The sequence below is a fragment of the Delftia sp. UME58 genome, from assembly GCF_014170385.1.
GTDB lineage: Bacteria > Pseudomonadota > Gammaproteobacteria > Burkholderiales > Burkholderiaceae_C > Comamonas > Comamonas acidovorans.
The window spans coordinates 1-56,590 of record NZ_LZZV01000083.1 but is presented as its reverse complement, the minus strand read 5'-3'; the positions used below and the strand labels follow the sequence as shown (position 1 = coordinate 56,590).

The 56,590-nt window shown below is 68.0% G+C and carries 48 protein-coding genes (1 of these 48 cut by a window edge); 25 read left to right on the top strand and 23 right to left on the bottom strand.

Annotation, left to right across the window (positions count from 1 at the left end; genetic code table 11):
• From A9976_RS20150 to A9976_RS20140, 3 genes are all read left to right on the top strand, one after another.
• Positions 1 to 105, top strand: partial view of a hypothetical protein gene (locus tag A9976_RS20150; RefSeq protein WP_012205216.1) — the 3' portion only. Its footprint begins 318 nt before the window's first position; only the last 105 of its 423 coding nucleotides appear in the window; the start codon falls outside the window, past its left edge; it ends in the stop codon at positions 103 to 105.
• Between the two features lie 239 nt (positions 106 to 344).
• On the top strand, positions 345 to 1,982 hold the full coding sequence (locus A9976_RS20145) for a DUF4384 domain-containing protein (protein WP_034392811.1): 1,638 nt from the start codon (positions 345 to 347) through the stop codon (positions 1,980 to 1,982).
• A gap of 39 nt (positions 1,983 to 2,021) precedes the next feature.
• The gene (locus A9976_RS20140; RefSeq protein ID WP_183020481.1) at positions 2,022 to 3,254 is read left to right on the top strand and encodes an SEL1-like repeat protein; all 1,233 of its coding nucleotides are present in this window, start codon (positions 2,022 to 2,024) and stop codon (positions 3,252 to 3,254) included.
• A gap of 20 nt (positions 3,255 to 3,274) precedes the next feature.
• Here A9976_RS20140 and A9976_RS20135 read toward each other — a convergent pair whose 3' ends face one another.
• From A9976_RS20135 to A9976_RS20120, 4 genes are all read right to left on the bottom strand, one after another.
• Positions 3,275 to 4,114: an HDOD domain-containing protein gene (locus tag A9976_RS20135; RefSeq protein ID WP_183020480.1), complete on the bottom strand. Its 840-nt coding sequence runs from the start codon at positions 4,112 to 4,114 to the stop codon at positions 3,275 to 3,277.
• Positions 4,115 to 4,147: 33 nt separating this feature from the next.
• Positions 4,148 to 6,508: a Tex family protein gene (locus A9976_RS20130; RefSeq protein WP_183020479.1), complete on the bottom strand. Its 2,361-nt coding sequence runs from the start codon at positions 6,506 to 6,508 to the stop codon at positions 4,148 to 4,150.
• A 179-nt stretch (positions 6,509 to 6,687) separates the two neighbouring features.
• Positions 6,688 to 8,424: a multicopper oxidase family protein gene (locus A9976_RS20125; RefSeq protein WP_183020478.1), complete on the bottom strand. Its 1,737-nt coding sequence runs from the start codon at positions 8,422 to 8,424 to the stop codon at positions 6,688 to 6,690.
• A 23-nt stretch (positions 8,425 to 8,447) separates the two neighbouring features.
• Positions 8,448 to 9,575, bottom strand: a complete 1,128-nt coding sequence (locus tag A9976_RS20120; protein ID WP_183020477.1) for a chromosome condensation regulator — start codon at positions 9,573 to 9,575, stop codon at positions 8,448 to 8,450.
• A 288-nt stretch (positions 9,576 to 9,863) separates the two neighbouring features.
• Here A9976_RS20120 and A9976_RS20115 point away from each other — a divergent pair, with 288 nt between their 5' ends.
• Positions 9,864 to 10,976, top strand: a complete 1,113-nt coding sequence (locus A9976_RS20115) for a DUF72 domain-containing protein (protein ID WP_183020476.1) — start codon at positions 9,864 to 9,866, stop codon at positions 10,974 to 10,976.
• On the opposite strand, the gene A9976_RS20110 is transcribed toward A9976_RS20115, so the two are convergent.
• The 6 genes from A9976_RS20110 to A9976_RS20085 all read right to left on the bottom strand — a co-directional run bounded on the left by A9976_RS20110 (position 10,961) and on the right by A9976_RS20085 (position 20,204).
• A complete protein-coding gene (locus tag A9976_RS20110; protein ID WP_016446802.1) occupies positions 10,961 to 11,290 on the bottom strand; it encodes an antibiotic biosynthesis monooxygenase in 330 nt (109 codons plus the stop codon). The genes A9976_RS20115 and A9976_RS20110 overlap by 16 nt on opposite strands.
• Positions 11,291 to 11,340: 50 nt before the next feature.
• Positions 11,341 to 12,810 carry an efflux transporter outer membrane subunit gene (locus A9976_RS20105; protein ID WP_183020475.1) on the bottom strand — a complete coding sequence of 490 codons (1,470 nt, stop codon included), beginning with the start codon at positions 12,808 to 12,810 and terminating at the stop codon, positions 11,341 to 11,343.
• Positions 12,807 to 16,004: an efflux RND transporter permease subunit gene (locus A9976_RS20100; RefSeq protein ID WP_183020474.1), complete on the bottom strand. Its 3,198-nt coding sequence runs from the start codon at positions 16,002 to 16,004 to the stop codon at positions 12,807 to 12,809. Before A9976_RS20100 ends, A9976_RS20105 begins: the two co-directional genes overlap by 4 nt.
• A gap of 18 nt (positions 16,005 to 16,022) precedes the next feature.
• On the bottom strand, positions 16,023 to 17,378 hold the full coding sequence (locus A9976_RS20095) for an efflux RND transporter periplasmic adaptor subunit (protein WP_183020473.1): 1,356 nt from the start codon (positions 17,376 to 17,378) through the stop codon (positions 16,023 to 16,025).
• Positions 17,379 to 17,544: 166 nt separating this feature from the next.
• Positions 17,545 to 18,969: an MFS transporter gene (locus tag A9976_RS20090; protein ID WP_183020472.1), complete on the bottom strand. Its 1,425-nt coding sequence runs from the start codon at positions 18,967 to 18,969 to the stop codon at positions 17,545 to 17,547.
• Positions 18,966 to 20,204 (bottom strand): multidrug effflux MFS transporter, encoded by a 1,239-nt coding sequence (locus A9976_RS20085; protein WP_183020471.1) that lies wholly within the window; start codon positions 20,202 to 20,204, stop codon positions 18,966 to 18,968. Before A9976_RS20085 ends, A9976_RS20090 begins: the two co-directional genes overlap by 4 nt.
• A gap of 220 nt (positions 20,205 to 20,424) precedes the next feature.
• On the opposite strand from A9976_RS20085, the gene A9976_RS20080 reads away from it, so the two are divergent.
• A complete protein-coding gene (locus A9976_RS20080; RefSeq protein ID WP_183020470.1) occupies positions 20,425 to 21,135 on the top strand; it encodes a DUF1566 domain-containing protein in 711 nt (236 codons plus the stop codon).
• Positions 21,136 to 21,138: 3 nt separating this feature from the next.
• Here the strand turns inward: A9976_RS20080 and A9976_RS20075 are convergent, their stop codons facing one another.
• The 5 genes from A9976_RS20075 to A9976_RS20055 all read right to left on the bottom strand — a co-directional run bounded on the left by A9976_RS20075 (position 21,139) and on the right by A9976_RS20055 (position 25,376).
• Positions 21,139 to 22,044, bottom strand: coding sequence for an SDR family oxidoreductase (locus A9976_RS20075; protein WP_183020469.1), 906 nt, complete (start codon positions 22,042 to 22,044; stop codon positions 21,139 to 21,141).
• Between the two features lie 28 nt (positions 22,045 to 22,072).
• Complete coding sequence (locus A9976_RS20070) at positions 22,073 to 23,089, bottom strand: NADP-dependent oxidoreductase (RefSeq protein ID WP_183020468.1); 1,017 nt, start codon at positions 23,087 to 23,089, stop codon at positions 22,073 to 22,075.
• A 97-nt stretch (positions 23,090 to 23,186) separates the two neighbouring features.
• Entirely contained in the window at positions 23,187 to 23,609 is a 423-nt protein-coding gene (locus tag A9976_RS20065; RefSeq protein WP_016446794.1) for a PaaI family thioesterase, read from the bottom strand.
• A gap of 118 nt (positions 23,610 to 23,727) precedes the next feature.
• On the bottom strand, positions 23,728 to 24,519 hold the full coding sequence (locus A9976_RS20060) for an SDR family oxidoreductase (protein WP_183020467.1): 792 nt from the start codon (positions 24,517 to 24,519) through the stop codon (positions 23,728 to 23,730).
• A 137-nt stretch (positions 24,520 to 24,656) separates the two neighbouring features.
• Entirely contained in the window at positions 24,657 to 25,376 is a 720-nt protein-coding gene (locus A9976_RS20055; protein WP_183020466.1) for a methylated-DNA--[protein]-cysteine S-methyltransferase, read from the bottom strand.
• Between the two features lie 165 nt (positions 25,377 to 25,541).
• On the opposite strand from A9976_RS20055, the gene A9976_RS20050 reads away from it, so the two are divergent.
• Positions 25,542 to 25,856, top strand: coding sequence for a hypothetical protein (locus A9976_RS20050; protein WP_013802728.1), 315 nt, complete (start codon positions 25,542 to 25,544; stop codon positions 25,854 to 25,856).
• Between the two features lie 54 nt (positions 25,857 to 25,910).
• Here the strand turns inward: A9976_RS20050 and A9976_RS20045 are convergent, their stop codons facing one another.
• Together A9976_RS20045 and A9976_RS20040 are read right to left on the bottom strand one after the other, a co-directional pair.
• On the bottom strand, positions 25,911 to 27,479 hold the full coding sequence (locus A9976_RS20045) for a class I adenylate-forming enzyme family protein (protein WP_183020465.1): 1,569 nt from the start codon (positions 27,477 to 27,479) through the stop codon (positions 25,911 to 25,913).
• 17 nt (positions 27,480 to 27,496) lie between these two features.
• Positions 27,497 to 28,273: a crotonase/enoyl-CoA hydratase family protein gene (locus A9976_RS20040; RefSeq protein WP_183020464.1), complete on the bottom strand. Its 777-nt coding sequence runs from the start codon at positions 28,271 to 28,273 to the stop codon at positions 27,497 to 27,499.
• Between the two features lie 97 nt (positions 28,274 to 28,370).
• On the opposite strand from A9976_RS20040, the gene A9976_RS20035 reads away from it, so the two are divergent.
• The 3 genes from A9976_RS20035 (at position 28,371) to A9976_RS20025 (ending at position 31,555) form a co-directional block, all read left to right on the top strand.
• The gene (locus tag A9976_RS20035) at positions 28,371 to 29,186 is read left to right on the top strand and encodes a PaaX family transcriptional regulator (protein ID WP_183020463.1); all 816 of its coding nucleotides are present in this window, start codon (positions 28,371 to 28,373) and stop codon (positions 29,184 to 29,186) included.
• A gap of 75 nt (positions 29,187 to 29,261) precedes the next feature.
• The gene (locus tag A9976_RS20030; protein WP_183020462.1) at positions 29,262 to 30,203 is read left to right on the top strand and encodes a class I SAM-dependent methyltransferase; all 942 of its coding nucleotides are present in this window, start codon (positions 29,262 to 29,264) and stop codon (positions 30,201 to 30,203) included.
• Between the two features lie 314 nt (positions 30,204 to 30,517).
• On the top strand, positions 30,518 to 31,555 hold the full coding sequence (locus tag A9976_RS20025; protein ID WP_183020461.1) for a hypothetical protein: 1,038 nt from the start codon (positions 30,518 to 30,520) through the stop codon (positions 31,553 to 31,555).
• 42 nt (positions 31,556 to 31,597) lie between these two features.
• Here A9976_RS20025 and A9976_RS20020 read toward each other — a convergent pair whose 3' ends face one another.
• Positions 31,598 to 32,752 carry a helix-turn-helix domain-containing protein gene (locus A9976_RS20020; protein ID WP_232245846.1) on the bottom strand — a complete coding sequence of 385 codons (1,155 nt, stop codon included), beginning with the start codon at positions 32,750 to 32,752 and terminating at the stop codon, positions 31,598 to 31,600.
• Positions 32,753 to 32,877: 125 nt separating this feature from the next.
• Between A9976_RS20020 and A9976_RS20015 the strand changes: the two genes are divergently transcribed.
• The 4 genes from A9976_RS20015 to A9976_RS20000 all read left to right on the top strand — a co-directional run bounded on the left by A9976_RS20015 (position 32,878) and on the right by A9976_RS20000 (position 39,916).
• Positions 32,878 to 35,088: a TonB-dependent receptor domain-containing protein gene (locus A9976_RS20015; RefSeq protein ID WP_183020459.1), complete on the top strand. Its 2,211-nt coding sequence runs from the start codon at positions 32,878 to 32,880 to the stop codon at positions 35,086 to 35,088.
• Positions 35,089 to 35,231: 143 nt separating this feature from the next.
• A complete protein-coding gene (locus tag A9976_RS20010) occupies positions 35,232 to 37,355 on the top strand; it encodes a PQQ-dependent dehydrogenase, methanol/ethanol family (RefSeq protein WP_183020458.1) in 2,124 nt (707 codons plus the stop codon).
• Positions 37,356 to 37,472: 117 nt separating this feature from the next.
• On the top strand, positions 37,473 to 38,363 hold the full coding sequence (locus tag A9976_RS20005; protein WP_183020457.1) for a transporter: 891 nt from the start codon (positions 37,473 to 37,475) through the stop codon (positions 38,361 to 38,363).
• Positions 38,364 to 38,407: 44 nt separating this feature from the next.
• On the top strand, positions 38,408 to 39,916 hold the full coding sequence (locus A9976_RS20000; RefSeq protein ID WP_183020456.1) for an aldehyde dehydrogenase family protein: 1,509 nt from the start codon (positions 38,408 to 38,410) through the stop codon (positions 39,914 to 39,916).
• Positions 39,917 to 39,959: 43 nt separating this feature from the next.
• On the opposite strand, the gene dld is transcribed toward A9976_RS20000, so the two are convergent.
• The 4 genes from dld to lldP all read right to left on the bottom strand — a co-directional run bounded on the left by dld (position 39,960) and on the right by lldP (position 45,696).
• Positions 39,960 to 41,720 (bottom strand): D-lactate dehydrogenase, encoded by a 1,761-nt coding sequence (gene dld / locus A9976_RS19995; RefSeq protein ID WP_183020455.1) that lies wholly within the window; start codon positions 41,718 to 41,720, stop codon positions 39,960 to 39,962.
• Positions 41,717 to 42,856, bottom strand: a complete 1,140-nt coding sequence (lldD, locus tag A9976_RS19990) for an FMN-dependent L-lactate dehydrogenase LldD (RefSeq protein ID WP_183020454.1) — start codon at positions 42,854 to 42,856, stop codon at positions 41,717 to 41,719. Before lldD ends, dld begins: the two co-directional genes overlap by 4 nt.
• 198 nt (positions 42,857 to 43,054) lie before the next feature.
• Positions 43,055 to 43,816: a transcriptional regulator LldR gene (gene lldR, locus A9976_RS19985; RefSeq protein WP_183020453.1), complete on the bottom strand. Its 762-nt coding sequence runs from the start codon at positions 43,814 to 43,816 to the stop codon at positions 43,055 to 43,057.
• A gap of 185 nt (positions 43,817 to 44,001) precedes the next feature.
• Positions 44,002 to 45,696, bottom strand: coding sequence for an L-lactate permease (lldP, locus tag A9976_RS19980; protein WP_183020452.1), 1,695 nt, complete (start codon positions 45,694 to 45,696; stop codon positions 44,002 to 44,004).
• Between the two features lie 586 nt (positions 45,697 to 46,282).
• Here lldP and A9976_RS19975 point away from each other — a divergent pair.
• Genes A9976_RS19975 through A9976_RS19965 form a run of 3 tightly spaced genes read left to right on the top strand, consistent with a single transcriptional unit; the run spans position 46,283 to position 49,567 of the window.
• A complete protein-coding gene (locus A9976_RS19975) occupies positions 46,283 to 47,167 on the top strand; it encodes a putative selenate ABC transporter substrate-binding protein (RefSeq protein WP_183020451.1) in 885 nt (294 codons plus the stop codon).
• A 19-nt stretch (positions 47,168 to 47,186) separates the two neighbouring features.
• Entirely contained in the window at positions 47,187 to 48,011 is an 825-nt protein-coding gene (locus A9976_RS19970) for a phosphonate ABC transporter ATP-binding protein (RefSeq protein ID WP_183020450.1), read from the top strand.
• Positions 48,002 to 49,567, top strand: coding sequence for an ABC transporter permease (locus A9976_RS19965; RefSeq protein WP_183020449.1), 1,566 nt, complete (start codon positions 48,002 to 48,004; stop codon positions 49,565 to 49,567). The genes A9976_RS19970 and A9976_RS19965 overlap by 10 nt, the downstream gene beginning before the upstream one ends.
• On the opposite strand, the gene A9976_RS19960 is transcribed toward A9976_RS19965, so the two are convergent.
• Positions 49,564 to 50,496: a LysR family transcriptional regulator gene (locus tag A9976_RS19960; protein ID WP_183020572.1), complete on the bottom strand. Its 933-nt coding sequence runs from the start codon at positions 50,494 to 50,496 to the stop codon at positions 49,564 to 49,566. The two genes, A9976_RS19965 and A9976_RS19960, sit on opposite strands and share 4 nt — an antisense overlap.
• A 145-nt stretch (positions 50,497 to 50,641) precedes the next feature.
• Between A9976_RS19960 and A9976_RS19955 the strand changes: the two genes are divergently transcribed.
• The 9 genes from A9976_RS19955 (at position 50,642) to A9976_RS19915 (ending at position 56,275) form a co-directional block, all read left to right on the top strand.
• The gene (locus A9976_RS19955; RefSeq protein WP_183020448.1) at positions 50,642 to 51,580 is read left to right on the top strand and encodes a DMT family transporter; all 939 of its coding nucleotides are present in this window, start codon (positions 50,642 to 50,644) and stop codon (positions 51,578 to 51,580) included.
• Positions 51,581 to 51,676: 96 nt separating this feature from the next.
• Positions 51,677 to 52,144, top strand: a complete 468-nt coding sequence (locus tag A9976_RS19950; protein ID WP_183020447.1) for a hypothetical protein — start codon at positions 51,677 to 51,679, stop codon at positions 52,142 to 52,144.
• Positions 52,145 to 52,389: 245 nt separating this feature from the next.
• Positions 52,390 to 52,998, top strand: coding sequence for a peptidoglycan recognition family protein (locus tag A9976_RS19945; protein WP_016446773.1), 609 nt, complete (start codon positions 52,390 to 52,392; stop codon positions 52,996 to 52,998).
• Between the two features lie 3 nt (positions 52,999 to 53,001).
• Positions 53,002 to 53,463: a hypothetical protein gene (locus A9976_RS19940; protein WP_183020446.1), complete on the top strand. Its 462-nt coding sequence runs from the start codon at positions 53,002 to 53,004 to the stop codon at positions 53,461 to 53,463.
• A 116-nt stretch (positions 53,464 to 53,579) separates the two neighbouring features.
• Positions 53,580 to 54,812 carry a hypothetical protein gene (locus A9976_RS19935; RefSeq protein ID WP_183020445.1) on the top strand — a complete coding sequence of 411 codons (1,233 nt, stop codon included), beginning with the start codon at positions 53,580 to 53,582 and terminating at the stop codon, positions 54,810 to 54,812.
• A 116-nt stretch (positions 54,813 to 54,928) separates the two neighbouring features.
• A complete protein-coding gene (locus A9976_RS19930; protein WP_183020444.1) occupies positions 54,929 to 55,150 on the top strand; it encodes a DUF2892 domain-containing protein in 222 nt (73 codons plus the stop codon).
• A complete protein-coding gene (locus A9976_RS19925) occupies positions 55,147 to 55,719 on the top strand; it encodes an RNA polymerase sigma factor (protein WP_183020443.1) in 573 nt (190 codons plus the stop codon). Before A9976_RS19930 ends, A9976_RS19925 begins: the two co-directional genes overlap by 4 nt.
• The gene (locus tag A9976_RS19920; RefSeq protein WP_183020442.1) at positions 55,709 to 55,930 is read left to right on the top strand and encodes a hypothetical protein; all 222 of its coding nucleotides are present in this window, start codon (positions 55,709 to 55,711) and stop codon (positions 55,928 to 55,930) included. Before A9976_RS19925 ends, A9976_RS19920 begins: the two co-directional genes overlap by 11 nt.
• Before the next feature lie 78 nt (positions 55,931 to 56,008).
• On the top strand, positions 56,009 to 56,275 hold the full coding sequence (locus A9976_RS19915; protein ID WP_183020441.1) for a hypothetical protein: 267 nt from the start codon (positions 56,009 to 56,011) through the stop codon (positions 56,273 to 56,275).
• Positions 56,276 to 56,590 lie beyond the last annotated feature (315 nt).

Sequence of the window (56,590 nt, the reverse complement as noted above, 5' to 3'; positions counted from 1 at the left end):
GACCTGGCCAGCAACACCAACGCCAGCGCATTCAACCGCTACGGGCCCCAGACCAAGGACCAGATCGTGGTCCTCAAGGGCGACCTGGTCAACGTCTGCCGCTAGCGCGACACAGGGCGGCCAGCCTTCGGGCCGCCCACCATTTCTCGATCCCCCATTTCCGGCGCCGACGCCCGTGCGCGCCTGTGCCCTGGCTCGCCGTTTTCCAGCAGAGGTCCATCATGCGCAACCGCCTTCCATCGCCAGGACTTCCCCGCCCCGATGCCGCGCTGCAGCCGGCACTCGGCGGCCATGCGGACGACCGTGGGACTTTCCGCCAGCGATGGTCCGGCAGACAGGGTTGCATGCGGGCCATTGCCTGCGCCGTCTCGGCCTCCATCGTGCTGCTGTCGGGCTGCGCGCCGCTGGATGCGCGCAAGGACGCCAAGTACCTGGACAAGGTCTATGCGGCCGACCGCCCCGTGGTGCGGCCGGTGCGCTCGATCTCGAGCTTTTCCGACTCTCTGATGTGCATGGACAGGATGTTTCGCAACAGCCACATGCCCACGGTGCTGATCACCAGCAAGCAGCTGCCCGACTACTCGGGCCGTGTGGCCGTGGCCGCCAAGGAGATGGTGGTCACCGCCCTGTCCCAGATGTCGCGCGTCAGCAGTGCCTTCCGCTACGTGGACTATGAGGTGGACATCGCCCGCCAGGATACGGTGCAGAACCTCACCACCATCTTGCTCAACAACAACCAGATCCAGCTGCAGCGCCCTGCCCTGTATGTGTCGGGCGCCGTATCCTTCATGGACCAGAACGTGCTGCGCAACAACGTGGACATAGGCACCAGCGCCTCGCGCCTGGAAACCGGCTACAGCGCCAACCGCAGCGGCGCCGTGCTGGGCATGGAGCTGCACCTGGGCGACTTCCGCACGCGCACCATCATCCCGGGCCTGGATTCGGCCAACGAGGTCGTCATCGGCAACGGCAGCCAGGGGCTGGACCTGTCCGGCCGCATCGGCACCTACGGCGTGCAGTTCAGCGTGGGCCGCGACTATGCCCAGGGCTCGGGCCCGGCCGTGCGCACCCTGGTCGAGCTGGGCATGATCGAGCTGCTGGGCAAATGGTCGCGTCTGCCCTACTGGCAGTGCCTGACGCTGGACCAGACCCACCCCGACTTCCAGCGCCAGCTGCGCGACTGGTACGAGGAAGGCGAAGCCGGCATCCACCAGGAACTGGTGCGCCAGTCGCTGATCAGCAAGGGCTATCTGCCGCCGGACGCCCCGGCCTTCACCGCAGGCAACCCGCAGTGGCGCGAGGCCATAGGGCGCTTCCAGGCCGACAGCGGCATGGTGGTCAGCGGCGTGGTGGACTTCAACACCTACGAGCGCGCACTGCGCGACTTCGTGGCCGTGGGCGCCGATGGGCACATCACGCGCATTGGCTGGAACACCAAGAGCGCAGCGCCGGTCACCACCGCCTCCGAGAACGTTGCCGTAGGCACGGGCGACTACCGCTACGGCGCCCCCGCGCCCGACCGCAAGCTGGACCTGTGGGTGGAGAACATCACGCCCACCCGCACCTCCTTCGAGACGGGTGAACAGCTCTTCCTGTCCACCACCGTGTCGCGTGCCTCCTACCTGTCCTGCTTCATGGCGGGTGCCGATGGCGAGGTCACCCGGCTGGTGCCCAACGACGTGAACCGCTCGGGCTGGATCACCGCCGCCCAGTCCGTGCGCCTGCCCGACTGGATGAGCCCCAACCCCGGCTACGTGATCAACGCCGGCCCTCCCGGCAAGGAAGGCGTGGCCTGCTTCGCTACCGAGCAGAACATGACCGACAAGCTGCCCACGCTGCTCCAGGGCAAGGCCTTCATCGCCATCCCGGGCATGCGCTCCCTGGAGGATGTCAACCAGTACATGGCCAGCTCGCTGGGCGCAGACGGGTACACCGGCTCGGCCCGCTTCTGGCAGGTGGTGCCGGCCCAGGCCAAGCGCTGATGCACGGTGCGGACCACAAGCCAACCAGAGGCACCTGCCATGCCCTCCAGCGCTCATGAAACCTCGCCACGGCGCCGCTGCGGGCTGCGCCTGACCGCAAGGCTCGTTCTGCCCGGGCTGCTGGTGCTGCTGCCCGGTCTGGCGCCCGCCGTGCTGCCGCATGTGCAGGCGGCAGCCCGCTTCACGCCGGTCATGCCCATCCGGGTGGCGACGGCCAGCGTGTACGGCTCCCAGCCGGGCACCAGCAACATCAATTCGACCTCGGATACCGCCCAGCAACGGGCCCTGTCCCAACTGCGCAGCCGCGCCGAAGGCAAGGGCGTGAGTCCGGCCACGCAGCGCGAGGCGCAATGGGTCATGGGCCTGCTGGCACTGCATGGCATTGCCATGGCCCAGGACGGGCCACAGGCCAGGACCTGGTTCGAGCGTGCCCAGCGCGCCGGCCATCCGCTGGCCAGCGCGGGACTGGCCTGGTGCGCCATGGACGGCTGCGGCCAGCCCCCCGATCCACCGGCCGCAAGGCCCTGGATCGCCCAGCTGGCCAAGACCGACCCGGCCCGTGCGCAATACCTGGAATGGCTGCTGGCCCGGCGCCTGGCGCCGCTGTCCACGGCCGAGCCTGTGGGCGAGGCCTTGACCGTGGCAGGCACGCCCGACCAGGAACTGCTGCAGCGCGCGGCGCGTTCGGGCAGCCCCGGCGCACAGCTCGAATGGGGCCTGGCCCTGCTCGCGCAGGACGAGCCCGAGGCCGCCCTGCGCCAGTTCCGCGCGGCGGCGCCACGCTCATCCAGCGCGGCGACCAATGCACAGATGCTGGGCGACCGCATGCGGCCCGCAGGCCAGCTGGTGTCGGCCCAGGGCACGTCTGCCCCGCCTGCGGCGCAGGGGCCGCAAGGACTGCAGCGCACGCCGCAGTTGCGGGGCTCGCCCAGCGAGCAGGACATCCAGGTGCGCCAGCCCGTCACGGCCCAGCAGCAGTGGGAGCAGGCCCAGCGCTATCACCGTGGCGAAGGCGTGCCGGCCAACTACACCGAGGCCCTGCGCCTGTACCAGCAGGCGGCGTCCCACGGCCATGTGGCATCGCGGCGCATGCTGGAGTTGATCTATTCGCGCCCCGCGCAGGGCGGCGGTGTGGACATTGGCTGGATGCAGCAGCTGGCACGCATCGATCCCATGACCATGCAGCCCATGGCCCCCATCAGCCCCGCGCCCTACCGGCGCGACCCCACGCCGCTTTTCGACATGGTGCCGGCGCCCTGGCACCGGAACTGACACAGGCCCTGGGCCCTGCCCTAAAGCAGCACATCCAGGCCCGCGTCGGCCATCCAGTCCACAGGGTCCTGGCGCAGCACCATGTCGATGTCCAGGCCCAGGGCCACCCCCACTTCGCCGGGAAAGCTCACGGCCAGCGCACGCTCGCCCCATTGCGCCTCGCGCGATCGGGCGCGCCATGCGGCGATGTGCAGCACGCAGGCCAGGGGATCGAAGCCGGGCTGGGCCAGCGGCGCGTGCAGGTGCTGCAGCGCGTCGGCCAGCAGCGGCGGAAGACTCCAGCGCCGTGCCAGGCCTGCGCTGACATGGCTGTATGCGTAGCCGCACAGCCGCATCTCCAGTTCGGCACGGCGCGGGTCCAGCGGACCGACCAGCTCGGAGATGGTGGCCGCGCGGCCGGGATCGATCATGTGCATGGCCAGCTCGCCCAGCCCATGCAGCAGGCCTGCCGCATAGGCCGCCGTGGGGCTGGCCTGCACCGTGCCTGCCAGCGCGCGGGCCACGCGTGCGGCATCCACGCTGTAGCGCCAGAAGGCCGGCATGGCCACGCCCGGCACAGCATGCGTGCCCACGCCCAGCGGCATGCCCCGCACGATCTGTCGCAACTGCGCGGGCGCCAGCAGGGCCAGCGCCTCCGGAATACCGGTGACACGGCCCGCCATGCCGAAGACCGGGCCGTTGGCCTGCGCCAGCAGCCCGGCGGCCAGCGCGGGATCGGCCGCAAACAGCTGGCTCAGCCGGCGCAGGCTGGGCTGCTCGGGCACCAGTTCGCGCAGCAGCAGGGCCACAATGCGCGGCTGCGCCGGCAGGGCCAGCGTCTGGGTCAACAGCGTCTGCAGATCCAGTGCGTGCGCAGCCATAGCGTTTCCTGCCTTGCCTTGCCCTGCCCGGCCTTACTTGCGGGTCTGCAGCTTGGCGAAGGCCGAGGCCATGGCCGACTGCTGCGCCGGCTCGGGCGCGCGGCGCTGGCCGCCCTGATGGCCCTGGCTGCCACGGCCTGCGCTCTCGAAGCGGTTGTCACGGGGGCCATCGCGGCGTGCGGGCGCCGCATCCAGTTTCATGGTCAGGCTGATGCGCTTGCGCGCCACATCGACCTCCAGCACCTTGACCTTGACGATCTGGCCGGTCTTGACGACCTCGCGCGCGTCCTCGATGAACTTGTGGCTCATCTGGCTGACGTGGACCAGGCCATCCTGGTGCACGCCCAGGTCCACGAAGGCGCCGAACTGGGCCACGTTGCTGACCGTGCCCTCCAGCGTCATGCCTTCCTTGAGGTCCTTGATGTCTTCCACGCCGTCATTGAAGCGGGCGACGACGAAGTCCGGGCGCGGATCGCGGCCGGGCTTTTCCAGCTCGCCCAGGATGTCCTTGATGGTGATGGCACCGAACTGCTCGTTCACGAACTGCTCGGCCTTCAGGCCCTTGAGCACTTCGGAGCGGCCCATGAGCTGGTCCACGCTCTTGCCCGTGGTGGCAATGATGCGTTCGACCACGGGATAGGTTTCCGGGTGCACACCCGTCATGTCCAGCGGGTTGTCGCCGCCGCGGATGCGCAGAAAGCCTGCGGACTGCTCGAAGGTCTTGGCGCCCAGGCCGGCCACGTCCATCAGCTGCTTGCGGCTCTTGAAGGAGCCGTTGGCATCACGCCAGCGCACCACCGACTTGGCCACGCTGCCCGACAGGCCCGAGACGCGCGACAGCAGCGGCGCCGAGGCCGTGTTCAGGTCCACGCCCACGGAGTTCACGCAGTCCTCGACCACGGCGTCGAGCTGGCGCGCCAGCTCGCTTTGGTTCACGTCGTGCTGGTACTGGCCCACGCCGATGCTCTTGGGGTCGATCTTGACCAGCTCGGCCAGCGGATCCTGCAGGCGGCGCGCAATGCTGGCGGCGCCGCGCAGGCTCACGTCCACATCGGGCATTTCCTGCGAGGCGAACTCGCTGGCGGAATACACGGAAGCGCCGGCCTCGCTGACCACGACCTTCTCGATCTGGCGGTCGGCCTTGCCGGCGATCTTGATCAGGTCGGCCGCCAGCTTGTCCGTCTCGCGGCTGGCCGTGCCGTTGCCGATGGCAATCAGGTTGATCTGGTGCTTTTCGACCAGGCGGGCCAGCACGGCCAGGGAGCCGTCCCAGTCGCGGCGCGGCTCGTGCGGGTAGATGGTGGTGGTGTCCACCAGCTTGCCCGTGCTGTCCACCACGGCCACCTTGACACCCGTGCGGATGCCCGGGTCCAGGCCGATGACGGCGCGCTGGCCCGCAGGCGCGGCCAGCAGCAGGTCGCGCAGGTTGTCGCCAAAGACCTTGATGGCCACCTTCTCGGCGTCTTCGCGCAGGCGCGAGAACAGGTCGCGCTCGGTGGACAGGCTCAGCTTGACGCGCCAGGTCCAGGCCACGCACTTGCGGATCAGGTCGTCGCTGGCGCGCTTGGCGTGGCTCCAGCCCAGGTGCAGGGCGATCTTGCCTTCGGCCAGGCTGGGCTGGCCGGGCTCGGGCTCCACGGGAAGAACCAGCTTGGCTTCGAGGATTTCCAGCGCGCGGCCACGGAACACGGCCAGGGCGCGGTGCGAGGGCACGCGGCCAATCGGTTCGTCGTACTCGAAATAGTCGCGGAACTTGGCGACCTCGGGGTCGTTCTCGTTCTTGGCCTCGATCTTCTTGGAGCGCAGCAGGCCGTCTTCCCACAGCCATTCGCGCAGCTTCTGCACCAGCGCCGGGTCTTCGGCCCAGCGCTCGGACAGGATGTCGCGCACGCCATCGAGCACGGCGAAGGTGGTGGAGAAATCGGGGCCCGGCTTGCCGTCGTCCAGGGTGGTGGCGGGCTTGCAGAAGGCCTCGGCCTCCTTGTGCGGGTCCAGCGTGGGGTCGGCAAACAGCTTGTCGGCCAGCGGCTCGATGCCGAATTCCTTGGCAATCTGGCCCTTGGTGCGGCGCTTTTGCTTGAAGGGCAGGTAGATGTCCTCCAGCTCCTGCTTGGTCGGCGCATTGGCAATGGCCAGGCGCAGCGCATCCGTCAGCTTGCCCTGCTCGTCGATGGCCTTGAGCACCGTGCCCCGGCGGTCCTCCAGCTCGCGCAGATAGCCCAGGCGTTCGTCGAGCTGGCGCAATTGCGCGTCGTCCAGGCCGCCGGTCACTTCCTTGCGGTAGCGGGCGACGAACGGAACCGTGGCTCCGCCATCAAGCAATTCGACCGCAGCACCCACTTGCTGCGGCTTGACATTCAGTTCTGCGGCGATTTGGCCAATGATTTTTTGCATTCGAGAGGCGCCCCGTGGCGTGGAATCCAGAAAGCGGCCAAGTGTGCCACACGCGATTCGGGCCGGGCCGCTCACGGCCCACCCGCAAATGCAAGCATTTCTTGCAGGCCAATGAATTCAAGGGCTTGCAGCATGACGCCGGAAGGGCGCGGGAATGGCCGATAGGACAAGCCCGGCTTTCAGGGCCGCACATCCACGATCTGCATCATTCCCAGGTCCTCATGGTCCAGCGCATGGCAATGCCAGACGAACTTGCCGTGGAAATCCGCGAACCGCATGCGAAAGGTGATGCTGCCCTTGGTGAGCCCCGCCGCCCCGCTGCTGCCCGTGCCCGGTGGCACGGGCAGGGTGTCGGCCCAGAACGGCGTCACCGGCGCGCCGTTGACCTTGACCACATAGCAATCGTTGACGTGGATGTGAAAGGGATGCGGGTAGCCGTTGTAGTTGTAGATCGTCCACTCCTCCACCGCATTGAAGGGCACGGTCTGCACAGGCGTGAGGCTGGAATGGATGGGCGACATGCCCAGCGGCATGGCCTCGGTGCCCACCGCAAACACCGATCGGTTGCCGCCCACCTTCAGCACCCAGCTCTCGCCGGCCGGCATGGGCGCCAGGGCCGGGTCGCGCACGCCCTTGTCCTCGTCGTCGGCCAGCACGGCCAGGCGCAGGACGCGCTGCACGCCACCATGGCTGGCCAGTTCGGCATCGGTGATGGGCGTGTAGTCGCCGGGCCGGCGCAGCAGGGCCGGGTCGGGCACGCGGGCCTGCACGGGCTCGCCCTGCACCACCACCCGGGCCAGCACCTCCTCGAAGGGCTCGTTGCCGCTTGGCCGGTGAAAGGACGGGCACGCGGCCGCGCGCAGGAAATACTCGCCCGGCACCATCGATGCCTGCACCACCATGGACAGGCGCCCGCCCGGGTAGATGTAGTTGCCGGGCCAATCGCGCATGTCCAGCGGCTGCCCGGCCGTCTGCCGGCTCAGCGGCCGGTAGATGCCGCCGTAATGGTTGCCGTCGCGGCCATAGACATTCATCACATGTCCGTCCAGCACGGGATGCAGCGGGTAGAACGACGAAGGATTGACGATGTGCCAGTGCTGCACCTCGCCGGGCCGCATCACGATGGTGGGCTGGTAGGCGCCGTTGAGCAAAAAGGCTCCGGCCGGATTCTGCATCGAGTCTTCCAGCGTATCGGTGCGGCCCTTGGCGTTGACGGTGAGCTTGTGGGCGAACAGCACGCGCTCGCGCATGTTCACGCTGGCACGGAACGGGTCCTGCGCATCGGCCACGATGATGGCGCCGAACATGCCGCTGGAGACCTGGGCATTGGTGGCGCCGTGCAGATGCGGGTGGTACCAGTAGATGCCGCAGCTGTGGTCGTCGGGCAGATGGATCTCGTGGTATCGCGTGGCGCCGGGCGCGATGCCGGCATCCGGCCCGTCCACCACGTAGTCGCCGAACACGCCGGGCCGTATCTCGCGCGGGTCCACGTGCAGGCCGTGGAAATGCATGTTGGTGCTGTTCTGGTGGTTGAGCAGCGCCCAGTCCGAGCCCTGGGGCGAGGCCGGCAGCTGGTTGTGCACCCACATCTTCAGCGTGTCGCCGGGGCGCAGCCACAGCGTGGGCGCCGTGTATCGCCCATTGAAGCTGCGCAGCTCCAGACGCCGCCCGGGCTGCCGATCGGCCGGATAGCGGGCCCAGCGCGCAATGTCGCTGTCCGGCAGGTCCATGTCCATGGACGCATAGCCCACGTTCAGGTGCAGCTCCAGCACGCCGTTGACGGAGCGCAGCGCCTGCGGCTCGGGCAGATCGTCGCGCGGACCTCCTCCACCGCCGCAGCCGGGCAGCACGGCGCCTGCCGTCAGCAGGGCGCCCCATTGCAGCAGCGCCCTGCGGTTCAGGCCCGGGGCAGGCATTGAATGCTCCTGGTGCAGATGCTTCACAGGGCCTCCTTTGCCGTGCCGGCGAATGCATTGGTTTCGGTCAGGTCATTGAGGGCGTGCAAGGCCAGCGCATGGGGGCGGGACTGGGCCTGGGCCCCGTCCTCGCCCTGGCAGGCGCCATGGCGGTTGTCGCCCCAGGCCCAGCAGCGCCCGCCGTGCTCCAGCGCCAGCACATGCGTGCCGCCCACGCTGATCTGCTGCACCGCCGCCAGGCCGGGCACGGTGTGAAAGCCCGCGCGGGGTGCCGCATCGCCCTGGCCCAGCTGGCCCAGGCCATTCCAGCCCCAGGCCAGCACCTGCCCGCCCTGCGTGGTCGCCGCCGAAAAGTGCAGGCCCGCCGCCAGACTGCTGAGGCGCTCAGGCACGGCGATGCGCACGGGGCCGGGACTGTAGGCAGCCTGCAGCCCCTGGTCCAGCTGGCCCTGGTGGTTGGAGCCCCAGCCCCACAGCCGCCCCTTCTCGTCCAGCGCCAGGCTGTGCGTGGCCCCCGCCGCCACCGCCACCACGGCCGCAGCGCCCTGCGGCAGTACCACGCGCTGCGCACGGCTGCGCTGCACCAGATCGCCCTGCCCCAGTTGGCCCGCAGCATTGGCGCCCCAGGACCAGACCTGCCCCCTGGCGTCCAGCGCCAGCGCATGGCCCATGCCCGCGGACACGCTGCGCACGGAGGGCAGGCCCTGCACGCGCTGCGCACCGGGCATGGCATCCGACCATCCCCAGAGTGCGCCTTCGCGGTCCTGCACATAGGCCTGCTGCTCACCCGCCCAGATGCGCCGCACCCCGGCATCCTGCCGGCCCAAGGCCAAAGGCCTGGGCACGGCGCCCGCGGCATCGCGAACCTGGGGCGCAACGGCATAGGCCTGGCCATCGGCCCAGGCCAGCAGCGAATGGCCCGCGTCCACCAGCCCCTCCCAACGCGTGCCACGGGGGCTCAGGCGCTGGGGCACGGGCTGGGAAAAGCTGCGGTGGCCGATGCGCGTGGCATCGGGCGCACAGACCTCGGCAGCATCAACGCCTTCGGGCAGGGTGCGCAACACCTCCAGATTGCCCCAGGCGAATACGCCCTCCGATGTGATGAGCACGGACCGCTGCGGGCCCGCCACTACCTGTTCTATGGTCGGCATCACCCTCTCCTTTGCGTGTTTTGCGTGTTTCGCGTGTCTTGGGGCATCCCGACACGGCGGTACGGCTGCCCGTGAGGTGTCAGTGCGGATTGTTCAAAGGAAGCCGGTGGGCGGCAATCACTGAAAACTGTGATTCCTCAAGAGCGCCTTGGGCTCCGTCAATCGTTCCCGCCCCAGGCCTGCGACGCGGCATTGGCCTCCAGGCACATCGCAAGGGCGGCCGTGGCGTGCGTGCCTACGCGGGCTGCGCTGGCGCAGCGGCATCATGGACAATCCATGCTCCAGCCCATGCAAGACGATCTGTTTGGCGCGCCGCCCTCACCGCCGCCGTCCCCACCCTCTTTGGCCCCGGTCCCGCCTGCCGCCAGCGCGGCGCCTGGCGGCCGCAAGCCGGCATCCCGCAAGGCCGTCGGTGCCGTGCAGCTGGCGCCCCAGGCCCTGCAATGGCAGGCGCTGGCGGACCAGCTTCCGCCGGGCCTGCGCATGGGGGTCTCCACCTGGTCCTACCCGGGCTGGGAAGGTTTGATCTGGGATGGCGCCTATGACAAAAGCGTGCTCGCCAAGAAGGGACTGGAGGCCTATGGCCGGCATCCGCTGATGCGCACGGTCTGCGTGGACCGCAGCTTCTGGAGGCCGTTGACGGCCAGCCAGTACCTGGCCTTCGCGGGCCAGGTGCCGGCCGATTTCCGCTTCGTGGTCAAGTGCCCTTCGGTGGTCACCGATGCGCAGGTCCGCGACGAGGACGGCAAGGGCATGTCGCTGAACCCCGTGTTCCTTCAACCCGATCTGGCCGTGACCAGCTTCGTCGAGCCCACGCTCGAAGGGCTGGGCGAGCAGCTCGGCGTGCTGGTGTTCCAGCTCAGTCCCATGACCTGGGGCCTGCTGAGCCGCCCCACCGAACTGCTGGCGCGGCTGCAGGCCATGCTGGACGCGGTGCGAGCGGCGCTGGCCGCCCATCGGCTGGGCGCACAGATCATCGTGGCGGTGGAGGTGCGCGACCCGGAGCTTTTGACGCCCGAGCTGGCGGACACGCTGCGCGCTGCGGGCGCCACATTCTGCCTGGGGCTGCACGGCAAGATGCCGCCCATCGAAGAGCAATTGGTTTTTCTGCGCGGGCTGTGGCCCACCCCGCTCGTCTGCCGCTGGAACCTGAACCGCGAATTCGGGGCCTACGGCTACCCCGATGCGCAAAAGAAGCACGATCCCTTCGACGAGATCCGCACGCCCGACGTGCACACGCGCGCCATCCTCGCCAAGACCATCGATGGCATCACCAGCCGCGGGCTGCCCGCCTTTGTGACAGTGAGCAACGATGCCGAAGGCTGCGCGCCGCGCTCCATCGCGCTGCTGGCCGAGGCCGTGGTGCAAGCGCAGGCGGCCCGGGTTCAGCGCTTGCCGTAGGCGCGCTCCACGCGGGCCACGCGCAATTCATAGTGCTCGTACCAGGCGTCCTTGCCCAGCTGCTGGGCGACCAGGTGCTCGGCGTCCTGCTTCCAGCGCGCTATGGATTCGGCCGTGGACCAGTACGACACGGTGATGCCGAAACCGTCCTCGCCGCGCGTGCTTTCCGCGCCCAGGAAGCCTTGCTGCTGCGCGGCCAGGTCCACCATGCGCTGGGCCATGAGGCCGTAGCCATCATCGTCGTCCGGCGTCCTACGCGACGAGAAGATGACGGCGTAGTAAGGCGGCTCGGGGGTGTTGGCAAAGGGGCTCATCGTGGTCGGGGCGGCATGTTCTGCGGGACCGCGCAATACACCGCCCGCGCTCAGGAATTCGCCGGTGCCGAGGCGGACGACGCCTGCACCTGCTCGCCGCCCAGCACCTTCCACAGCGTGACGCGGTTGAGCTGCTCGGACAGGCGCAGGCCGATCAGGGTCTGCTGGGCCGTGTAGAGGCTGCGCTGCGCATCCAGCACGGTGAGGTAGTTGTCCACGCCGGCCTTGAAGCGGGCCTCCGACAGGTCGAAGGCCTTTTGCGTGGCGGCGACCATGCTGGTCTGGGCGGCCAGGCGCTCGTCCCACTGTGCGCGGTCGGCCAGCACGTCGGCGGCTTCGCGGAAGGCCGTCTGCACGGCCTTCTCGTACTGGGCGATGGCGATGCGCTGGTTGGCCTCGGCCACCTGCACGCCCGCGCGGTTGCGGCCGCCGTCGAAGATGGGCAGGCGCACCAGAGGGATGAAGCTCCAGGTGCTGCTGCTGCCGCCAAAGAGGCCATCGAGTTCGCGGCTGCCCGAGCCCACGCTGGCCGTGAGGCTGATGGAGGGGAACATGGCGGCGCGTGCGGCGCCGATGTTGGCCTCCATGGCACGCAGGTTGTTCTCGGCGGCCTGGATGTCGGGGCGCACCAGCAGCACGCTGGAGGGCAGCGGTGCAGGCACGGGCTGCAGCGCGGCCGCGGGCCGGGCATCGGCGCGCAGCGTGGCGGCGCCGGGCAGCAGGGCCTCGGGCAGCGGGCCGCCCACCAGCAATTGCAGGGCGTTGCGGTCACGCTCCACCTGGGAGGTGAAGCTGGCCACGTCGCCGCGCGCCGTGTCCACCGTGGTCTGGTTCTGTGCCAGCACCAGGCCCGATGTGGAGCCAATCTCGTGCATGCGCCGCGTCAGCTCATAGGCCTTCTCGCGGCTGGCCAGGGTCTCGCGCGCCAGTTGCAGGCGGGCCTGGTCGGCCGCCAGCGTGAGCCAGCCGTTGGCCACATCGGCCACCAGGCCGATCTGCACATTGCGCCGGTTCTGCTCGCTTTGCAGGAACTGCTGCAGCGCGGCCTCGCTGAGGTTGCGCACGCGGCCCCACAGGTCGATCTCATAGCTGGCAAAGCCCAGCTGGGCCGTGTACTGGGTGCTGACCGACGCCGCCTGGGTGGCGCTGGTCATGCCGGCGGCCGTGCGCGCACGGCTGGCCTGGGCCTGGGCGTTGACGCTGGGCAGCAGGTCGGCGCGCGTGATGCCGTACTGGGCACGCGCGCGTTCGATGCTTTCCACGGCCACGCGCAGGTCGCGGTTGTTGGCCAGGGCCAGCGCAATGACCTCGCGCAGCTGCCGGGACTGCACCCAGCCCAGCGCGGCAGCGGCCTGCAGGCTGGCCTCGTCGGCCTGGGCCGGCGTCGTGGCCGTGCTGCCCACGGCATCGGGCACGGGCATGTCGGGCGTGCGGTGCTGCGGCGCGAGGTTGCAGCCGGTCAGCAGCGCCGCCAGCGCCGCCGCTGCGGCGAGGGTGGAACGGTTCATTCGGCGCCTCATGCTGCGCTCTCCTTTGCGGTATGCGGTGAATCAGGTGATCCGGCCGTGGGCTGGGGCGCGTCGTCCTCGGTGCGCGAGTGGCTCTTGAACCAGCTGCGGATCAGCAGGAAGAACACGGGCACCAGGAAGATGCCCAGCACCGTGGAGGCCAGCATGCCGCCGAGCACGGCCGTGCCGATGGCATTGCGCCCGCCCGCTCCGGCACCCGTGCCGATGGCCAGCGGAATGACGCCGAAGCCGAAGGCCAGCGAGGTCATCAAGATGGGACGCAGGCGCAGGCGCACGGCCGAGACCACGGCGTCGAAGATGCTCTTGCCCTGCTCCTGCAGCTGCACCGCAAATTCCACGATCAGGATGGCGTTCTTGGATGCCAGGCCCACCGTGGTCAGCAGGCCCACCTGGAAGTACACGTCGTTGGTCAGCCCGCGCGTGTAGGTGGCGGCCAGCGCGCCCACCACGCCCAGCGGCACGGCCAGCATCACCGACAGCGGCACGGTCCAGCTTTCGTACAGCGCCGCCAGGCACAGGAACACGAAGAGGATGGAGATGGCGTACAGCAGCGGCGCCTGGGCGCCCGACTGGCGCTCCTGCAGCGAGGCGCCGGTCCACTCGTAGCCTATGCCGGCAGGCAGGGTGCGCAGGATGTCCTCCACGATCTGCATGGCCGTGCCCGAGCTGACGCCGGAGGCGGCGCGGCCTTCCATTTCGTAGGCCGGGTTGCCGTTGTAGCGCATGAGCTGGGGCGAGCCGTAGGCCCAGTAGCTGCTGGAGAACGAACTGAACGGCACCATCTCGCCCTTGGCGTTGCGTACCGTCCACTTGGCGATGTCCTGGGGCAGCATGCGGTGCGGCGCATCGCCCTGGATGTAGACGCGCTTGACGCGCTCGTTGTTCAGGAAGTCGTTGACATAGGTGCCGCCCATGGCGCTGGACAGCACGCTGTTGATGTCGGTGTACGACAGGCCGAGCGCGGCGGCCTTGCGGTCGTCGATGTCCAGGCGCAGCTCGCTGGCGTCTTCCAGGTTGGTCATGCGCAGATTGGTGAGCTCGGGGCGCTTGCGGGCCTCGGTCAGGAATTTCTCCTTGGCCTCCAGCAGCGCCTGGTGGCCCAGGCCGTTCATGTCCTTGATCATGAAGTTGAAGCCCGAGCTGGAGCCCAGGCCGCGCACGGCCGGGGGCAGCACGACCAGCACGCGCGCATCGCGGATGGAGGACAGGTCCCTGGTCGCACGGTGCGCGATCTCGGACGCCGACTGGCTGGGCAGCGGCCGCTCCTCCCAGGTCTTCAGCCGCACGAAGGCGCGTGCCGAGGCCTGGTCACCGTTGAGGCCCGAGACCTGGTAGAAGCTCAGCACGTCTGGCTGCTTGGCAAAGTAGTCGCGCACCTCGTCGAGCACGCCCTGCAGCCGCGTATCGGCCGCGCCCGAGGGCAGGTTGATGTTGACGAAGACGAAGCCCTGGTCCTCGTCCGGCAGGAAGGAGGTGGGCAGGCGCGCCATCAGCAGCCAGACCACGCCGCAGACGGCCAGGAAGATCAGCATCATGCGCTTGGCACGGCGCAGCGAGTACGCCACCGTGCCCTGGTAGCGCGCGGCCGTGGCGTCGAAATGGTGGTTGAACCAGCGGAAGAACCTGTCGTTCACCCCCAGGATGCCGCTGCGGATGGGGCGGTCATGCCCTGCCCCGCCCGCTGCGGGCGGCTTGAGCAGCGTGGCGCACAGCGCAGGCGTGAGCGTCAGCGCCACGAACACCGACAGCGCCATGGCCGCGACGATGGTGATGGAGAACTGCCGGTAGATCACGCCCGTGGAGCCGCCGAAGAAGGCCATGGGCACGAACACGGCCGACAGCGTCACGCCGATGCCCACCAGGGCCGGCGTGATCTCGCGCATGGACTGGCGCGTGGCCTGCTTGGGCGACATGCCCGTCTCGTGCATCACGCGCTCGACGTTCTCCACCACGACGATGGCGTCGTCCACCAGCAGGCCGATGGCCAGCACCATGGCGAACATGGTCAGCGTATTGATCGAGTACCCGGCCAGCGACAGCACGCCGAAGGTGCCCAGCAGCACCACGGGCACGGCGATGGCGGGGATCATCGTGGCGCGGAAGTTCTGCAGGAAGATGAACATCACGATGACCACGAGGATCATGGCCTCGCCCAGCGCGCTGACCACTTCCTTGATGGAGGCGCGCACGAAGGGCGTGGAGTCCGAGCTGACGAAGTAGTCGATCTCGTTGGGGAAGAACGGCTTGAGCTCGGCCAGCTTGGCGGCGATGGTGTCGGCCACCTTCATGGCATTGGCGCCATCGGCCAGCACGATGCCCATGCCCGCGCCGGGCAGGCCGTTGAGCTTGGCCTTGATGGTCAGGTTGTCGGCGCCCAGCTCCACGCGGGCCACGTCCTTCATGAGCACCACCGAGCCGTCCAGCGAGGACTTGAGCACGATATCCTCGAACTGCTCCACCGTCTTGAGCTTGGTGCGCGCCGTGATGGTGGCGTTCAGCTGCTGGTCGGAGACGGCGGGCAGCGCGCCCAGCTGGCCGGCCGAGACCTGGGCGTTCTGTGAGTTCAGCGCATTGACCAGGTCCGACGGCATCAGCGCGTACTTCTCCATCTTGGCCGGGTCCATCCAGATGCGCATCGCATAGTTGGTGCCGAAGACGTTGACATCGCCCACGCCGTCGAGGCGGCCGATCACATCGACCAGGTTGCTGGTCAGGTAGTCGCCGATATCGACCGCGGTCATGGCCGGGTCCTTGGAGAAGAAGCTGTAGGTGACCAGGAAGTCCTGGCCGCCCTTGTTCACGAACACGCCCCGGCTCTTGACCGCGTCGGGCAGGCGGTTCACGGCGGACTGCAGCTTGTTTTGCACCTGCACCTGGGCCACGTCGATGTTGGTGCCAGGCGCAAAGGTCAGCGTGGTGCGCGCACGGCCCGAGGCGTCGGACGTGGAGCTCATGTAGAGCATGTTGTCGATGCCCTTGAGCTGCTGCTCGATGATCTGGGTCACCGAGTTCTCGACCGTCTCGGCCGAGGCGCCCGTGTACTGCGCGCCGATGGTCACGCGCGGCGGCGCGATGTCGGGGTATTGCTCCAGTGGCAGCGTGAAGATGGACAGCGCGCCGCCCAGCATGATGACGATGGCGATGACCCACGCGAAGATGGGCCGGTTGATGAAGAACTGAGCCATGTGACGGGTTCCTGCGGCTTAGCCGGCGGCCGGAGCAGGAGCCGCTGCCGGTGCTGGAGCAGGCGCCTTGTCCGCAGCGCCAGGTGCTGCCGGCCCGTCGGCCGGCTTGCCCTTGCGGGCCTGGGCCTTGGCGCGCAGGTCCACCTCCACGGCGCGCACCTTGTCGCCGGGCTTGATGCGCTGGAAGCCGTCGACCACCACGCGCTCGCCGGCCGACAGGCCATCCTGCAGCAGCCACATATTGCCCACGGCGCGGTCGATGTTCACGGGCCGGCGCTCGATCACGTCGTCGGCCTTGGCCACCAGCACGCTGGCCTTGCCGGTCAGGTCGCGCGTCACCGACTGCTGGGGCACCAGCAGCGCCTCGGGCGCCAGGCCCGTGGGCAGCAGGGCCTGCACATACATGCCGGGCATGAGAACGCCCTGCGGGTTGGGCACCACGGCGCGCAGCGTCACGCTGCCCGTGGTGGCATTGACGATCACGCCGGCAAACTGCAGCTTGCCCTGGTGGCTGTAGTCCGTGCCATCGTCCAGGCGGATGCGCACGGCCACCTTGTCGCCTTCCACCTTCTGGAAGCGCCCGGCATCCCAGTCACGCTTGAGCTGCAGCAGCTCGCTGGTGGACTGGGTGAAGTCCACATACATGGGGTCCAGCTGCACGATGGAGGTCAGCGCCTCGGTCTGGTTGGCGGTGACCAGCGCGCCCGGCGTCACCGTGGACAGGCTGATGCGCCCGCTGATGGGCGCCTCGATGCGGCTGTACTTGAGGTTGATGCGCGCGGTCTCCAGATTGGCCTTGGCCACGGCCACGTCCGAGCGCGACTGGGCGGCCGCTGCCTGGCTTTCTTCAAAGGCCTGCTGGCTGATGGCATCGATCTTGACCAGCTCGGCATTGCGCCGCGCCGTGGCCTCCAGCGTGCGGGCGCTGGCTTCGGACTTGGCCACGGCCGCCTGGGCGCTGGCCTCGGTGGCGCGCAGCGAGGCCGCGTCGATCTGGTAGAGCTGCTGGCCCTGGCGCACCAGTGCGCCCTCGGTGAACAAACGCTTTTGCACGATGCCCGACACCTGGGGCCGCACCTCGGCGGTCAGCGAGGCGCGCGTGCGGCCCGGCAGCGTGGCGTCAAGCTGCTGGCTCTGTTTTTGCAGCGTGACCACGCCCACCTCGGTCGCAGCCTTGGCCGTGGCGGCAGGTGCTGCATCCTTCTTGGAGCAGGCAGCCAGGCTGGCGGCCAGCGCCAGCGCGCACAGCACGGCAGCACCGGGGCGCTTGCTGCGTGCAAGCAAGGCAGGAGGTTGTGCGTGCCCTGCGCCGGGCTGGGAATCGGAAGACGCGGCAAAGCGCGGGCTCGGCGAAAAAGGCACGTCAAAATTCATAGGAACAGCGAAGTCGTTTGGGGCATCGCACGATTGTGCAGTGCCCATATTTCTTGTTTGTAAAGCGGATGGCATGCCACCTAAATCTCCTGGCAAGTCCATCCAGGATGATGCATGTGTCGGAGCGCGCCGACACACGCAAGTTCAATGCCATTTACCGGCCTGTTCAGTGCTTAGGTGCGGGTGCCGTGCGCACGCGAAGCAGGCTGAACACGCCCGCCATGGCCGCAAAGCAGCCCGCCACGGCCAGGGCCACGATTTCGGCATGGCCGCCATGCCCGCCCGCGAAGGTGAAGATGGTGGCCAGCACCACGGCGCCCAGGGTCTGCCCCGTGAGCCGCGCCGAACTCAGCATGCCGCCGGCCGCGCCGCTGCGTGCCAGGGGCGCCGTGGTCACGATGGTGTGGTTGTTGGGCGACTGGTACAGCGCAAAGCCGCTGCCCGCCAGCAGCATGCGCCAGACCATGTCCACGGTCGAAGGCGCATCGGGCATGGCCGCCAGCGCCCACAGCCCGCAGGCGAACATGGCCATGCCGATGCCGCCCAGCAGCCCGTCCGCATAGCGGCCGATGAGCCGGCCCGCGATGGGCGCAGTCAGCACCGTGGCCAGCGGCCAGGCCGTGATCAGCAGCCCGGCCTCGATGGGCGACATGCCGTGCGACTCCAGCAGCAGGAACGGCAGGGCCAGATAGGCCAGCATCTGCGCGCAAAAGGCGCTGACCGATCCGCACATGGACAGCGCAAACACCGGAATGCGCAGCAGGTCCACCGGCAGCAGCGGCGCGGGCAGGCGCCACTGGCGGCGCACATACCATGCGCCCACCAGCAGGCCCGCGCCCAGCAGCCACCAGCCCGAAGGCAGGGAGGAATCGGCACCGCCGGCGCGCACGCCCAGTTGCTCGCCGCCCAGGAAGATCAGGCTGAACATGAGGATGTTGAGCAGCACGTCCAGCGGCGACAGCCGCGCCCCTGCATGGCCGGCCACGGCATTGACCGGCAGCGCGCGGCGCCCCAGCCACAGCGTGAACAGGCCCAGCGGCAGATTGGCCGCAAACAGCCAGGGCCAGCTGGCCACCGACAGGATCGCCGCCGCCACCGAGGGCCCGGCCATGGAGGCCGTGGCCACCACCAGTGAATTCACGGCCATGCCCCGGCCCAGCAGGGCACGCGGATAGATCAGCCGCACCAGGGCGGCGTTGACGCTCATCACCCCCGCAGCGCCCAGGCCCTGCAGCGCACGCGCCGCCACCAGCGTGGGCAGCGACGTGGCCAGCATGGCCGCCAGCGAGGCCACGGAAAACACCAGCATGCCCACCAGATACACACGGCGGTAGCCCAGGCGCTCACCCAGGGCCGCCAGCGGCAGCAGCAGCACCAGGCTGGCAAGCTGGTAGGAATTGACCACCCACAGCGTATGGGCCGAGCTGGCCTGCAGCTCGCGCGCCATGGCCGGCAGTGCCAGATTGACCAGGGTGCTGTCCAGCACCGACAGCGTCAGCCCCAGGATGATGACCAGCATCGCCTGGCCTCGGGGGCCTGACGCAAGTCCATCGTGGACAGGCGCAGCCTCTGCCGCGGGTGCCAGGCTCATGAATGGCCCTTTGCGCCCACGCGATGGGCACGCGCACCGCCCAGCGTGATCCAGGCCAGGGCCACACCGATCAGCGCGCCCGTGGCCATGCCCACCACCATGGGCAGGGGCTTGCCCGTGGAGAACAGGCCCACGATCTGCATGGCCGCGGCGCCCGACAGCATCTGCAGCGTGCCCAGCAGCGCCGAGGCCGTGCCGGCAATGGCGCCGTGTTCCTCCAGCGCCAGCACCGAGGTCGTCGGTATCACCAGCCCCATCAGCGCGCTGGCCACGAAGTACAGGCCGATCAGCACGGCCAGCCGTTCACCGCCCAGCAGGTAGTAGGCCAGCAGCGACAGCATCACCAGGCCGGAGCCGGTGGCCGCCACCTTGACCACGCGCACCAGCCCGAAGCGCTGGCCCAGCCAGCCCGTGAACTGCGCCGCGCCGATGAAGGCGATGGCGTTCAGCCCGAAGGCCAGGCTGTACTGGGTGGAGCTCAGTCCGTAGTAATTGATCAGCACAAAGGGGGAGCCAGCCAGGTAGACGAAAAAGCCCGCCATGGCGCAGCCGCCGATGAAGACCAGGCCCAGGTAATGCCAGTCGCGCAGCAGCACGCCGTAGGCGCGCAGTGCGCCGGCCACGCTGCTGTCCAGCCGCGCGGCGGCCCCGCGCGTTTCCTTCAGGCCCATGAACACGGCCACCAGGCCGATCACGGCCGCCACGGCCACGGCCCAGAACACGCCGCGCCAGCTGCTGACGGCGATCACGCCGCTGCCGGCCAGCGGCGCCAGGATGGGAGAGACGCTGAACACCAGCATCAGCAGCGACATCATGCGGGCCGCCGCGTGGCCGGTGTGCAGGTCGCGCACCACGGCGCGCGGCACCGCCATGCCGGCGGCCGCGCCCAGGCCCTGGATGAAGCGCAGCACCACCAGGGTCTCGATGCTGGTGGCCATGGCGCAGCCGACGCTGGCCAGCGCGAACACGGTCAGGCCGAAGTACAGCGGCGGCTTGCGCCCCACCATGTCCGAGACCGGCCCGTACAGCAGCTGGCCCACGCCCAGCGAGAGGAAGAAGGCCGTCAGGCTGGCCTGCACCGCGCCCACCTGGGCGCCCAGGCTGCTGCCGATCTGGGGCAGCGCGGGCAGGTACATGTCGATGGCAAACGGGCCGATGGCCGACAGCAGGCCCAGGATCAGCACCAGGCGCAGCGTGTGGGAATCAGGGGAAGCGGGAGAAGAAGAGGAAGGCATAGACGCAGACATAGACGCGCCATTGTGGCGGCAAGCGCGCGGGGCTGCAGGGGGCTGCTCACATTTCCTGGGCATGCAGCCCAGCGCACCTGGCGCTGGCGGCTTGCCGCGGCACAAATTCAGAAGCCCGCAATCCTGTTACGCTCCGATACGAGATTGCCACCCAAGAGGCCAACCCACCTTTTCATCGCTGCCACCGCCATCGCCACTGCAACACACCATGCGCCCATCCCTGCCCTCCTTTCCACCGGCCCTGAATGCACTGCCGGGGCCCCTGCTCGCCGCCCTGCTGCTCGGTGTCTGCACGCTGGGTTCTGTCCAGGCAGCGCAGCGAGAGACACCGCAGGAGGCACAGCGCAGCCCCAGGCCTGGCGCCGCTCCTGTGCTGGAAGTATCCGAAGACGGCCGCGACGTGATCGACCGGCGCGCCCGCCTGCTGTGGCCACGCTGCGTGGAAGGCATGCACTGGAATGGCAAGACCTGCACGGGCCTGCCGGAGCTGCTCACGCACAAGCAGGCGCAGGCCCTGGCCGCCGAGCGGGCCAAGCAGGACGGCGTGCGCTGGCGCCTGCCGCGCGTCAACGAGATGCGCCGGCTGATCTCGCGCGACATCCGGCCGCAAGGCCTGTCGCCCGAACTGTTCCCGGGCGCACCGCGCGGCTGGCACTGGACGGGCACGGCAGCGGTGAACGCGCGGCCCGTCAACCCCTACAACTACAGCAATATCTCGGGCAGCGCCGGTACGCAGCTGTCGGCCCAGCAGGCCTGGGCCATCGACCTCGACAGCCTGGAGACGCGGCCCGACATGGGGCGCGGCAACCAGCTCATGGTGCGGCTGGTGCGGCCCCTGCCCTCCACGCCGCCCGATGAAAAGGCCGAGGCTCCCACCAGGCCGGCCCCCCACAGGCCGGACCCGGACGAGGAGGACTGACGCTCAGGCCGCGCGCAGCGAGGCCTTCAAGCTGGCGCCCAGTTCGGGCTTGTGCGCGAACGGATCGGTGGGATTGCGCCCCTGCACCACATCTTCCATGCGGGTCTGGACCGAGCCCAGCGCCTGCGGATGGCTGTAGATGTAGAACTGGTTGGCCGCAATGGCGTCGAAGACCTTCTGCGCCACATCGGTGGCCGTGACCTTGCCCGAGCCCACGGCCTTCTCGCTCATGGCCTGGCCGATCTTCTGGCTGGCCGTCAGCGGCTGGGCGGCCAGATGGCCGGGCCGGTTGCGCTCGCTGTGGCTGATGCCCGTGGGCACGAAGAAGGGGCACAACACGCTGGCGCTGATCTGGTCGGAGACCAGGGCCAGGTCCTGGTACAGCGTCTCGGTCAGGCTGACCACGGCATGCTTGCTGACGTTGTAGATGCCCATGTTGGGCGGCGCCAGCAGGCCGGCCATGCTGGCCGTGTTGACGATGTGGCCCTCGAAGGACAGGTCGGCCTTGGCCGCCTCCAGCATCATGGGCGTGAACAGCCGCACGCCGTGGATCACGCCCCAGAGGTTGACGCCCAGCACCCACTGCCAATCTTCCAGCGTGTTCTCCCAGACCAGTCCGCCCGCGCCCACGCCCGCGTTGTTGAACACGAAGTGCGGCGCGCCGAACTGCTGGCGCACCTCATCGGCCAGGGCCTGCATCTGGGCTGCGTCGGACACATCCACGCGGCGTGCCAGCACGCGCACGCCCTGCCCTTCGAACTCGGCGGCGGCCCTGTCCAGCGCCTCCTGCTGCACATCGACCAGCACCAGGTTCATGCCCAGCTTCGCGCCGATGCGCGCGCACTCCAGCCCGAAGCCCGAGCCCGCGCCCGTCAGCACGGCCGTCTTGCCCTTGAAGTTCTTGATCATTCCCTTGTCTCCTGGTCTTTGTGGTGGTTCAGATCAATTTGACGAGTTGCTTTCCGAAGTTCTTGCCCTTGAGCAAGCCCAGGAAGGCCGAGGGTGCGGAGGCAATGCCTTCGGCAATGCTCTCGCGCGGGCGCAGCTTGCCGGTGCCCACCAGGCGGCCCAGTTCCTGCAGCGCCTCGGGCCAGACTTCCATGTGCTCGCTGACGATGAAGCCTTCGATACGGATGCGGTTGATCAGGATGAGCGCGGGATTGGCCATGGGCAGCGGCGTGCCGTCGTAGCCCGCGATCATTCCGCACAGCGCGATGCGCGCAAAGGCATTGGTGCGCAGCAGCACGGCGTCGAGGATGTAGCCGCCCACGTTCTCGAAGTAGCCGTCGATGCCCTGCGGGCAGGCGTCCTTGAGCGCCTTGGCCATGGTCTTGGTGTCGGGGTGTTCGCGGTAGTCGATGCAGGCGTCGAAGCCCAGCTCCTCGGTGGCGTAGCGGCACTTCTCGGGGCCGCCCGCAATGCCCACCACGCGGCAGCCGCGTGCCTTGGCCAGGGCCGCGAAGGCGCTGCCCACGGCGCCCGTGGCGGCGCTGACCACCACGGTCTCGCCGGCCTTGGGGGCGATGATCTTCACCAGGCCGTACCAGGCCGTCACGCCGGGCATGCCCACGGCGCCCAGGTAGTGCGACAGCGGCACGTGGGTGGTGTCCACCTTGCGCAGCATGCCGGGCGCATCGCCATCGACCACGCTGTACTCCTGCCAGCCGCCCATGCCCACGACCTTGTCGCCGACCGCAAACTTGGGATGGCGGCTTTCCACCACCTCGCCCACGGTGCCGCCGATCATCACCTCGCCCAGCGGCTGCGGCTGGGCATAGCTCTTGCTGTCATTCATGCGGCCGCGCATGTAGGGGTCCAGGCTCAGGTAGTGGTGGCGCACCAGCACCTGGCCTTCGGCCAGCGCGGGGGTCTCGGTACTGACAAGGCGGAAATTGCTTTCCACGGCTTCGCCCTCGGGGCGGTTGTCGAGCAGGATCTGCTGGTTCACGGGCATGGGAAAACCTCCGGTGGCATCACAAACAATGGAACCAGTTCCCGGTGCTGCCGGGGCTGGCGTGTGGCATTGGGTATCTGGCAAATCGCCGTGCGGATCAGTCCGTGGCGAGGGTTGTCTCGGCGGCGGCCGGCTTGGCCACGCGCGGCATGTACTTGAACGTTCCGGTCGCATGGCTGCACAGCCGGCCCGAGGCATCGAACACGCGCGCCTCGGTATAGGCCATGGAACGCGTGCGGTGCAGCACCACGCCCTTGGCCACCAGCGGGCCGCGCGCCGGCTGCATGAAGCTGGTCTTCATCTCTATGGTCACGCAGCCCATGTCGCGCTGCAGGCTGCGTGCAGCCACGGCCATGGTCACGTCCAGCAGGGTCATGGTGGCGCCGCCGTGGGTCACGTCAAAGGTGTTCAGGTGCTCGGGGCGCGCCTCGAAGCGCAGCTCGGACTCCCCGTCCTCCATGCGGTGCAGGGTGAAACCCAGGTGGTCGACGAAGGGGATGGGGTGGCCAAAATCCAGCACGAAATTCTCCAGTTCGGATCGCAATGGAGCCGAGCATAAGGGCGCCGGCAGGCGCCACCGCGCGCGGCGGCCCGATCTGCGGGAAAAACTGTCACCTCGGCAGCAGCGCCGCTGCGGCTCAACCGCCCACCAGGGCGCTGACGCCGCCGTCCACGGCCACCCACTGGCCTGTGATGTGCTTGCCCGCGTCGCTGGCGTACAGCAGGGTCAGGCCCTTGAGGTCTTCGTCGTCGCCAAGGCGGCGCAGCGGGGCGTGGGATTTCATTTCATCCTCGCCCAGGGTCTCGATCAGCACGCTGGCCATCTTGGTCTTGAAGAAGCCCGGGCAGATGGCGTTGACGTTGATGCCGTGCACGCCCCACTCGCCGGCCAGCGCGCGCGTGAAGTTGATGACTGCGCCCTTGGAGGTGTTGTAGGCAATGGTCTTCATGCCCAGCGGGTTGCCGCCCAGCCCGGCAATGGAGGCCAGGTTGATGATGCGCCCGGTCTTGCGCGGGATCATGCTGCGCCGCGCGATCTGCTGGCTCAGCAGGAAGTAGCCGCGCACGTTGAGGTTCATCACCTTGTCCCAGGCGGCCACCGGGTGCTCCTCGGCCGGCGCGCCCCAGCTGGCGCCCGCGTTGTTGACGAGGATGTCCACCTGGCCCAGGCGCTCCAGGGTCTCGGCGGCCAGGCGCTCGATGTCGGCCTCGTTGGCGCAGTCGGCGGCAATCCAGCGGGCGTCTATGCCTGCGGCCTGCAGCTCGGCGGCGGCTTCCTCCAGGTCGGCGGCCTTGCGCGAACTCAGCATGATCCTGGCGCCCGCCTCGCCCAGCGCATGGGCCATCTGCAGGCCCAGGCCGCGCGAGCCGCCGGTCACCAGGGCGGTCTTGCCGGTGAGGTCGAAAAGTTGCTGCACATTGCGAGTCATTCGTCTGTCTCCTGCGCCGGGTCTTGTGTTCCGGTCATGGTTGGAATGGAGGGCGGCCATCCCCAAGCGGAACAGCCTGCAGCGGCGATTGTGCAAGCCGCCCTGCTGTGCCGCATGTCACATGCGTGTCCGGCCCGTCAATCCCCGAACAGCGAGCGCGTGCCGCCCCAGGCCGCCCCTTCGATCTCCAGCATGCGCAGCTTGGTCAGCGCACCTGCGCCGCCCGAGAAACCGCCCGGCTGGGCGCCGGCAGCCAGCACGCGGTGGCAGGGAATCACGGGCGCAAAAGGGTTGAGGCCCAGCGCCTGCCCCACGGCGCGCGACAGGCCCACCTCGCCCAACTCGCGCGCGATCTCGCCATAGGTGCGCGTATGGCCGGGCGCAATGGCGCGCGTCAGGTCATAGACGCGGCGGTGAAAGTCCGACACGCCGTGCCAGTCCAGTGCCAGCTCGGCCAGATCCGGCAGTGCCTCGCCTGCGGGCAGCATGTGCCGTGCCCGCAGATCGGGCAGCACCGGGCCGTCACGCAACTGCCGCGCGCTGGGCGCGGAAGGCTCCAAGGTCCACTCGCCATGGCCCGCCATGAGCACCTGCACGCCGGCGATGGCCTGTGCCACGCTGACCGGCAGGTCCTCGGTCCGCGCCGCTGCGGCGTAGCTGCCCGGTCTGCGCAATTGCACGCCGCGCAGCATGCGGGTGCGCGTGGCAGCGGGGCCGTCCACCTCGGGCAACTGAAAGGCCACCAGGCCGCAGGCGCCCCAGGCCACGCCACAGGGCCCCACGCGCGTGGCAAACAGCGCATGGCCCGTGGCCTCGGGGTCCCATGCCGGATGGCCGGTGCTCGATTCGTTCGTCATGGCAGTGCTTTTCTCCTGGCAGGCGATTGTGGCCGGATGCGGCCGGTTGCGCCCCGCCGCCAGCCGATTCGGGAAAACACTGTAAAAAAACACTGGTTTAATACTGGATGTGCAGCCAGTTATTACTGTATATTTCACCAGTCATCATTCCTCACCTCGTGAACCATGGACATGCAAGAAGCCGCCTTCACCGTCACCTTGTGTGACTACCCCAACCTGCCCGAGCAGGAACGCAACAAGGCCGAGGCACGCTATGCCCGCGTGCTCGAACGCCAGCTCGGCAGCGCCGAGCAGGTCAGTGAAACCCTGTACCTGGTAGAGGGCCTGGAAGACACGCCCCCTGAAGAAATCAGCGACGACGCCAAGCTCGCCTTCGCCCGCTGGATGAAGGCCGCGCGCGCCGCCACCGAGGCCGGCATGCAGGGCCTGGGCGACGGCGAATGCAGTTTCTTCGAGGTGCGGCGCGGCTGGCGGCATTGAGGCCCGCCTCTGGGGAACCCGCAACGCGGCCTGCGCAAGATGCGTCGGCAGGCCTCAGGCCTGCCCGCGCAGCTGCTCGCGCAGCAGGCGGCGGTTGAGCTTGCCCACGGCGGTCTTGGGGATCTCCTGGGCAAAGACCACGCGCTGCGGCTTCTTGTAGGAGGCCAGCTGGCCCGCCACATGGTCCATCAGCGCCTGGGGCTCGGCCGATTGGCCGGGCCTGAGCACCACCACGGCCGTGACCGTCTCCACCCATTTGTCATGCGGCGTGCCCACCACGGCGCACTCGCGCACGGCCGGGTGGGTCATGAGCGCGTTCTCCACCTCCAGCGGATAGACGTTGTAGCCGCCGCTGATGATCATGTCGGACTTGCGGTCCTTCAGGTGCAGAAAGCCGCACGCATCCAGCACGCCCACATCGCGCGTGCGCACCCAGCCATCGGGCGTGAAGGTCTCGGCCGTGAGCTGGGGCGCGCCGTGATAGCCGGCCACGGCCGAGGGCGCGCGCACGGTGATCTCGCCGGGTTCGCCAGCCGGCACATCGCGGCCCTGGTCGTCGAGCAGGCGCATTTCCACATCGATGCAGGGCTGGCCGCAGGCCGAGCCGATGAGTTCGTCCACATGGTCCTCGGGCCTGAGCACGGCCAGGCACAGCGGTACCTCGGTCTGTCCGTAGTACTGCCAAAAGCGCTGCCTGCCCCAATGGGCCATGGCCCGCTCCAGCACGGCGCGCGGCATGGGCGAGGCACCATAGATCACATACCGCAGCGCAGGCACATCGGCTTTTGCGAAGTCCGCGTGCTCCAGCAGCATCTGCAGCATGGTGGGCACCAGGTTGATGGCCGTCACGCGCTCGCGCTGCAGCGTGGCCAGGAACTGGCCGGGTTCGAACCCCGGCAGGATCACAGTGCGCGCGCCACGCAGCCAGAACGGCAGCACGAAGACACCGCTGGCATGGATCATGGACGCCGCGTGCAGCATGGCATCGCCCGGCGTGGCCGGCAGCAGGTTGAGCAGCACGTTGCGGCAGATGCCCGCATAGGAGGCCTGGGTGTGCTGGGCCGCCTTGAGCGTGCCCGTGGTGCCCGAGGTGAACAGCGTCAGCACCACATCGTCGGGCCCGACCTCGATGTCGGGCCCCTGTTCCGGCTGTCCCTGGGCCAGCGCCAGCAGGTCGGCCGATCCGTCAAAGGCCGCTCCCAGCCCCAGGCAGTCCAGGCCACCCATGGCTTCGCGCAGCGCCTGCGCGCGCGGCGCCAGCCCTTCGCCGAAGATCAGGTGCGTGCAGCCGGTCTCCCCCAGCATGGCCACATGCTCGGCCAGCGACAGCCGCGCATTGAGCGGCACGCGGTTGAGCCCGCCTTTGACGCAGGCGAAATCCAGCGGCACGCTGTACAGGCCATTGCCCAGCAGCAGGGCCACGCGCGAGCCCTGGCCCACGCCCGCCGCGTGCAGCGCATGCGCCAGCCGGCTGCTGAGGGCATCGACCTGGGCAAAGCTCAGGCTCTGGTCCCCATAGGTGACGGCGGTGCGCGGCCCGTGCTGGCGCGCGCCCCGACGGATCAATTCCAGATAGGTGGGTTGGCGCGCCTGTGCGCCGCCCGGCACGGTGTTCGAATGCATGTAGATCTCCTGCTGCCTCAATCCTCGAAGCGGCCATGGCGGCCCGCTCCTCCCACAAAACTGGCCGCACCGGCCTGGCCTTCGGCCACCACCATGGGCGTGCCCCGCGCGCCTTCGTTGCGCAGGGCCTCGGCCAGCGGCAGGTCCCATTGCGCATAGGCCGATGCGCGATCTGCCAGCATGCATTGCTGGGGAAATGCCGCGATCTGCCGCGCCAGCGCCAGCGCCTCGACCAAGGCGCCCTGGGGCGGCGCCACGCTGTTGACCAGGCCCATGGCCCGGGCCTCGGGCGCAGGCACGGCACGGCCCGTCAGAATCATGTCCAGGGCCCGGCCCATGCCCACGATGCGCGGCAGGCGCACCGTGCCGCCATCGATCAACGGCACGCCCCAGCGCCGGCAGAACACGCCGAAGACCGCGTCCTCGTCGGCCACGCGCAGGTCGGCCAGCAAGGCCAGTTCCAGGCCGCCGGCGACCGCGTAGCCGTTGACCGCCGCGATCAGAGGCTTGGACAGCGCCAGCCGCGTCGGGCCCATGGGCCCGGCACCGCCGCCTGCCGGGTCCAGTTCGTTGCGCAGGTCGGGATCGGACACGGCCCCCAGATCCGCGCCTGCGCAGAAGTGCCCGCCCGCCCCCGCCAGAATGGCCACGCGCAATGCCGGGTCTTCTTCAAAGCGCCCGAAGGCCTGGCGCAGTTCCTGCGCCATGGGCCGGTGCACCGCGTTGCGCTTGCCCGGCCGGTTCATGGTGATGACGCATACCGCACCATCGACCGCGAAATCCACGAATTCCATGCCTCAGCTCCTGAATAACGCTGTCCCGCCCGCGCCGGATGCCAGGTCCGGGACATGCTGCAATGCATGCTAGGAAGCATTGCAAGGTTTCACAACGATGGACAAGTCATGTAATGTCGTGTCGCCGCGCCCGAGCGGCCCCGACCTGATGCTGGACCTGCTGATGGCGCGCGGCCAGGCGCTGCCGGCCTCGGCCCTGCTGCGCGCGGGCGCGCTGCTCGGCCTTGGGGAAACCACGGTGCGCGTCAGCCTCACGCGGCTGGTGGCCCAGGGCAAGATCGCGCGGCACGGGCGCGGCAGCTACCAGGCGCAGGCCCAGGGTCCGTCGCTGTCGCGCACGGTGGATGGCTGGCGGCTGCGCGAGTCGCGGCGCACGCCCTGGCAGGGACGATGGCTGGCCGTGCACGATGCGGCCGTGCCGCGCTCGGACAAGACACGCTGGCGCCACCACCAGCTGGCCCTGGGCTTGCGCGGCTTCGCCATGCTGGAGCAGGGCCTGCTGGTGCGCCCCGACAATCTCGCCGGGGGCTTGGCGGTCCAGCGCGAGGAACTGCACGCCCTGGGCCTGTCGGGATCGGCCCTGATGTTCCTGGCGCAGGACTTCGACGAGGCCACGCTGGCCCGGGCTCGCGCTCTGTGGGATGTGCGGGCGCTGCAGTCGGCCCACCGCCACTGGTTGGGCGTGGTACAGGCCAGCCATGCGCGCCTGGACGGCATGCCCCTGCCCTCGGCCCTGCGCGAATCCCTGCTGCTGGGCCGCCAGGCCATCGCCCACCTGCTGCGCGACCCGCTGCTGCCCGAGGAGTTGATGCCTTCGAACGCGCGCCAGGCGCTGCATCAGGCCCTGCGGACCTACCAGGACAAGGCACTGGAACTGTGGCTGCGCTGGCTGCAAGACGGCGGGGCGTCCTGAGGCTTTGCAAACTGCATACACTTGCGGGCTTCGCGCCGGCAGCGGCCAGCGCCTTCCCCCTGTCTTCGATCTCCCATGCAAGCCCTGCTCGACGCCATCGCCCGGATGGAACCCTCCACCGACGCCCAACGCATCTTCCATGGACGCGGAGGACTGCACCCTGGCTGCGAACATCTGGCGCTGGATATCTTCCCCCCTGTGCTGGTGCTGACCAGCTTCGCGCCGCTGGACGCCGATGCCCTGGCCGCCATCGGCGACGCGCTGGGCCGGCGCTGGGGTGAAATCGCTGCCGGCCAGCCCCTGAACTGGGTCTACCAGCTGCGCCAGAGCGCCGCCCCCGCCGAGACACGCCTCATGGCCGGCGAAGTGCCCGACCCCCATGTGGTGACCGAGGCCGGGACCCGCTATCGCGTGCACGTGCTGCGGGGCCAGAACCACGGCCTGTTCCTGGACATGGCCGAGGGCCGGCGCTGGGTGGGCGCGCATGTGGCCGCCCATCCCGAGCATCGCCACGGCCTCAAGGTACTCAACCTGTTCGCCTACACCTGCGCCTTCTCGGTGGTGGCGCTGCAGGCCGGCGCCCGCCAGGTGGTGAACATGGACATGGCCCAGGGCGCGCTGGCCACGGGCCAGCAGAACCACCGGCTCAACGAGCTGTCGGGCGCCAGCTTCCTGGCCCACGACATCTTCAGCAGCTGGGGAAAGATCACGCGCGGCGGGCCCTACCATCTGATCGTGGTGGACCCGCCCAGCTACCAGAAGGGCAGCTTCGTCGCCACCAAGGACTATGCCCGCCTGATGCGCCGCCTACCCGACCTGCTGCGCCCCGGCGGCCATGTGCTGCTGTGCCTGAACGCGCCCGAGATGGGCACGTCCTTCCTGCGCGAGCACATGCGCGAGCATGCGCCCGAGCTGGAATTCGTGGAGCGCGTGGCCAACCCGGGCGCCTTCGCCGACATCGATCCCGAACGCAGCCTCAAGGTGCTGGCCTACCGCGCACCCGCGTCCACGGCCTGATCGCCAGGCTCTTTTCCTGGAGCAGGTTGGTATCTCGCGTCCTCATTCCACAGGCAGGCCATGCTGCCCGTTGGCGGTGCTGACAAGGAAAGCAGCGTGGGGGCAGGAGCGCGGCATCCATAGAATTCATCGAGAAGGAGGAGAAAGTGGCGTCCAGAAAGACTGTGCGAAAGGCGGCACCAGCGCCGCCGCAAGTGGCCGCTGCGATACAGCGAGAGCCAGGGTCGGTGCCGCCGGACGCGCAGGGACACTGGCAGCAGTTCAGCAGAGCATCACTGTGGCTTAACGACAGGGCCCTGCCTATGTCAGGTCTCATGCTGTCCATCGCCATGCTCTACATGCTCTCCTTCATACAGCAAGAGAAGGTTCCGCTGAGCATCACCTCCTCCACGATGATCACGGCCCTGCCATCGCTGTTCGTGCTGCTGGTCCTGCTCATCGCTCTGTTGACCGGCTTTCTGCTGTCCCCGACGCTGGCACTGTTCACCCCCATGACGCCGCAGGGTTCCAAGCGCTTGATCGATCTGCTGCAAGGACAGCACGATAAGCCCAGCCAAGGCCGACAGCCTGCTGTCTCCAAGGCCATCATTGGCGGCTGGCTCCTGTCTCTCGCGCCTCCCGGAGTGGCCCTGGGAATAGTGGAGTTGCTACCCATGCAGTGGCTCGACGAGTATTCGATCTGGCTGGAACTGGCGTTCTTGCTCATGTGCCCCGCACTGGCCGTCCTGATCCTGTGGGTCGCCATTCGGTTCCATCCACAGGTGCCGAAATGGCGCGAGACATCTTGGAGCTTTCGGGGCCTGCTGATGGCGACCATGCTACCCCAGCTCGTGCTCATGACCTATGTGGTCATGCTGGCCGCGCGCGCGACCCATGGCAATGGAGGCAGCCTCGGAATACTGGCACTGTGTACTTTGACAGGCGCTGTCGGCTTGGGCTTGCTCCAACTCGCCGGAGCCCGGCTCATCGCCGTCGTAACGAAGCCAGGCGACTCTCTGGCAGGAGCTGCGCTGCTGAGCATAGGCCTTGTCGCGCTCCTTGGCATCTATCCGCCGTCGGGCGCCCTGCTGGCGGGGGCGGCACTACAGATAACAGCATCAGGTGCTAGAACATGTGCGGTGCTATCGTGGACGCCCGAGGGGGCCAAGGCCCTGCCTCGACTCAAAGACAGCGCCTTTCCCAATGACACCCTTCCTCTACGCATTCTGGTCGAGTCCGATGGTCATTTCCTGGTTCGTGCAATAGGCGAGAAAAGCAAGCGCGTGGATTTCATACCTCGCTCGGTGGTAACGGGCATCCATGAATGCCCGGCAGTGCGCTCAGGCCCGCCCCCCGCAGCAAACCCCGCTTGAAGCGATCCACGCCCGGCCAGCCATGAGCAGGCGGACAGGCCACTACAGCCGCCCCCACTCGCGCAGGCGCCGGTACAGCAGCCCGCGCGAGACGCCCAGCATGCGGGCGGCCTGCGAGATATTGCCCTGGCAGCGGGCCAGGGCCTGCTCGATCAGCTCGCGGCTGGCCTCGCCCAGGGAGGACGGCGCCTCGGCGGGTGGCGGCAGGGCCTCGATGGCCGGCAGCACCTCCTCGACCTGGGAAGATCCCTCATCCAGCCGCGCCTCCATCCACAGCGTCAGCCCCGTGGGCAGCATCTGCGGGCGTGCCTGGCCGTGGTGGGCCAGCTCCAGCAGCCGGTTCAGGCCCAGGCCGAAGACTTCCTCTGCCGCCAGCCCTTCGGGAGGCCGGCGCGGGCAGTCGAACAACTGGGCACCCACGCCGTTGAACCAGCGCACCATGCCTTCGCCATCCACGGCGGCCAGCCCTTCCAGCGGCGTGCCGAACATGCTGCGGCTGGACTGGAAGCGCAGCAGCAGGTGCATGCGTGCGGCGCCCACCAGCAGCCGGTTCTCGATGCAGGTGGCGTACATGTGGGCCATGGCGCCCGCATCGAAGCGAAAGGGGCCCGCCTCGCTGCTCAGGTCCAGCATGGCCACGGTGCGCCCGCTGGCGTCGCGCACGGGCGCGGCCGCGCAGTGCAGCGAGGCCAGGCAGCGGAAGAAATGCTCGCCGCCGCGCACATGGCAGACCTCGCCCGTGCGCACGGCCACGCCGGGTGCGCCCGTGCCCACGGCATCCTCGGCAATGTTCACGCCCACGCGCGCGGCAGTGAGCAGCAGCGGGCCATCGCCCGGCGTGGGGCGCGAGGCGATCAGCACCACGCCCTCGCTGCAAGTAAGCATGGCGCGCGCCTGGCTGCCCGCGATCACGGTCTCGAGTTCGGCGATGGGGTCGCGCGCCGCCTCGATCAGCGCGCGGTTGCGGGTCAGCAAGGTGGCCGTGCGGATCTTGCTGACCGGGTCGAAGCTGATCTTCTCGTCGGGGCTGCGGCTGGCGCCCAGGCAGCGCGTCCAGGACTGCAGCACGGGCTCGGACACCAGGCCCGAGGGGCGCTCGCCACGCTCGAAATAGCGCTCGCGCGCCAGCGCCACCCGGTCCTGGCGCGTGGCATAGAAGGGGTTGGAGGGCAGTGGGGCGGGAGGCGGCTGTTGCATGACGGACATCAAAACTGCCGCGATTGTTGTTCCGCCACGGCACAGGACAGCACTAGGGAAATCACCCGTGTTGGAACGGATTGCCGGGCTCGGTAACCTCGGGCATCGCCACAGGCCCGCCCGCAATGACACGCTCCCCACACAGCACAAGACACACCCTCCCCGCCCTGCCCACCCTGGGCGCCGCACTGGCCTGTACGCTGCACGCCCTGCCCGCCCACGCGGCGGACGCAGCGCGGGACTCCAGCGAGGCCCTGCTCGCCCCCGTGGTCATCACGGCCAGCCAGCCCGGCGCCGGCCCCGACCTGTGGGGCGCCACGGCCGCCATCGACAGCGTGGACGGCACGGTGCTGCGCGAGGGGCAGATGCAGATCAACCTGTCCGAGAGCCTGGCGCGCGTGCCGGGCCTGGTGGTGCTGAACCGCCAGAACTTCGCCCAGGACCTGCAGATCTCGGTGCGCGGCTTCGGCGCGCGCTCCACCTTTGGCGTGCGCGGGCTGCGCCTGTACGTGGACGGCATCCCGGCAGGCGCGCCCGATGGCCAGGGCCAGGCCGCCAACTTCACGCTGGGCAATGCGGCACGCATCGACGTGGTACGCGGCCCGGCCGCCGTGCTCTACGGCAACAGCGCAGGCGGTGCGCTGCTGCTGTACACCGAAGATGGCGAGGAACCCGGCCTGTGGCGCAGCGGCATGGCCGTGGGGCCGGACGGGCTGTGGCGCCTGTCCACCCAGCTGCGCGGCACGATCGGGGGCGGAAAGCCGGACCAGGCGGATGGCGGCTCCGCCCCCTGGCGCTATGCCATTCACATCGAGCGCTTCGCCACCGACGGCATGCGCCCCCAGTCGGCCGCCGACCGCAGCACGGCCCACATGAAGCTGTCGCGCAAGCAGGGCGACGACCAGTGGCTGCTGCAGTACCAGGAGCAGCGCGCCAGCGCCCAGGACCCGCTGGGCCTGACACGCGCCGAGTTCGAGGCCGACCCCGGCCAGACCACGGCCAGCGCGCTGCGCTTCAATACGCGCAAAAGCGTGCGCCAGCGCCAGCTGGGTGCCGCCTGGCAGCACCAGTTCGGCGCGGGCCGGCGCCTGGAACTCATGGCCTATGCGGGGACGCGCTCCGTGCTGCAGTACCAGTCCATTCCCGTGGCCACGCAGGCACCGCCCTCGCATTCAGGCGGCGTGATCGACCTGGACCGCGACTACGCAGGCTTGAACCTGCGCTGGCGCAGCACCCATGAGGATGTGGCCGGCGGCCGGCTGGACTGGTCGGCGGGCCTGGCCTACGACTGGCAGGGCGAAACCCGGCGCGGCTACGAGAACTTCATCGGCAGCCAGCTCGGCGTGCAGGGCCGGCTGCGCCGCGACGAACGCAACCAGGCACGCTCCGCCGACCCCTACCTGCAGGCCGAATGGAGCACGCAGAGCCTGGCCCTGAGCGCCGGCCTGCGCCAGGCGCGCGTGCGCTACCGCTCCGAGGACCACTACATCGCAGCCGGCAATGGCGACGACAGCGGCAGCATGGCCTGGCGCGGCTGGCTGCCCTCGCTGGGCCTGCGCGTCAACCTGCTGCCGGACCTGGTGGCCCACGCATCGGTGGGCCGGGGCATGGAGACGCCCACGCTCAACGAAGTGGCCTACCGGCCCGGTGGCCAAAATGGCATGAGCAGTGGCCTGAACACCGGCCTGGCCGCCAGCGCCCACAACACCGTCGAGGTCGGCCTGCGCGGGCGCCACGGCAACGCGGGCTGGAACCTCACGCTGTTCGAGACCCATACCCAGCGCGAACTCACCGTGCTGTCCAACATGGGCGGGCGCGCCACCTACCAGAACGCAGGCCGCACGCTGCGCCGGGGGCTGGAATTTTCGGGCAACGCCCAATGGGGACGGCTGACGGCCAGCACCGCCCTGACCCTGCTGCAGGCCCGCTACCGCGACAGTTTCCTGACCTGCGAGGCCACGCCCTGCACCACGCCCACCGCCCCGGTGGATGCCGGCGCGCGCCTGGCCGGCACCGCGCCGCGCCGCCTGTGGAGCGAGCTGGCCTGGCAGCTGTCGCCGCAATGGACCTGGACCGTGGACATGCTGCACAGCGGCCCCGTGGCCGTGAACGACCGCAACACCGACCGCGCGGCCGGCTACACCGTCTGGGGCTCCAGCCTGCGCTGGTCACGGCAATGGCAGCAATGGAGCGCCCAGACCTTTGTACGGCTGGACAACCTGTTCGACCGGCGCTTTGCAGGGTCGGTCATCGTCAACGAGGGCAACCAGCGGTTCTTCGAACCGGGTGCGGGCCGTGGGCTGTCGGCCGGGGTGACGGTCAGCCGGACGTTCTGAGCTGTTCCACGGCGGTACAGATCCGCCCCCGGGAAAATCCGAATGTTGTGACACGAGGCCGCTTTTTTTATCGTCTCCCACATGGTGCCCTTGCCCCCCAGCGCCATGCACGCAAAAACAAACCATACAGGAGACGAGACAACATGAAGACCCACGTGCTTTCCTCCACGCTGCTGGCCGCCGGCCTGGCGCTGGCCCTGCCGGGCGCCGCCCTGGCGCAGGCCGGCCTGCCGAGCAAAGGCTCGCCCGAGCACATACGCGCCGTCACCTCGCGCATCGACTCGCAGAGCATCCGCGACAACGCACGCAGCTCCAAGGACTGGCCCAGCCACGGCATGGACTACAGCGAGACGCGCTTTTCCAAACTCAGGCAGCTGGACACGGCCAATGTGAAGCGGCTGGGCCTGGTCTGGTCGTATGACCTGGAATCCACGCGCGGCGTGGAGTCCACGCCCGTGGTCGTCGATGGAATCATGTACGTCACGGCCAGCTGGAGCGTGGTGCATGCGGTGGACGTGCGCACCGGCAAGCGCCTGTGGAGCTACGACCCCGGCGTGGACCGCGCCAACGGCTTCAAGGGCTGCTGCGACGTGGTCAACCGGGGCGTGGCGGTCTACAAGGGCAAGGTGTATGTGGGCGCCTTCGATGGCCGCCTGGTGGCGCTGGACGCGGCCACGGGCCAGAAGGTCTGGGAGCAGGACACCATCATCGACCGTGCCTACTCGTACACCATCACGGGCGCGCCGCGCGTCATCAAGGGCAAGGTGCTGATCGGCAACGGCGGCGCCGAGTACGGCGTGCGCGGCTATGTCACGGCCTATGACGCCGAGACCGGCGCGCAGCAGTGGCGCTGGTTCACCGTGCCAGGCGACCCGTCCAAGCCGTTCGAGAACGAGGCCATGGCCCGCGCCGCCAAGACCTGGGATCCGGCCGGCAAGTGGTGGGAGGCCGGCGGCGGCGGCACGGCCTGGGACACCATGGCCTATGACCCCGAGCTCAACCTCATGTACATCGGCACGGGCAATGGCTCGCCCTGGGCGCAAGCCAAGCGCAGCCCGGCCGGTGGCGACAACCTGTACCTGGCCAGCATCGTGGCGCTGAACCCCGATACGGGCGAGTACGTCTGGCACTACCAGGAGACGCCGGGCGACAGCTGGGACTTCACCTCCACCCAGCCCATGGTGCTGGCCGACATCAAGATCGGCGGCAAGCCGCGCAAGGTCATCCTGCATGCGCCCAAGAACGGCTTTTTCTTCGTCATCGACCGCACGAACGGCCAGTTCATCTCGGCCAAGAACTTCGTCGATGTGAACTGGGCCAGCGGCTACGACGCCAAGGGCCGGCCCATCGAGACACCGATCGCGCGCAGCGGCGACCGCGCCCGCGACGTGATTCCCAGCCCCTTCGGCGCGCACAACTGGCATTCCATGTCCTACAGCCCCGACACGGGCCTGGCCTACCTGCCGGCCCAGCATGTGCCGCTGACGCTGCAGGACAACAAGAACTGGAAGTTCAACGGTGGCTCCCTGCCCGAGCCGCACAGCAACATCGGCTGGAACACGGCCACGCTGATCAACATGGAGCCGCCCAAGAGCACGCCCTTCGGCCGCCTGATCGCCTGGGACCCGGTGGCGCAAAAGGAGCGCTGGCGCGTGGAGCATGCCTCGCCCTGGAACGGCGGCACGCTGGCCACGGCGGGCAACCTGGTGTTCCAGGGCACGGCTGACGGCCGCTTCGTGGCCTATGACGCGCGCAACGGCAAGAAGCTCTGGGAAAAGCCCACGGGCACGGGCGTGGTGGCCGCACCCATCACCTATGAGGTCGATGGCCGGCAGTACGTCTCCATCGCCGTGGGCTGGGGCGGCGTCTACGGCCTGGCCGCGCGCCACACCGAGCGCAAGGGCCCGGGCACGGTCTACACCTTCGCGCTGGACGGCAAGGCCGAGGCGCCCGCCTTCGTCGCCTACCAGCAGGGCAAGCTGCTGCAGGGCGTGCCCTACGACAAGAGCCTGGTGGCCGAAGGCACGGCCCTGTACGTCAGCAACTGCGCCTTCTGCCACGGCGTGCCCGGCGTGGACCGGGGCGGCAACCTGCCCAACCTCGGCTACCTGGACCCGGCCTATATCGAGCACCTGGACAAGTTCATCTTCAAGGGCCCGGCCATGTCGCGCGGCATGCCCGACTTCACGGGCAAGCTGAGCATGGACGACGTGGAAAAGATCAAGGCCTTCATCCAGGGCACGGCCGACGCGGTGCGGCCCAAGTAGGCAGCCCGGGCCGCCCCACTCCCTCCCCCACCTCTCACAGGCATATCCCCGGCCCTGCTGCCCCGCAGCAGGCCAGGGACGGCCTTTGCCTGAAAACCCCCAAACAGGAATCCCGCCATGCGATTCAAACCCCGTCAACGCGCATCACTGGCCCTCGCAGCCGCGGCCGCAATGGCCGCCAGCACGGCCTTCAACGCCCACGCCGTCGATATCGACGCAGGCGACTACACCGCCCTGCCTCCGGGCACCACGCTGGGCATGGTCTATTACCAGCACGCCACGCGCGACAGCCTCTACGCCAATGGCGAGCAGGCGCCGATACGGCCGAGGCTGACCTCGGACATCGGCATAGCGCGCGGCGTGCACTTCATGAAGCTGGGCGACTATGTGATCGACCCGCAGTTCCTGCTGCCCTTCGGGCGCCTGTCGGCCTCGCGCGATATCGCGGCCATGGGCAGCAATACCGGCGTGGGCGACCTGATGCTGGCCGCCACCCTGTGGCTGACAAAGCCCGGCGACAAGGAGCACTTCGGCATCACCCCCTTTGTCTGGCTGCCCACGGGCCAGTACAACCGCAACGACCCGCTGAGCCTGGGCGAGAACCGCTGGAAGGCCGCCCTGCAGGCCGGCTGGATCAAGCCGCTGGGCAAGAGCGTGACCATGGACCTGGCGGCCGATGTCACCGTCTTCGGCAAGAACGACGACTTCGGCGCCAACAGCGCCACGCTCAAGCAAAAGGCGCAGTTCCAGTTCCAGGGCCTGCTGCGCTACCACCTGTCGGAGACCTCGGACCTGCGCCTGGGCCTGTCGCACCTGACGGGCGGCGAGACCCAGGTCAACGGCGTGGCGCAAGGCGACCGCCAGTCCACCACCAAGGTCTCGTTCGGCGGCGCGGTCTTTGTCGCGCCCAAGACGCAGCTGCTGGCCACCGTGGGCCGCGACCTGCATGTGCGCCAGGGCTTCAAGGAGAACGCCCGCATCAACCTTCGTCTACTGCAAGTGTTCTGACCCCCCGGTCCCCCGACCTCTGTCCATCCACCAAGGAGCGAACCATGAACCTCAGCGATATCCAGCACCAGATCACCGAGCGCGCCAGCGCCTTCCTCAACCGGGGCACGCATGACCTCTTCATCGACGGCCAATGGGTGGCGGCCCGGACCGGCCAGCGCCTGTCCACCGTCAACCCGGCCACCGAGGCCGTGATCGCCGAAGTCGCCAGCGCCGGCCCTGCCGACGTGGACCTGGCCGTGCGCGCCGCCCACCGCGCGCTGCACCTGGGCCCCTGGGGCCGCATGCGCCCCGTGGAGCGCGAGCGCCTGATGCTGCGCCTGGCCGACCTCATGGAGACCCATGCCCAGGCCCTGGCCGAGGTCGAATCGCTGGACAACGGCAAATCCGCCGCCATTGCGCGCGCCGTGGACATCGCCATGGCCATCGACTCCATCCGCTACATGGCCGGCTGGGCCACCAAGATCGAGGGCATGACGCACGAGCACTCCGTGCCCTTCGCGCCCGAGGCCCAGATGTTCACCTACACCCGGCGCGAGCCCGTGGGCGTGGTTGCCGCCGTCGTGCCCTGGAACTTCCCCCTGCTCATGGCCACCTGGAAGCTGGCGCCCGCGCTGGCCGCAGGCTGCACCCTGGTGCTCAAGCCTGCCGAGCAGACGCCGCTGACCGCGCTGATGCTGGCCGAGCTGATCCAGGAAGCGGGCTTTCCGCCCGGCGTGTTCAACGTGGTCACGGGCGACGGCCCCGGCACGGGTGCGCCCCTGGTCTCGCACCCGCTGGTCAACAAGGTCAGCTTCACGGGCTCGACCGAGGTGGGCAAGCTCATCGGCCATGCCTGCATGGACAACATGACGCGCATCACGCTGGAGCTGGGCGGCAAGTCCCCCGTCATCGTGCTGGACGACTGCGACCCGGCCGCGGCGGCAGCGGGTGCGGCCAATGCCATCTTCTTCAACCACGGCCAGGTCTGCTGCGCGGGCTCGCGCCTGTACGTGCACAAGAGCATGTTCGACCGCGTGGTGGCCGACGTGGCCGACCAGGCCGCCAGGCTCACCCTGGGCCATGGCCTGGACCCCAGCGCGCAGATGGGCCCGCTGGTCTCGCAGGAGCAGATGGAGCGCGTCTGCAGCTACATCGACATTGGCCGCAGCCAGGGCGCCGAGGTGGTGACGGGCGGCGCCCGCGCAGGCCAGCGCGGCTACTTCGTGCAGCCCACGGTGATGACCGGCGTGCAGCACGACCACCGCGTCGCCCGCGAGGAGATCTTCGGCCCCGTGCTCGTGGCCATGCCCTATGACGACCTCGACGAAGTCGCCGCCTGGGCCAACGACACGCCCTACGGCCTGGGCGCCAGCATCTGGTCCAACAACCTGTCCAAGGTCCACCGCCTGATCCCCAAGATCCAGTCCGGCACGGTCTGGGTCAACTGCCACAGCACGCTGGACCCGGGCATGCCCTTCGGCGGCTACAAGCAGTCCGGCATGGGCCGCGACATGGGCCGCACCGCGCTGGATGCCTATCTGGAGACCAAGTCGGTGTTCATCAATCTGTGAGCCGGATACGGCGGGCCGCTCCCTGGCCCGCCTGCACCTGGCATCAGGATGCCTCCGAATACCCCTTGGGCCATCCCCCCGGCCGGTCGCAGCATTCCTCCCAGCCCAGCTTGCGCGAGGTGTGGCCTATGCCGGGGTTGAAGGTGTTGGTCGGGTCCAGCTCACGGTAGAAGCCTGCCAGCGCGGGCTTGGCCACGTACAGGTGGCCCACGTTGTGCTCGGCCGGGTACTCGGCGCGGCGCGCGTCCAGCAGTTCCCACATGCGGTGCTCCATGGCCAGCGGGTCCACGCCCTTCTTGACGATGTAGTCCTGGTGGAAGACATGGCAGAAGAAGTGGCCGTAGTAGAGCTTGTGGACCATGTCGCGCTCGACCTCGGCGGGCAGCTGCTCCACCCATTCGCGGTCGTTGCGGCGCAGGGCAACGTCCAGGGCGACGATGTCCTCCACCTGGGCGCGGTGCACCTCGCGGTAGCGGATGGCCGCGCCTGCGATGGCGAAGCGGTGCAGGAAGGCCTTGCGCCCCTCGTCGGCATCGCACTCGAACCAGCCGCCCGTGGTGCTGCCGCTGAAGTGCCGCATGAGGAATTCACGCGTGGCCTCGGCCGTGTCGTTGGACACGCGCACCAGCAGGTGGTGCTCGTAGCGGTCACGCCACTGGCGCATGCGCGCGGGCAGATGGCTGGGCAGCAGGTTGGTCAGCGCCTGGATCACGCGGTCGGTGACGCCGCGCAGTCCGAAGCGCTCGAAGAAGCCGTCCACGCGGCTCTTGAGGGCGAAGGCGGCCGGCACCCTGGCCGTTCCGAAGCGATCGATCAGCAGGAAGGTGTCCTTGCCGTATTTCTCGCCGATGTCGTAGGCCGTGCGGTGGATATACTCGCCCGCGATCGGCAGGCGCGGCAGCGCGGTCAGCAGCTCGCGGCGCACGGCCGTGAGGTCGTCGGGCGCATTGCTGCCTATATAGAACACGGTGCTGGGCTCCTTGGGAAAGGTGTCCAGCCGCACGGCGAACAGGCACAGCTTGCCGGCCGAGCCCGAGGCCTCGAACAGGCGTGAGGGGTCGGCATTGAAGCGCGCGGGCGTGTCCTCGTCCACGGCGCGCACGGCCTCGGCATAGCGCGGGTCGGAGGCGGCGCGCTGCGCATCGTGGGCGATATCGGATTCGGTGTAGTCGCCGTTTTGCAGCCGCGTGAGGATTTCCTCGGGCGTGCGGCCCAGGGCGATGCCCAGGTGGTTGACGAGTTCCAGCGAGCCGTCGTCGCAGACGCGCGCGTACAGCGCCAGCTCGGTATAGGCCGGGCCGCGCCGCACCAGGGCGCCGCCCGAGTTGTTGCAGATGCCGCCCAGCACCGAGGCGCCGATGCACGACGAGCCGATCACCGAATGCGGCTCGCGCCCCAGCGGCGCCAGCGCCTGCTCCAGCCGGTCCAGCGTGGCGCCGGGCAGGCAGACCACCTGGGCGCCGCCGCCAATGACCTGCACGCCGGTGATGCGCAAGGTGTTGATGAGCACGATCTCGCGGTCATAGCCAGCGCCGTCGGGCGTGGAGCCGCCCGTCAGGCCCGTGTTGGCGGCCTGCATGATGACGATGCGCCCGGCCGCCACGGCGGCCTGCACCACCTTCCACTGCTCCAGCAGCGTCGCGGGCCGTACCACGGCCAGCACCGGCCCTTCGCCCGTGCGGTGGCCCTTGCGGAAGCGGCGCGTGGCCTGGTCGTCGGTGAGCACATGGGCGGCGCCCACGGCTTCGCGCAACTGCAGCAGCAGGGTCTCGCGGGAGACGGCCGGGGTCTGCAGCGCGCTCATGGCTGGCGCACCAGCAGGTCGCCGGTGATGTCGGATACCTTGCTCACGCTGGTCAGCGTCATGGCCACGCGCATTTCCTTTTCCAATAGTTCCAGCAGGTGCTTGACGCCGGCCTCGCCGGCAGCGGCCAGCGCGTAGATGAAGGCACGGCCGATCATGGCGCAGTCGGCGCCCAGGGCGATGGCGCGCACCACGTCCAGTCCGTTGCGGATGCCGGAGTCGGCCAGGATCTTGATCTGGCCCTTGACCGCATCGGCAATGGCCGGCAGCGCGCGGGCCGAGGACAGCACGCCGTCGAGCTGGCGGCCGCCATGGTTGGAGACGATGATGCCGTCGGCGCCAAAGCGCACGGCATCCTTGGCGTCCTCAGGGTCCAGGATGCCCTTGATGACCATGGGGCCCTTCCAGAAGGCGCGTATCCATTCGAGATCCTTCCAGGAGATGGAGGGATCGAAGTTGGCGCCCAGCCAGCCGATGTAGTCGGCCAGGCCCGTGGGGCTGCCCCGGTAGGCCGAGATGTTGCCCAGGTCATGCGGGCGGCCCAGCAGGCCCACGTCCATGGACCAGGCCGGATGCGTGACCGACTGCCAGTAGCGGCGCATGGCGGCATTCGGGCCGCTCATGCCCGAATGCGCATCGCGGTAGCGCGCGCCGGGCACGGGCATGTCCACGGTGAAGACCAGGGTGGAGCAGCCGGCCGCCTGGGCACGCTCCAGCGCGTTCTGCATGAAGCCCCGGTCCTTGAGCACGTAGAGCTGGAACCACATGGGGCGCTTGATCTTGGGCGCTACCTCTTCGATGGGGCAGACCGATACCGTGGACATGGTGAAAGGAATGCCATGGGCGTCGGCCGCGCGCGCGGCCTGAACCTCGCCGCGGCGGCGGTACATGCCCGTCAGGCCCACGGGCGACAGCGCCACGGGAATGGACAGCTTCTCGCCGAACAGCTCGATGCTGGTGTCCAGCCGGCTCATGTCCTTGAGCACGCGCTGGCGCAGCGCCACGGCGGCCAGATCTTCCACATTGCGGCGCAGCGTCTGCTCGGCATAGGCGCCGCCGTCGATGTAGTGGAACAGGAAAGGCGGCAGGCGCTTTTGCGCCGCCGCACGGTAGTCGGAGGTGGAGGAGATGATCATGATGGTGGTCTCATGTCTTTCAAAATAGGTCAACAGGACGCTGGCCTGGGGCGATCTCGCATGAGACTGGCGCACCCCAACCCAGGGACACCGAGGAAGGGCCTACGCCGGCCGCACCGCCCCGCACCGAGGGTGTCGTCCCCCTCCCTCGCGAAGCGAGCAGAGAGGGGGAAGGCGCGCAGCGACTCAGGGGGAGCTTCATTTCAGCGGCAGCCGCATGGAGCGCTCGCGCCGCGCGCGGTCCTCGTCAAGGCGCTGGATGGTGGTGCGCACATGCTCCAGGTGCTCGCCGATGCATTCGCGGGCGCGCTGCGGGTCGCCGTCCAGGATGGCCTGCATCAGGCTCTGGTGCTGCACGGTCAGCTCCTGCAGGGTCTGGGGCGCGCTCAGGCGAAACATGTCATGGCGGTTGCGCTCCACCGTGGACAGCACCACGGTGAACAGGCTGTGCATGACCTGCACCAGCACCAGGTTGTGCGAGGCCTCGGCAATGGCCAGGTGGAACTGCGCATCGGCGCGCGCCGCCAGCTCGGCGTGGCCGCTTTGCTGGTGCTGGATCATCACCTCGAAGCAGCGCTGGATATGGTCCTTGTCGCGCTCCGTGGCGCGCTGGGCGGCCAGCCAGGCCGTGCTGGTCTCCAGCGCATGGCGGGTTTCCAGCACGTCGTAGCGGTAGTGGGAGTCGGACTCCATGAGGCCGGCCAGCGGCCGCATGGCGTCCTTGAGCCAGTCCGCAGGCTCGGCAGCCGGCGCCGGCTCCTGCAGGTAGGTGCCATCGCCGCGCCGCGCCGCCAGCACGCCCTGGCTGGTCAGCTTCTGTATGGCCTCGCGCACCGAGGTGCGCGAGACACCCAGCTCGGCCGCCAGTTGCCGTTCCGCGGGCAGCCGCTGTCCGGGCTGCACTCCGCTGGCCTGCACCAGGGCAAGCAATTTCTCGACAACTTGATCGGCAACGCGCATGGGGATTCTCAGAATTGGTTTTCAGTGATTCACGGCGCTATGCGCCAGCCTCATCGCATGAAACCCGCACTGCCCAAGCCAGGGACACCGAGCAAGGGCCGCCCCGCCGCGAGGGTGTCGTCCCCCTCCCCCGCGAAGCGGGTAGAGAGGGGGAAGGCGCGCAGCGCCTCAGGGGGTGTTTCATGTCAATACCCCGGGATCATCCACGTAAACACATAGGCTTGCAGCGTCGTGATCACCCCGATGATCACGGCGAACATCAGGCTGTGCTTGACCGTGAAGCGGAACAGGTCCGACTCGCGGCCTGCCAGGCCCACGGCCGCGCAGGCAATGGCGATGGACTGGGGCGAGATCATCTTGCCCGTCACGCCGCCCGTGGTGTTGGCCGCCACCGTGAGCACCTGGGGCAGGCCCAGCTGCTGCGCCGTGGTGGCCTGCAGCGCGGCGAACAGCGCGTTGGCCGAGGTGTCCGAGCCCGTCAGGAACACGCCGATCCAGCCCAGGAAGGGCGAGAAGAACGTGAACGCCTGGCCCGTGTGCGCCAGCGCCAGGGCCAGCGTGGCCGACAGGCCCGAGTAGTTGGCCACGAAGGCGAAGGCCAGCACCATGCCGATGGAGTAGATCGGCACGGCCAGCTCCCTGAAGGTCTCGCCCAGCGTGGCCACGGCCTTGGCCGGCGACAGGCGCGTGAAGGTGATGGTGATCAGCGCCGCGATCAGGATGGCCGTGCCGGTGGCCAGCAGCCAGTTGAAGGTGTAGACCGCGCCGTAGGGCGCAGCGGCGGCCACGACGGGCGGCGTCTTCTCCACCAGGTTGTGCAGGAAGGGCACGGGGATGTTGATGACGGTGGAGGCCAGCGGCCCGCCTGCGGCGAACAGCGCCTTGAAGGGCTTGATGCTCCAGACCGTCACCATGGCCGTGAGGATGATGAAGGGCGACCAGGCCTTGATGACGGCGCCGGCCGTCAGCGGTGCACCGGAGTTGACGGCTGGAGCCTTGGCCGCCTTTGCGGTTGCAGCGGGCTTGCCGCCCTCGCCTTCCGTGTCGAAACGGAAGATGCGCTTGGGTTGCCAGACCTTGAGGAACAGCGTCAGCGCCACCAGCGAGACGATGGCCGAGGTGATGTCCGGCAGCTCGGGACCGATGAAGTTGGCCGTGAGGAACTGCACCACGGCGAAGGAGCCGCCGCCCACCAGCACGGCAGGCCAGGTTTCCTTGACGCCGCGCCAGCCGTCCATGATGGCCATCAGCCAGAACAGCACGAGCACGGTCATGAAGGGCAGCTGGCGCCCGGCCATCTGGCCGATGGCGAATGCATCCACGCCCGAGACCTGCCCCGCCACGATGATGGGAATGCCCATGGCGCCGAAGGCCACGGGCGCCGTGTTGGCGATCAGGCACAGGCCGGCCGCGTACAGCGGCTTGAAGCCCAGGCCCACCAGCAGCGCGGCCGTGATGGCCACGGGCGCGCCGAAGCCGGCCGCGCCCTCCAGGAAGGCACCGAAGCAAAAGCCCACCAGGATGAGCTGCAGCCGCTGGTCGGGCGTGACCGACAGGATGGACGAGCGGATCACGTCGAACTGCCCCGTCTTGACCGAAATCTTGTAGAGGAACACGGCCGCCACGATGATCCAGGCGATGGGCCACAAGCCGTAGAAGAAGCCGTACACGGCCGAGGCCAGTGCCGCGCTCACGGGCATCTTGTAGAACAGCAGCGCCACGCCCAGCGCCAGCGCCACGGTGACGGTGCCTGCCTGGTAGCCCTTGAGACGGAACCTGGTCAGCGCCAGGAAGAAAAAGATGATGGGAATCAGCGCGATCAGCGCCGAGATCCAGATGTTCCCGGCGGGATCGTAGTTCTGCTGCCAGATGGTTTGCATGACCGTGTCTCTAGATGATGGGGAGGGCGCGGTGAGCGCCCCTTGTCGGCCACTCCCTCTCGTTGCAGCGTTGGCATGCGGTGCGATCCGCACTGATGTCTGCTGGCTGGCTGGTTGCAACGGTGACCGGGAGTGTTCCCCGCGCTGGTGCCTTGTGGGCTATTGAAAAATTGGTCCAACCAATTAAGTCAAAATTCAGACCATTGCGCGAAGTGGTGCGATTCTCAGAGCTTTCAAGCCATCAGTTGAACAGGGTAAACACCTAAAATAGTGCAGATAATGCACCAGGACATTTATTGGTCATACCAATCATGGATATTTTGGTGCGACGCATGCTCAAGTCTTCGGCCAGGCAAGGCCCCAGGCGGTGCACAAACGCGGCGCAAGCTGGAAAAAGATCGGCGGCAGCGCTGTGCCCGCAGGTCCGGCGCCCATGCCTGACGCCCCCAACGGAAAAGCCCGCTCCCTACAATGCAGCCTCAGCGGTCGGTGTACCGCCCTTGTACTTTCGGCGCCCGGTCATCCCGGGCGCCCATTAAACCGCCGTGTATCCGGACGGCGGTGGCTGATTGAACGGAGCCCATCCATGAACCACATTCCTGCGCGCCGCTCGGCGCTGCGCCAGGCGGCTGCCTGCGTGCTGGCCGCCTCCACCCTGTCCAGCCTGCCCGCGCTGGCCACCGAATCCGCCGTGCTGCGCGTCTCGGCCATCCCGGATGAAGCTCCCACCGAGCTGCAGCGCAAGTTCGAGCCGCTGGGCAAGTACCTCTCGGCCCAGACCGGCATGAAGGTGGTGTTCACGCCCGTGACCGACTACGCCGCCGTGGTCGAGTCGCTGGCCACGCGCAAGCTGGACCTGGCCTGGCTGGGCGGCTTCACCTTCGTGCAGGCCAAGATCCGCACCAACGGCACGGCCATCCCCATCGTGCAGCGCGAGGAAGACGCCAGGTTCACCTCCAAGTTCATCACGGCCAACCCCGCCATCAAGACCCTGGCCGACCTCAAGGGCAAGAGCTTTGCCTTTGGCGCGCCCTCGTCCACCTCGGGCAGCCTGATGCCGCGCTTTTTCCTGCAGCAGGACGGCATCAACCCCGAGAAGGACTTCAAGACCGTGGCCTTCTCCGGCGCGCATGACGCCACCGTGGCCTTCGTGGCCGCAGGCAAGGCCGAGGCCGGCGTGCTCAACGCATCGGTCTGGGACAAGCTGGTGGAGAGCAAAAAGATCGATACCAGCAAGGTGCGCGTGTTCGCCACCACACCGCCCTACTTCGATTACAACTGGACCGTGCGCGGCGACCTGGACCCGGCCCTGGTCAAGAAGCTGACCGACGCCTTCCTGGCGCTGGACCCGGCCAAGCCCGAGCACAAGGCCATCCTGGAGCTGCAGCGCGCCGCGCGCTTCGTGCCCACCCAGGCCTCGAACTACGAAGGCATCGAGGCTGCCGCCAAGTCGGCCGGCCTGCTCAAGTAAGTCGCGGCAGGCGCGCTCCATGAGCTTTGAACTGGAAGGCGTGGGCCTGACCCACGCCGGCGGCGGCATTGCGCTGCGCGGCGTGACGCTGGCCGCACGCCAGGGCGAGGCCATTGCGCTGATCGGCCCCTCGGGCGCGGGCAAGACCACGCTGCTGTCCGTCATCGGCACGGCGCTGGCACCCAGCCAGGGCCGGCGCAGCGTGCTGGGCGACGAGGTGCCTGCGTCCAGCGCGGGGGCTCCCCGGCTGCTGCGCGCGCGCATCGGCACGGTGCACCAGGCGCCGCCCATACCGCCGCGCCAGCGCGTGGTCACGACCGTGCTGGCCGGGCGCCTGGGCCGCTGGCCTGCCTGGAAGGCGCTGGCCTCGCTGCTGTACCCACAGGACACCGCCGGCGCGCGCGAGGCCCTGGCCCGCGTGCAGCTGGCGGACAAGCTGTTCGCGCGCTGCGACCAGCTCTCTGGCGGGCAGCTGCAGCGCGTGGGCATTGCCCGCGTGCTCTACCAGCAGGCCGAGCTCATCCTGGCCGACGAGCCCGTGGCCGCGCTGGACCCGGCCCTGGCCCTGTCCACCGTGCAACTGCTGGTGCAAGAAGCGGCCGCACGCGGCGCCACCCTGGTGGCCAGCCTGCATGCCGTGGACCTGGCGCTGGCCTGCTTTGCGCGCATCGTGGGTATCCGCGATGGCGCCATCGCCTTCGACCTGCCGGCGGCCGAAGTCACGCAGGAACACCTGCGTGCGCTGTATGGGTCCGAGCATCCTGGCGATGATCCCTCCCGCCCTGCGTGGACACCCGCGCCCGCCGCCTTTGCCGCACCGCTGTCCGCATCCGCATGCCGTTGAGTTCCGATCTGCACGCGCTGCGTGACCCCGCCGCGCCTCGCCGCCTCGGCGCCCTGGTGCTGGCCGCCGTCGTGCTGTGGCCGCTGTTCCAGGGCGCAGGCTTCAGCCTGGGTGCGCTGTTCGATCCCGGCAACCTGCAGGTCATAGGCCGCTTTCTGGCCACCTTCCTGCCGCCCGAGACCGGACGCGACTTCCTTGGCTACCTGGGCCGCGCCACGCTGGAGACCCTGGCCATTGCCACGGCCGGCATGGCCCTGGCCTTTGTGCTGGCCGTGCCGCTGGCCTACCTGGTCACGGGCGCCGCGCGCGAGCGGCGGGCGCTCAACCCCGTCACGCGCGGCCTGCTCACCATCCTGCGCGGCGTGCCCGAGCTGGTCTGGGCCCTGGTCTTCGTGCGCGTCTTCGGCCTGGGGCCGGCCGCTGGCGTGCTGGCCCTGGGCCTGACCTATGGCGGCATGCTGGCCAAGGTCTATGCGGAAATCCTGGAATCGGCCGACCCCGCGCCTGCGCGTGCCCTGGTGCAGGCGGGCGCGCGCAGGCCGCTGGCCATGCTCTATGGCCTGCTGCCCCAGGCAGCGCGCGAGCTGACCTCGTACACCGTCTACCGCTGGGAGTGCGCCATACGCGCCTCGGTGGTCATGGGCTTTGTGGGCGCGGGCGGCCTGGGCCAGCTCATGGACCAGGCCATGAAGATGCTCAACGGCGGCGAGGCCTCCACCATCTTGCTGACCTTCATGCTGCTGGTCTGGGGCGCCGACCTGCTCTCGCGCGGCCTGCGCCGCGCGCTGGACACGCCACCCGCCGCGCGTGCCAGCGCCTGGGGCTGGCGCAGCGCCCTCACCTGCGCCGCCCTGGCGCTGGGCGTGGCCGCCAGCTTTGCCATGCTGGAGATGGACCTGCCCTCGCTGTTCACGGGCGCGGCGGGCCGGTCCATGCTGGAATTCGTCATCAGCTTCTTCCCTCCCGACACCAGCGCCGAATGGCTGCGCAAGGTGGCCGTGGGCGTGTGGGAGACGCTGGCCATCTCCGTGGTCGGCACCCTGCTGGCGGCCGTGCTGGGCCTGCTGCTGGCGCTGCCGCGCTGGCGCGCCCCCTGGAGCCTGGTGCTCAACGTGCTGCGCTCCGTGCCCGAGCTGGTCTGGGCCACCATCACCGCCCTGGCCGTGGGCCTGGGCCCGTTCGCAGGCGCGCTGGCGCTGGCGCTGCACACGGCGGGCGTGCTGGGGCGCCTGTATGCCGAGGCCCTGCAGAACCAGCCCGCCGCCCCCACCCAGGCGCTGCGCCTGTCCGGCAGCGGCCGCGCCATGGCCTTCCTCTACGCCACCCTGCCGGGCGCCGCGCCGCAGTTGCTGGCCTATACGCTGTACCGCTGGGAGATGAACATCCGCATGGCCGCCATCCTGGGCTTCGTGGGCGCGGGCGGGCTGGGGCAGCTGCTGTACTTCGAGCTGTCGCTGTTCCACTACGCCCAGGCCAGCACCGTCATCATCGCCATGCTGGCGCTGTCCGTGGCCGTGGACTGGGCCAGCGCGGCGCTGCGAAGGCGCATGGGTTAGGTGGTGGAGGCCGCAGCGCCCTCGCCTTCCATCTCGACCAGGTAGTCGATCAGCGCCCGCAGCTTCAGCGGCACATGGCGCGTGGGCGCATAGACCGCATGCACCACGCGCGGCGCGTACTTGCCGCACAGCGCCCAGCCCGGCAGCACGGGCGCCAGCTGCCCGGCCTGCAGCGCCGCCTGCGCCGCAAAGTCGGCCACCACGCCAATGCCCGGCCCCTGCTGCAGCGCGTGGATGATGCCCAGGCTGCTGGCAATGGTGATGGGCGTATCCACCAGCAGACGCATGGCGGGCGCGGCCGCAGGGTGGAGCGGGCGCAATTCCACCTCGTTCTGGAACTGCCCGTAGCCCAGGCTGATGAAGGGATGCGCCAGCAGTTGCCCGGGCTCCATGATCTGCGCATGCCGCGCCAGGTAGCCGGGCGTGGCCACCAGCACATAGCGGATGGTCTTGAGCGGCCGCGCCACCAGCCCCGGCGCGATCTGGCCCGGCACGCTGATGCGCAGGCCCAGGTCCAGCCCCTCGGCCACCAGATCCACCATGCGGTCCGTCATGTCCACCTGCACCTGCACCTCGGGCCAGCGCGCGCAAAAGCCCGGCAGCAGTGGTGACAGCCAGATATCGCCCAGCACGGCCGGCGCGCTGATCTTCAGCAGCCCGCGCGGCTGCTGGCGCAGCTGGCCGGCCAGCGCCTGCACGGCCTGGGCATCCGCCACCAGCCGAAGGCAGGCCTGGTGGATCTCGGCCCCCGCCTCGGTCAGCGACAGCGAGCGCGTGGTGCGTTGCAGCAGCCGCAGCCCAAAGTGCGCCTCCAGCCGCCCCACGCTGCGGCTCACGGCCGAGGTCGTCAGCCCCAATTGCCGGGCCGCGCCCGCAAAGCTCTGGTGCTCCACCACACGGGCGAAGACCAGCATTTCATCCAGGGGCATGGCGGTATCGGGCAAGGCGCTACTCCGGTCTTTGTTGCATGGCAGGCAATATTAATTTGAATGACTGGTGGATTGTTGATTGATTGCAGGGTCCGCAAGATACGGCCATGCGCTCCATACCGAAGCGCGCCCAGGAATCGACACCATGTCCCACAGCCCCAGCCTCACCTCTGCAACCTCACCTACACGGCCCCGAACCAGCCAGGGCGGCACCTGGCGCATGCTGCTGGCCATGGCGCTGTCGGGCACCATCGGCCTGCTCGTCGTGGAAAGCGCGCTGCCGCCGCTGCTGGTCGTATTCGCCCGGTGCGTGCTGGGCGCACTGGGCCTGGGCCTGTGGCTGGCCTGGCGGCGCGAATGGGTCGCCCCTCAAGGCCGTGAATGGCTGTGGCTGGCCGGGGGCGGCATCGCCCTGGTGCTCAACTGGGTCGCGCTGTTCAGCGCCTACCACTACAGCTCCATCGCCGTGGCCACCGTGGTCTACCACGTGCAGCCCTTCATGCTGCTGGCTCTTTCGGCGCTGCAGGGCGAGCCCGTCGAACGCCGCAAGCTGCCCTGGCTGCTGCTGGCCCTGCTGGGCGTGGCACTGAGCAGCGGCCTGGTCGGGCTGGATGGCATGGATGCATCGCATGCTGGAACAGGCGCCTGGATAGGCGTGGCCCTGGCCCTGCTGGCCGCCGCACTCTACGCAGGCACCACGGTCGCCACGCGCCGCCTGGGCCACATGCCCTCGGCCCAGATCGCCATGCTGCAGATGCTCGCGGGCGGACTGGTGCTGGGCCTGTGGGCCCTGCCCCTGCTCGCCCATGTCGCCGCAGCCAGCCCCCAGTTGCTGTCAGCGCGGGCCGCCTCCATGGTGCTGACCCTGGGACTGGTCCATACGGCCTTCATGTACACGGTAATGTATGCCGCATTCCAGCGGCTGCCGGCGCCCGCCATTGCGGCACTGTCCTTCGTCTACCCCGCCATGGCCTTGCTGGTGGACCTGGCCTGGTTTGGCGCCGTGCCGTCGGCGGCACAGTGGGCGGGAATGGGCTGCATTGTGGTGGCGGTGCTGGGGCACCGGCTCACGGGCCAGTCGTGAATTACCGTTCCAAGCCACTTCTCACTGACTTCACAGAGGGCAAATACGATGGCCACTCCTTTCAGCCATTTCCCACTGTGAATCCACCGTTACATCATGGAAAAAATGATTCCGCAACGGATCAATTCCGTCAGGCCAGACGCCCATGAGCTGCAGACTCAATCATTTATCTGCATTACGCCCAGAATGCTTGTCGCATGCTTGGCTGCGCCATTTTTCCCCGCGGTGATATTGGCAATTCTTGCCGCAGCAAGAATCAGCGGGGACAGCTGGATCGGCTTGCTGATCTTCCCGATTTGGGCCTGCAGCTACACAGGCTTCGTCATTCTGGGTCTGCCTGGCATATTCATGTTGAATAAACACAACCGTTTGACACTATTGAATCTTTCGATTTATGGAGCCATCGCAGGCTCCATTCCATATCTTGGAATTTCTCTGATTTTTTCCATGAATGGTCCGTTTTCTACGGATCTTGAATACATTTTCCTGAATTCTCTTGGCACTATTTTTGGGTTGGGGATTGCGTTTATCTTCGGAATGATCATCGAAATCAAAACCCATTAGACAGGTGTACAAGGCCATGAGGTACTTCATGGCCGATGCAAAGACATGAACACATGCGCTCACCATTCATCAAGACTTCATAAATTCCCTTAATTGTTTCAAGATATTTCCAATCAGGCATGAATTGTACATTTTGAATCATTCATATCCCTCTGCCACGTATGCTCTCCCGGCTTTCCGCCATTCGCATTCATTCAGCCGGAATACAGAGGGAGAAATAATTGGCCACTATCGAAAAAGGATTGATGGTAGACAAAAGCGTCGAAGTCAAGACCTATCCGTCCATAGAGCACGGCGCCTTGCTGTCCGTCACATCCATCGTGCTACACCGCACTGACTCGTCCACGGCCGCCAGCGTGCTCAATGCCTACAAGAGTGGCCAGAAAACGGGGGCGCACTTTCTGATCGAGAAGGACGGGAAGATCTACCAGACGGCCAGCCTTGAGCGCATCTGCTGGCATGTGGGCATCCTGCAGCCGCGCTGCGTCAACGAGAGCACCTGCGATCCCACGGAACTCAAGAACATCAATGCCCTGCTGCACCAAAAGGGCCTGAGCTTCAGCAAGCGTGCCAAGAATGTGTCATCGCACGAGAACACAAAGGCCTATCCGTTGCGTTATCCGGCCAACAGCGACTCCGTGGGCATCGAGGTGGTGGGCCGTTTCCTGCCATCGACCAAGGATTACGAGGCGCCCACCCAATCGCAGCTGTTCCAGACCAAATGGCTGACCCAGCAATTGGTGGACCACTACAAGCTCAAGCTTCTGTCCGATGTCTACTCCCACGGCGCCATTGCCCGCAAGGAAGCGACCGAAGGCGCCCAATTGCTGCGCTACATCTTCACGGGAGCCTGAGCCATGCCATCCAGCCAGCTTTTCAACAATCCCTCTCGCAGCCTGCGCATTGCGGCCTGGGCTGCCGTGATGCTGTGCCTGCATGCGCCGCTGCAGGCCTCATCTACTTCCACATCCACGCACAAACACGCGGCCAAGGCTGCGCCCGTTTCCGTCATCGGCCCGGTCACCCGTTCCGTAGGCACGGGCGAGACCATGGGATGCGAGAAAGTCAGCCTGGACGCCGCCGACGTGGCCCGCTATTTCGCGACGGCAAAGCAAGTCTCGACTGGCAGCTTCCATGAGGAATCCATCATCCTGCCCTGCAGTTTCAGCGGACGGCTGCTGCGTTCGGGCAAGGTCTATGAATGGAACATCAACGCCGCCGGTGCCGGCTACCTGCGCAGTGAAGATGGCGATCACGACCTGCGCTACCTGTGCCGCAAGGCCTGCGAGAAGGCATTGCCGCAGTTGACGGGGCTTTGACCTGTTGTTCAGACATTGTCTACACGGGCGTCTTGTCACTCCCATTGATCGCTTCCCCATCCTCCTGCCAAAAACAGCGGATACGATGGCGCCTCCCACAATATCCCCAACAGACCATGGACCGACTGATTTCCCAGGGAATGAATTCCTTCAGCCAGGGCGACCATGCGCGCATGCATGCGCTATGGTCCGGCACCACGGTTTTCAACCACCTGGACAACGAAGCGATTGCCAGCCTCTTTACCGGCATTCAGGCCACTGCCGAATCAGGCCAGGGCAGCGAATGGTCATGGCTGATGCTGTGCCTGGTGTATCTCGATTCCAGTGACCAATTCACCGAGGACCGCAGTGCGGCATTGCGCCAGGTCGGCGAATGGGCGCAGCGCGCACTGGCGATGTCACCAGGCAATGCGTATGGACACCGCTATCTGGGCAGTGCCCACTATTGGCTGGACGAACCCGAGCCCGCGCTGGCCGCCTACCGCAAGTCTCATGCCTTGCAGCCCCAGGTGGACTTGCAAGCCCGCATTTTCGAGATGGAGCATGCCGTGCCCTGGCGCAGCATCTTTTCCTATCCCGACTTGGCTGATGGCCCGGCGGCACCCGACTGCTACACGGCCGGCGTGACCGTGGGCAAGTGGAAGCGCCCCGACACGGATGCAGCGGCCCTGCAGGAAATCGAGCGCCTGCAGACCACACTCTACGAACGCTGTCTGGAGCGCTTCGCCAGCGCCGGCACGCCGGCAAGCGGCCAGGAGGCCGTGCCCGCCGCGCTGGACATCCACACCTATGCCATGTGCTGCAACAACCTGGGCGTGCTGTACAACGCGCAGGAACAGTACGAGCAGGCGGCAGCCGTCCTCGAAGCCGGGCTGCAGCAGACCCGTTTCCAGGCCCTGCTGGAAAACCTGCGCCATGCCTATCGGCAACTGGGCAACCGCAAGCAGGCCACCGACCTGTCCCTGCTGCTGATGGAGGACTACGCGCTTGACACCGGCCTGTATCTTGACTGCGCGCAGACCGCATGCGCCTATCTCAACGAGACCAGCCACCACCAGGACGTCCTCGACATCGTGGCCGAAGCCGAGCGCCGCTATGCGCAGCTTTCGCCGCAGCAACGGCAAGCGCAATGGGAAGTTCGCAGCATGAGCTTCGTTCATGCGCACAAGGTCACCGCCCTCAGGGCCCTGGGCCAGCTCAAGGCCTCGCACCTTCAGCCTGAACTGGTCGAGATCGCCCTGCGCCACGATCCGGACGATGCCCAGCTGCTCGGCATACGCGCCCACATGCAGGGAGCCCGGCAGCAGGTGGGTGGAAAAGGCGGATTCTGGTCGCGCCTGTTCGGCTGAGCCACACCGGGCGACCGGGCCACCAAGACAGCCACCCTAAAAAATCAGGCAGTGTCGAATCCTTTTAGGCGGCCAGCGTCTCCTGGCAAGGACTCAACCCTTCAGAAAGCCTGTTCATGTTCTATCTCAAACGCAACCTGCCGATATGGGAACGCGCACTGCGCGCAACCGGTGCAATCGCCTTGATCGCAGTGGCCCTGCTGGGCGTCACCCCACTCGGCAACGCCTCGTTCTGGCTGCTGATCGCCGGCGCGGCGACGCTGGCCATCACGGGCGTGGCCGGGTTCTGCCCGGCCTGCGCCCTGTTCGGCCGCAAGCCCGTGGACACTGCGCCATGATCCGCGCCGACGCCCCTCTGATCGAGGCCGCGCGCCAGGGCGACCGGGATGCCATAGTCCGCCTGCTGTCGGTCTGTCAACCCGACCTCAAGCGCTTTGCCAGGCGCACCTGCAGCAATGCCCAGGACGCAGAAGACGCCGTGCAACTGGCACTGTGGCAGCTGTACCGCCGCGTGGGAGCGCTGCGCGCCACGGCGGCCTTCGCCACCTGGCTGTTCCGCATCGTCGAGCGCGAATGCTGGCGCCTGCTGCGCGGCCGTGGCCGCACCGAATCGCTGGATGCGCCCGATGCACCGCCGATGAACCTCGCCGCTGCGCCCATCCCCCACGGCCTGCGGCTGGACCTGGCCCGCGCCATGGAACGCTTGAGCCCTCCCTACCGCGAAGTGCTGATCCTGCGGGACGTGCACGAACTTACCGCTCCCGAAACCGCCGCCCAGCTCGGCCTCAGTGTGGAAGCAGTGAAAAGCCGCCTGCACCGCGCACGCGCCAAGGTGCGCGAGCACCTGCTGGCCAGCGGCTACTGGGTCAAGGACGATATGCCGCAGGAGCCACGCGATGTTCTGTAGCCGCTCCGTGGGCACCCACCTGCTGCGCGGCGCAGCCGCCATGGCCCTTTTGCTGGCAGCCATGCTGCTGGACGGTCTGCCGCTGCTGCCCAGGCTGGCCGCCTTCGGCGGTGCGTTACTGCTGATGCGCGGATGCCCTGCGTGTTGGCTGGTGGGCCTTTTCCAGACATGGCAGCAAGAAGCCGGCAAGGACCACGGCGCCGGACGCTGATTTCCCGACCTGTTAAAAGCGCTCCTGAAACACTGGTTATCAGTGTGCCCGCACCATATCCAGGAGCCCAACCGTGGATTGCATGGTGAAATTCATCTGATACCAGCCACAGCAGCGTGCAAATCACAAGAAATAAACCTTTTGGCTATTTTCTTTCGAGAAAATCATCGTATTCAATCTTTTTCTGTATTATGCAGAAATACTCATAACCAATGCATGACACCAAAAAAAATAACTATCCCCAGCGGATTATTATTCCATATTCCAAGCCAGATAGAAAACCAAGCAAGAGGACCAATAAATAAAAAAGAAACAACAGTCATCTTCTTGGCGTATTTTGCATGACATACCCTGCACTTCAATTCGCTGCCGAACCACTGCGTCAATCTGGAAAATACTGCACCGCAATCTTGACACGCATATTTCACACCATGCTCCCCGAAAATTCAGCCGAATAATGACAATTCCGCCAAGCACCGCACGCTTCAGCGCGTTCGCGTTCATTTATTGCCCCTGACGTGGGTTGTAGGCGATCCATTTCCCCTGATTCAGGCAATTCACCCGACGCACCACGTCCCAGTTGAAGACCGCATTGCGATCACTGAAAATGTAGGCCTCCCAAGATGCTGGCAACCCTCAGAAAACCCCCAGCACCAGCCC

Excerpts from the sequence above, each read along its gene's own strand:
- A9976_RS20145 (WP_034392811.1), top strand. The coding sequence starts at position 345 with ATGCGGGCCATTGCCTGCGCCGTCTCGGCCTCCATCGTGCTGCTGTCG.
- A9976_RS20140 (WP_183020481.1), top strand. The coding sequence starts at position 2,022 with ATGCCCTCCAGCGCTCATGAAACCTCGCCACGGCGCCGCTGCGGGCTG.
- A9976_RS20135 (WP_183020480.1), bottom strand. The coding sequence starts at position 4,114 with ATGGCTGCGCACGCACTGGATCTGCAGACGCTGTTGACCCAGACGCTG.
- A9976_RS20130 (WP_183020479.1), bottom strand. The coding sequence starts at position 6,508 with ATGCAAAAAATCATTGGCCAAATCGCCGCAGAACTGAATGTCAAGCCG.
- A9976_RS20125 (WP_183020478.1), bottom strand. The coding sequence starts at position 8,424 with ATGCCTGCCCCGGGCCTGAACCGCAGGGCGCTGCTGCAATGGGGCGCC.
- A9976_RS20120 (WP_183020477.1), bottom strand. The coding sequence starts at position 9,575 with ATGCCGACCATAGAACAGGTAGTGGCGGGCCCGCAGCGGTCCGTGCTC.
- A9976_RS20115 (WP_183020476.1), top strand. The coding sequence starts at position 9,864 with ATGCAAGACGATCTGTTTGGCGCGCCGCCCTCACCGCCGCCGTCCCCA.
- A9976_RS20110 (WP_016446802.1), bottom strand. The coding sequence starts at position 11,290 with ATGAGCCCCTTTGCCAACACCCCCGAGCCGCCTTACTACGCCGTCATC.
- A9976_RS20105 (WP_183020475.1), bottom strand. The coding sequence starts at position 12,810 with ATGAGGCGCCGAATGAACCGTTCCACCCTCGCCGCAGCGGCGGCGCTG.
- A9976_RS20100 (WP_183020474.1), bottom strand. The coding sequence starts at position 16,004 with ATGGCTCAGTTCTTCATCAACCGGCCCATCTTCGCGTGGGTCATCGCC.
- A9976_RS20095 (WP_183020473.1), bottom strand. The coding sequence starts at position 17,378 with ATGAATTTTGACGTGCCTTTTTCGCCGAGCCCGCGCTTTGCCGCGTCT.
- A9976_RS20090 (WP_183020472.1), bottom strand. The coding sequence starts at position 18,969 with ATGAGCCTGGCACCCGCGGCAGAGGCTGCGCCTGTCCACGATGGACTT.
- A9976_RS20085 (WP_183020471.1), bottom strand. The coding sequence starts at position 20,204 with ATGCCTTCCTCTTCTTCTCCCGCTTCCCCTGATTCCCACACGCTGCGC.
- A9976_RS20080 (WP_183020470.1), top strand. The coding sequence starts at position 20,425 with ATGCGCCCATCCCTGCCCTCCTTTCCACCGGCCCTGAATGCACTGCCG.
- A9976_RS20075 (WP_183020469.1), bottom strand. The coding sequence starts at position 22,044 with ATGATCAAGAACTTCAAGGGCAAGACGGCCGTGCTGACGGGCGCGGGC.
- A9976_RS20070 (WP_183020468.1), bottom strand. The coding sequence starts at position 23,089 with ATGCCCGTGAACCAGCAGATCCTGCTCGACAACCGCCCCGAGGGCGAA.
- A9976_RS20060 (WP_183020467.1), bottom strand. The coding sequence starts at position 24,519 with ATGACTCGCAATGTGCAGCAACTTTTCGACCTCACCGGCAAGACCGCC.
- A9976_RS20055 (WP_183020466.1), bottom strand. The coding sequence starts at position 25,376 with ATGACGAACGAATCGAGCACCGGCCATCCGGCATGGGACCCCGAGGCC.
- A9976_RS20050 (WP_013802728.1), top strand. The coding sequence starts at position 25,542 with ATGGACATGCAAGAAGCCGCCTTCACCGTCACCTTGTGTGACTACCCC.
- A9976_RS20045 (WP_183020465.1), bottom strand. The coding sequence starts at position 27,479 with ATGCATTCGAACACCGTGCCGGGCGGCGCACAGGCGCGCCAACCCACC.
- A9976_RS20040 (WP_183020464.1), bottom strand. The coding sequence starts at position 28,273 with ATGGAATTCGTGGATTTCGCGGTCGATGGTGCGGTATGCGTCATCACC.
- A9976_RS20035 (WP_183020463.1), top strand. The coding sequence starts at position 28,371 with ATGGACAAGTCATGTAATGTCGTGTCGCCGCGCCCGAGCGGCCCCGAC.
- A9976_RS20030 (WP_183020462.1), top strand. The coding sequence starts at position 29,262 with ATGCAAGCCCTGCTCGACGCCATCGCCCGGATGGAACCCTCCACCGAC.
- A9976_RS20025 (WP_183020461.1), top strand. The coding sequence starts at position 30,518 with ATGCTGTCCATCGCCATGCTCTACATGCTCTCCTTCATACAGCAAGAG.
- A9976_RS20020 (WP_232245846.1), bottom strand. The coding sequence starts at position 32,752 with ATGCAACAGCCGCCTCCCGCCCCACTGCCCTCCAACCCCTTCTATGCC.
- A9976_RS20015 (WP_183020459.1), top strand. The coding sequence starts at position 32,878 with ATGACACGCTCCCCACACAGCACAAGACACACCCTCCCCGCCCTGCCC.
- A9976_RS20010 (WP_183020458.1), top strand. The coding sequence starts at position 35,232 with ATGAAGACCCACGTGCTTTCCTCCACGCTGCTGGCCGCCGGCCTGGCG.
- A9976_RS20005 (WP_183020457.1), top strand. The coding sequence starts at position 37,473 with ATGCGATTCAAACCCCGTCAACGCGCATCACTGGCCCTCGCAGCCGCG.
- A9976_RS20000 (WP_183020456.1), top strand. The coding sequence starts at position 38,408 with ATGAACCTCAGCGATATCCAGCACCAGATCACCGAGCGCGCCAGCGCC.
- dld (WP_183020455.1), bottom strand. The coding sequence starts at position 41,720 with ATGAGCGCGCTGCAGACCCCGGCCGTCTCCCGCGAGACCCTGCTGCTG.
- lldD (WP_183020454.1), bottom strand. The coding sequence starts at position 42,856 with ATGATCATCTCCTCCACCTCCGACTACCGTGCGGCGGCGCAAAAGCGC.
- lldR (WP_183020453.1), bottom strand. The coding sequence starts at position 43,816 with ATGCGCGTTGCCGATCAAGTTGTCGAGAAATTGCTTGCCCTGGTGCAG.
- lldP (WP_183020452.1), bottom strand. The coding sequence starts at position 45,696 with ATGCAAACCATCTGGCAGCAGAACTACGATCCCGCCGGGAACATCTGG.
- A9976_RS19975 (WP_183020451.1), top strand. The coding sequence starts at position 46,283 with ATGAACCACATTCCTGCGCGCCGCTCGGCGCTGCGCCAGGCGGCTGCC.
- A9976_RS19970 (WP_183020450.1), top strand. The coding sequence starts at position 47,187 with ATGAGCTTTGAACTGGAAGGCGTGGGCCTGACCCACGCCGGCGGCGGC.
- A9976_RS19965 (WP_183020449.1), top strand. The coding sequence starts at position 48,002 with ATGCCGTTGAGTTCCGATCTGCACGCGCTGCGTGACCCCGCCGCGCCT.
- A9976_RS19960 (WP_183020572.1), bottom strand. The coding sequence starts at position 50,496 with ATGCCCCTGGATGAAATGCTGGTCTTCGCCCGTGTGGTGGAGCACCAG.
- A9976_RS19955 (WP_183020448.1), top strand. The coding sequence starts at position 50,642 with ATGTCCCACAGCCCCAGCCTCACCTCTGCAACCTCACCTACACGGCCC.
- A9976_RS19950 (WP_183020447.1), top strand. The coding sequence starts at position 51,677 with ATGGAAAAAATGATTCCGCAACGGATCAATTCCGTCAGGCCAGACGCC.
- A9976_RS19945 (WP_016446773.1), top strand. The coding sequence starts at position 52,390 with ATGGTAGACAAAAGCGTCGAAGTCAAGACCTATCCGTCCATAGAGCAC.
- A9976_RS19940 (WP_183020446.1), top strand. The coding sequence starts at position 53,002 with ATGCCATCCAGCCAGCTTTTCAACAATCCCTCTCGCAGCCTGCGCATT.
- A9976_RS19935 (WP_183020445.1), top strand. The coding sequence starts at position 53,580 with ATGGACCGACTGATTTCCCAGGGAATGAATTCCTTCAGCCAGGGCGAC.
- A9976_RS19930 (WP_183020444.1), top strand. The coding sequence starts at position 54,929 with ATGTTCTATCTCAAACGCAACCTGCCGATATGGGAACGCGCACTGCGC.
- A9976_RS19925 (WP_183020443.1), top strand. The coding sequence starts at position 55,147 with ATGATCCGCGCCGACGCCCCTCTGATCGAGGCCGCGCGCCAGGGCGAC.
- A9976_RS19920 (WP_183020442.1), top strand. The coding sequence starts at position 55,709 with ATGTTCTGTAGCCGCTCCGTGGGCACCCACCTGCTGCGCGGCGCAGCC.